This is a genomic window from Aeromicrobium sp. (assembly GCF_032084975.1).
GTDB lineage: Bacteria > Actinomycetota > Actinomycetes > Propionibacteriales > Nocardioidaceae > Aeromicrobium.
In genome coordinates, this window is sequence record NZ_DAMDLR010000008.1 from 1 (window position 1) to 57280 (window position 57280).

The 57280-nt window shown below is 68.1% G+C and carries 53 protein-coding genes and 1 tRNA gene (1 of these 54 cut by a window edge); 27 read left to right on the forward strand and 27 right to left on the reverse strand.

Translation table 11 applies throughout. From position 1 onward, the window contains the following. Positions 1-1696: thioredoxin domain-containing protein (locus RT323_RS03320; protein WP_313405009.1), on the reverse strand; the 1696-nt coding region annotated here is incomplete at its 3' end. Positions 1697-1817: 121 nt separating this feature from the next. Between RT323_RS03320 and RT323_RS03325 the strand changes: the two genes are divergently transcribed. The 9 genes from RT323_RS03325 to RT323_RS03365 all read left to right on the forward strand — a co-directional run bounded on the left by RT323_RS03325 (position 1818) and on the right by RT323_RS03365 (position 16516). Beyond that, complete coding sequence (locus RT323_RS03325; protein ID WP_313405010.1) at positions 1818-3224, forward strand: hypothetical protein; 1407 nt, start codon at positions 1818-1820, stop codon at positions 3222-3224. Between the two features lie 115 nt (positions 3225-3339). Continuing rightward, positions 3340-4809, forward strand: coding sequence for a class I SAM-dependent DNA methyltransferase (locus tag RT323_RS03330; protein ID WP_313405012.1), 1470 nt, complete (start codon positions 3340-3342; stop codon positions 4807-4809). After that, positions 4806-5957, forward strand: coding sequence for a restriction endonuclease subunit S (locus tag RT323_RS03335; protein WP_313405014.1), 1152 nt, complete (start codon positions 4806-4808; stop codon positions 5955-5957). Before RT323_RS03330 ends, RT323_RS03335 begins: the two co-directional genes overlap by 4 nt. A 3-nt stretch (positions 5958-5960) precedes the next feature. Beyond that, on the forward strand, positions 5961-7037 hold the full coding sequence (locus RT323_RS03340; RefSeq protein ID WP_313405016.1) for a hypothetical protein: 1077 nt from the start codon (positions 5961-5963) through the stop codon (positions 7035-7037). Positions 7038-7039: 2 nt separating this feature from the next. Next, positions 7040-10390 carry a DEAD/DEAH box helicase family protein gene (locus RT323_RS03345; protein WP_313405018.1) on the forward strand — a complete coding sequence of 1117 codons (3351 nt, stop codon included), beginning with the start codon at positions 7040-7042 and terminating at the stop codon, positions 10388-10390. Then, positions 10387-12642 carry a P-loop NTPase fold protein gene (locus RT323_RS03350; protein ID WP_313405019.1) on the forward strand — a complete coding sequence of 752 codons (2256 nt, stop codon included), beginning with the start codon at positions 10387-10389 and terminating at the stop codon, positions 12640-12642. The genes RT323_RS03345 and RT323_RS03350 overlap by 4 nt, the downstream gene beginning before the upstream one ends. 245 nt (positions 12643-12887) lie before the next feature. Continuing rightward, complete coding sequence (gene mobF / locus RT323_RS03355) at positions 12888-15419, forward strand: MobF family relaxase (protein ID WP_313405020.1); 2532 nt, start codon at positions 12888-12890, stop codon at positions 15417-15419. Between the two features lie 546 nt (positions 15420-15965). Continuing rightward, positions 15966-16220, forward strand: coding sequence for a helix-turn-helix domain-containing protein (locus RT323_RS03360; protein ID WP_313405022.1), 255 nt, complete (start codon positions 15966-15968; stop codon positions 16218-16220). Beyond that, positions 16220-16516, forward strand: coding sequence for a hypothetical protein (locus RT323_RS03365; protein WP_313405024.1), 297 nt, complete (start codon positions 16220-16222; stop codon positions 16514-16516). Before RT323_RS03360 ends, RT323_RS03365 begins: the two co-directional genes overlap by 1 nt. 303 nt (positions 16517-16819) lie before the next feature. Here the strand turns inward: RT323_RS03365 and RT323_RS03370 are convergent, their stop codons facing one another. Further along, positions 16820-18442 carry a DUF726 domain-containing protein gene (locus tag RT323_RS03370; protein ID WP_313405026.1) on the reverse strand — a complete coding sequence of 541 codons (1623 nt, stop codon included), beginning with the start codon at positions 18440-18442 and terminating at the stop codon, positions 16820-16822. Between the two features lie 231 nt (positions 18443-18673). Here RT323_RS03370 and RT323_RS03375 point away from each other — a divergent pair, with 231 nt between their 5' ends. From RT323_RS03375 to RT323_RS03395, 5 genes are all read left to right on the forward strand, one after another. Further along, the gene (locus tag RT323_RS03375; protein ID WP_313405028.1) at positions 18674-19936 is read left to right on the forward strand and encodes a DUF6361 family protein; all 1263 of its coding nucleotides are present in this window, start codon (positions 18674-18676) and stop codon (positions 19934-19936) included. Positions 19937-19959: 23 nt separating this feature from the next. Next, positions 19960-21768: a phospholipase D family protein gene (locus tag RT323_RS03380; RefSeq protein ID WP_313405030.1), complete on the forward strand. Its 1809-nt coding sequence runs from the start codon at positions 19960-19962 to the stop codon at positions 21766-21768. Continuing rightward, positions 21765-24905 carry a helicase-related protein gene (locus tag RT323_RS03385; protein WP_313405031.1) on the forward strand — a complete coding sequence of 1047 codons (3141 nt, stop codon included), beginning with the start codon at positions 21765-21767 and terminating at the stop codon, positions 24903-24905. The genes RT323_RS03380 and RT323_RS03385 overlap by 4 nt, the downstream gene beginning before the upstream one ends. 216 nt (positions 24906-25121) lie before the next feature. Beyond that, positions 25122-25379 carry a hypothetical protein gene (locus tag RT323_RS03390; protein ID WP_313405033.1) on the forward strand — a complete coding sequence of 86 codons (258 nt, stop codon included), beginning with the start codon at positions 25122-25124 and terminating at the stop codon, positions 25377-25379. Between the two features lie 241 nt (positions 25380-25620). Beyond that, a complete protein-coding gene (locus tag RT323_RS03395; protein WP_313405034.1) occupies positions 25621-26208 on the forward strand; it encodes a nucleotidyltransferase domain-containing protein in 588 nt (195 codons plus the stop codon). A gap of 208 nt (positions 26209-26416) precedes the next feature. Here RT323_RS03395 and RT323_RS03400 read toward each other — a convergent pair whose 3' ends face one another. Beyond that, positions 26417-26659, reverse strand: a complete 243-nt coding sequence (locus RT323_RS03400; RefSeq protein WP_313405035.1) for a hypothetical protein — start codon at positions 26657-26659, stop codon at positions 26417-26419. Next, positions 26656-26889, reverse strand: a complete 234-nt coding sequence (locus tag RT323_RS03405; RefSeq protein WP_313405036.1) for a ribbon-helix-helix protein, CopG family — start codon at positions 26887-26889, stop codon at positions 26656-26658. The genes RT323_RS03400 and RT323_RS03405 overlap by 4 nt, the downstream gene beginning before the upstream one ends. Before the next feature lie 191 nt (positions 26890-27080). Here RT323_RS03405 and RT323_RS03410 point away from each other — a divergent pair, with 191 nt between their 5' ends. Continuing rightward, on the forward strand, positions 27081-29711 hold the full coding sequence (locus RT323_RS03410; RefSeq protein ID WP_313405038.1) for a UvrD-helicase domain-containing protein: 2631 nt from the start codon (positions 27081-27083) through the stop codon (positions 29709-29711). Between the two features lie 207 nt (positions 29712-29918). Here the strand turns inward: RT323_RS03410 and RT323_RS03415 are convergent, their stop codons facing one another. The 4 genes from RT323_RS03415 to RT323_RS03430 form a co-directional block, all read right to left on the reverse strand. Continuing rightward, complete coding sequence (locus RT323_RS03415; RefSeq protein ID WP_313405040.1) at positions 29919-30089, reverse strand: DUF255 domain-containing protein; 171 nt, start codon at positions 30087-30089, stop codon at positions 29919-29921. A 68-nt stretch (positions 30090-30157) separates the two neighbouring features. Next, positions 30158-31099 (reverse strand): phosphatase PAP2 family protein, encoded by a 942-nt coding sequence (locus RT323_RS03420; RefSeq protein ID WP_313405042.1) that lies wholly within the window; start codon positions 31097-31099, stop codon positions 30158-30160. Positions 31100-31194: 95 nt separating this feature from the next. Next, positions 31195-31770, reverse strand: a complete 576-nt coding sequence (locus RT323_RS03425; RefSeq protein ID WP_313405043.1) for a GNAT family N-acetyltransferase — start codon at positions 31768-31770, stop codon at positions 31195-31197. Then, positions 31767-31988, reverse strand: a complete 222-nt coding sequence (locus tag RT323_RS03430; protein ID WP_313405044.1) for a hypothetical protein — start codon at positions 31986-31988, stop codon at positions 31767-31769. Before RT323_RS03430 ends, RT323_RS03425 begins: the two co-directional genes overlap by 4 nt. A 253-nt stretch (positions 31989-32241) precedes the next feature. Between RT323_RS03430 and RT323_RS03435 the strand changes: the two genes are divergently transcribed. Next, on the forward strand, positions 32242-33015 hold the full coding sequence (locus RT323_RS03435) for a hypothetical protein (protein WP_313405046.1): 774 nt from the start codon (positions 32242-32244) through the stop codon (positions 33013-33015). Position 33016: 1 nt separating this feature from the next. On the opposite strand, the gene mca is transcribed toward RT323_RS03435, so the two are convergent. After that, positions 33017-33868: a mycothiol conjugate amidase Mca gene (mca, locus tag RT323_RS03440; protein ID WP_313405102.1), complete on the reverse strand. Its 852-nt coding sequence runs from the start codon at positions 33866-33868 to the stop codon at positions 33017-33019. A 74-nt stretch (positions 33869-33942) separates the two neighbouring features. Between mca and RT323_RS03445 the strand changes: the two genes are divergently transcribed. Together RT323_RS03445 and greA are read left to right on the forward strand one after the other, a co-directional pair. Then, positions 33943-34326 carry a DUF4307 domain-containing protein gene (locus RT323_RS03445; RefSeq protein ID WP_313405047.1) on the forward strand — a complete coding sequence of 128 codons (384 nt, stop codon included), beginning with the start codon at positions 33943-33945 and terminating at the stop codon, positions 34324-34326. 68 nt (positions 34327-34394) lie between these two features. Then, positions 34395-34886 (forward strand): transcription elongation factor GreA, encoded by a 492-nt coding sequence (gene greA, locus RT323_RS03450; RefSeq protein ID WP_313405049.1) that lies wholly within the window; start codon positions 34395-34397, stop codon positions 34884-34886. 82 nt (positions 34887-34968) lie between these two features. Here greA and ilvA read toward each other — a convergent pair whose 3' ends face one another. Both ilvA and RT323_RS03460 read right to left on the reverse strand, forming a co-directional pair. Beyond that, positions 34969-36159: a threonine ammonia-lyase gene (gene ilvA / locus RT323_RS03455; RefSeq protein ID WP_313405050.1), complete on the reverse strand. Its 1191-nt coding sequence runs from the start codon at positions 36157-36159 to the stop codon at positions 34969-34971. Positions 36160-36168: 9 nt separating this feature from the next. Continuing rightward, a complete protein-coding gene (locus RT323_RS03460; protein ID WP_313405052.1) occupies positions 36169-37305 on the reverse strand; it encodes an AI-2E family transporter in 1137 nt (378 codons plus the stop codon). 63 nt (positions 37306-37368) lie between these two features. Between RT323_RS03460 and msrA the strand changes: the two genes are divergently transcribed. Both msrA and RT323_RS03470 read left to right on the forward strand, forming a co-directional pair. After that, positions 37369-38004 carry a peptide-methionine (S)-S-oxide reductase MsrA gene (msrA, locus tag RT323_RS03465; protein WP_313405053.1) on the forward strand — a complete coding sequence of 212 codons (636 nt, stop codon included), beginning with the start codon at positions 37369-37371 and terminating at the stop codon, positions 38002-38004. A gap of 4 nt (positions 38005-38008) precedes the next feature. Further along, positions 38009-38554, forward strand: a complete 546-nt coding sequence (locus tag RT323_RS03470) for a mismatch-specific DNA-glycosylase (RefSeq protein WP_313405054.1) — start codon at positions 38009-38011, stop codon at positions 38552-38554. A gap of 49 nt (positions 38555-38603) precedes the next feature. Here RT323_RS03470 and RT323_RS03475 read toward each other — a convergent pair whose 3' ends face one another. The 4 genes from RT323_RS03475 to RT323_RS03490 form a co-directional block, all read right to left on the reverse strand. Beyond that, the gene (locus RT323_RS03475; RefSeq protein WP_313405055.1) at positions 38604-40097 is read right to left on the reverse strand and encodes a cytochrome P450; all 1494 of its coding nucleotides are present in this window, start codon (positions 40095-40097) and stop codon (positions 38604-38606) included. Continuing rightward, positions 40094-40906 carry an SDR family NAD(P)-dependent oxidoreductase gene (locus RT323_RS03480; protein ID WP_313405057.1) on the reverse strand — a complete coding sequence of 271 codons (813 nt, stop codon included), beginning with the start codon at positions 40904-40906 and terminating at the stop codon, positions 40094-40096. Before RT323_RS03480 ends, RT323_RS03475 begins: the two co-directional genes overlap by 4 nt. 92 nt (positions 40907-40998) lie before the next feature. Beyond that, the gene (locus RT323_RS03485; RefSeq protein ID WP_313405059.1) at positions 40999-41883 is read right to left on the reverse strand and encodes a pirin family protein; all 885 of its coding nucleotides are present in this window, start codon (positions 41881-41883) and stop codon (positions 40999-41001) included. After that, entirely contained in the window at positions 41880-42560 is a 681-nt protein-coding gene (locus RT323_RS03490) for a tyrosine-protein phosphatase (RefSeq protein ID WP_313405060.1), read from the reverse strand. Before RT323_RS03490 ends, RT323_RS03485 begins: the two co-directional genes overlap by 4 nt. A gap of 56 nt (positions 42561-42616) precedes the next feature. On the opposite strand from RT323_RS03490, the gene RT323_RS03495 reads away from it, so the two are divergent. Then, positions 42617-43525: an SGNH/GDSL hydrolase family protein gene (locus RT323_RS03495; RefSeq protein WP_313405062.1), complete on the forward strand. Its 909-nt coding sequence runs from the start codon at positions 42617-42619 to the stop codon at positions 43523-43525. 133 nt (positions 43526-43658) lie between these two features. Here the strand turns inward: RT323_RS03495 and RT323_RS03500 are convergent, their stop codons facing one another. The 5 genes from RT323_RS03500 to RT323_RS03520 all read right to left on the reverse strand — a co-directional run bounded on the left by RT323_RS03500 (position 43659) and on the right by RT323_RS03520 (position 47691). Continuing rightward, positions 43659-44528, reverse strand: a complete 870-nt coding sequence (locus RT323_RS03500) for a Bax inhibitor-1/YccA family protein (protein ID WP_313405063.1) — start codon at positions 44526-44528, stop codon at positions 43659-43661. A gap of 83 nt (positions 44529-44611) precedes the next feature. Then, on the reverse strand, positions 44612-45667 hold the full coding sequence (locus RT323_RS03505) for a hypothetical protein (RefSeq protein ID WP_313405065.1): 1056 nt from the start codon (positions 45665-45667) through the stop codon (positions 44612-44614). After that, a complete protein-coding gene (locus RT323_RS03510; protein ID WP_313405067.1) occupies positions 45664-45990 on the reverse strand; it encodes a helix-turn-helix transcriptional regulator in 327 nt (108 codons plus the stop codon). Before RT323_RS03510 ends, RT323_RS03505 begins: the two co-directional genes overlap by 4 nt. A 73-nt stretch (positions 45991-46063) precedes the next feature. Beyond that, positions 46064-47161, reverse strand: a complete 1098-nt coding sequence (locus tag RT323_RS03515; RefSeq protein ID WP_313405069.1) for an FAD-binding oxidoreductase — start codon at positions 47159-47161, stop codon at positions 46064-46066. A 23-nt stretch (positions 47162-47184) separates the two neighbouring features. Then, positions 47185-47691, reverse strand: coding sequence for a DinB family protein (locus RT323_RS03520; RefSeq protein WP_313405070.1), 507 nt, complete (start codon positions 47689-47691; stop codon positions 47185-47187). Between the two features lie 35 nt (positions 47692-47726). On the opposite strand from RT323_RS03520, the gene trmB reads away from it, so the two are divergent. Together trmB and RT323_RS03530 are read left to right on the forward strand one after the other, a co-directional pair. Further along, positions 47727-48467 carry a tRNA (guanosine(46)-N7)-methyltransferase TrmB gene (gene trmB, locus RT323_RS03525; RefSeq protein WP_313405071.1) on the forward strand — a complete coding sequence of 247 codons (741 nt, stop codon included), beginning with the start codon at positions 47727-47729 and terminating at the stop codon, positions 48465-48467. After that, a complete protein-coding gene (locus RT323_RS03530) occupies positions 48464-48913 on the forward strand; it encodes a hypothetical protein (RefSeq protein WP_313405073.1) in 450 nt (149 codons plus the stop codon). The genes trmB and RT323_RS03530 overlap by 4 nt, the downstream gene beginning before the upstream one ends. A 26-nt stretch (positions 48914-48939) precedes the next feature. Here RT323_RS03530 and RT323_RS03535 read toward each other — a convergent pair. The 6 genes from RT323_RS03535 to eno form a co-directional block, all read right to left on the reverse strand. Continuing rightward, positions 48940-49012, reverse strand: a tRNA-Leu gene (locus RT323_RS03535). A 9-nt stretch (positions 49013-49021) separates the two neighbouring features. Beyond that, positions 49022-49939 (reverse strand): NAD(P)-dependent oxidoreductase, encoded by a 918-nt coding sequence (locus tag RT323_RS03540; RefSeq protein WP_313405074.1) that lies wholly within the window; start codon positions 49937-49939, stop codon positions 49022-49024. Next, on the reverse strand, positions 49936-50859 hold the full coding sequence (locus RT323_RS03545; protein WP_313405075.1) for a Ppx/GppA phosphatase family protein: 924 nt from the start codon (positions 50857-50859) through the stop codon (positions 49936-49938). The genes RT323_RS03540 and RT323_RS03545 overlap by 4 nt, the downstream gene beginning before the upstream one ends. A gap of 23 nt (positions 50860-50882) precedes the next feature. Next, positions 50883-51398: a DUF501 domain-containing protein gene (locus RT323_RS03550; protein ID WP_313405076.1), complete on the reverse strand. Its 516-nt coding sequence runs from the start codon at positions 51396-51398 to the stop codon at positions 50883-50885. Next, positions 51395-51853, reverse strand: a complete 459-nt coding sequence (locus RT323_RS03555; protein ID WP_313405077.1) for a septum formation initiator family protein — start codon at positions 51851-51853, stop codon at positions 51395-51397. The genes RT323_RS03550 and RT323_RS03555 overlap by 4 nt, the downstream gene beginning before the upstream one ends. Positions 51854-51958: 105 nt before the next feature. After that, entirely contained in the window at positions 51959-53233 is a 1275-nt protein-coding gene (gene eno / locus RT323_RS03560) for a phosphopyruvate hydratase (RefSeq protein ID WP_313405078.1), read from the reverse strand. 195 nt (positions 53234-53428) lie between these two features. Here eno and RT323_RS03565 point away from each other — a divergent pair, with 195 nt between their 5' ends. Together RT323_RS03565 and RT323_RS03570 are read left to right on the forward strand one after the other, a co-directional pair. Further along, positions 53429-54928, forward strand: coding sequence for a cytosine permease (locus tag RT323_RS03565; RefSeq protein ID WP_313405079.1), 1500 nt, complete (start codon positions 53429-53431; stop codon positions 54926-54928). Then, positions 54925-55443, forward strand: a complete 519-nt coding sequence (locus RT323_RS03570) for an isochorismatase family protein (protein ID WP_313405080.1) — start codon at positions 54925-54927, stop codon at positions 55441-55443. The genes RT323_RS03565 and RT323_RS03570 overlap by 4 nt, the downstream gene beginning before the upstream one ends. 3 nt (positions 55444-55446) lie before the next feature. Here the strand turns inward: RT323_RS03570 and RT323_RS03575 are convergent, their stop codons facing one another. Continuing rightward, positions 55447-55596, reverse strand: coding sequence for a hypothetical protein (locus RT323_RS03575; RefSeq protein ID WP_313405081.1), 150 nt, complete (start codon positions 55594-55596; stop codon positions 55447-55449). A gap of 105 nt (positions 55597-55701) precedes the next feature. Here RT323_RS03575 and RT323_RS03580 point away from each other — a divergent pair, with 105 nt between their 5' ends. Beyond that, positions 55702-56316, forward strand: coding sequence for a DUF2510 domain-containing protein (locus RT323_RS03580; RefSeq protein ID WP_313405082.1), 615 nt, complete (start codon positions 55702-55704; stop codon positions 56314-56316). A gap of 36 nt (positions 56317-56352) precedes the next feature. Next, positions 56353-57280 carry the 5' portion of an SGNH hydrolase domain-containing protein gene (locus RT323_RS03585; RefSeq protein ID WP_313405083.1) on the forward strand. 89 nt of this gene lie beyond the right edge of the window, so 928 of the gene's 1017 nt are visible here — the first part of the coding sequence; its start codon is at positions 56353-56355; its stop codon lies off the right edge, out of view.

The following is a 57280-nucleotide window of genomic DNA, read 5'->3' on the forward strand; positions in this document are numbered from 1 at the left end:
CCGACGCGACGGCGGCGGACCGCACCCGGTGATCGCCCGTGACGGCCGCGAGAGCGAGCAGCCCGTGGGCCACGGCGGAGGCGCCCGCCGGATGGGCGTTGTCGGCCACGTCGCGCGGACGCACGAGCAGCGCCTCGGTGTCGTCGGCGGTGTCGTACCAGCCGCCCTCCTCGGCGGCGAAGTGCTCCATGACCCGGTCGGCCACGGTCTGGGCGCGGCCCAGCCATCGGTCGTCACCGGTGGCGCCGAGGACGGCGACGAACGCCTCGAGCACGGCACCGTGGTCCTCGAGCACCGCGGGGTGCTCGGACCGCACCCCGCCCAGCGAGGTGCGCACGAACCCGGGCTCGACGTGCAGGTCCCACAGCAGGCTCGCGGCACCGACCGCGGCGTCGACGAGATCGGGCCGCGCGAGCAGGACCCCGGCCTCGGCCAGGGCGGTCGCCGCGTAGCCGTTCCAGGCCGCCACGACCTTGTCGTCACGCGCCGGACGGGTGCGCGCGGCACGTACGTCCAGCAGGCGTGAGCGGACGCGCGCCCACCGCTGGGGATCGTCAGGGTCCTCGAGCAGCTGCAACGTGGACAATCCCCGCTCGAACGTGCCCGGGCCCGTGACCGACAGCAGCTTGACCGCCCAGACCGCGTCCTCGGTGCCGAGCGCCTTCATCAGCTGGTGGGGGTTCCAGACGTAGAACGTGCCCTCGTGGCCGTCGCTGTCGGCATCGAGCGCCGATGCGAAGCCGCCCTCCTCGGTGCGCAGCTCGGCCAGCATGAAGTCGGCGGTCTCGTGGCACACCCGCTCGGCCAAGGCGGCCATCGAGCCTGCGTCGCCGCGTGCTCGCAGGGCGCGCAGCCAGTGCAGGTAGGCCCGCAGCAGGAGCGTGTTGTCGTAGAGCATCTTCTCGAAGTGGGGCACCCGCCAGAACCGGTCGACGCTGTAGCGCGCGAAGCCGCCGCCGAGCTGGTCGTACATGCCGCCGCGCGCCATCGCCTCGAACGTGCGGCACACGACGTCCCACGCCTGCTGGTCGCCGGTGCGGGCGTCGCGTCGGAGCAGGAACTCGAGCACCATCGAGGGCGGGAACTTGGGCGCGGCGCCGAAGCCGCCGGCCTCCTGGTCGGCCTGCTTGAGCAGCAGGGTCGCGGCCGTGTCGAGGTCCTCGACCGTGAGCGGCTCCCCACCCAGCTCGTCGTTCGTGGACAGGAACTGGCGCAGCTCGCCGGCCGAGCTCATCACCTCGTCGCGACGGTTCTGCCATGCGTCCGCCAGCGCCTGCAGCACCTGCGAGAACCCGGGGTGGCCGGCGGTGGGCTCGGGCGGGAAGTAGGTGCCGGCGAAGAACGGCTCGCCGGCAGGAGTGAGGATGCACGTCATCGGCCAGCCGCCCTGGCCCGTCATGGCCTGGGTGGCGCGCATGTAGATCGCGTCGATGTCCGGCCGTTCCTCGCGGTCGACCTTGATGTTGACGAAGTGCTCGTTCATGTACGCGGCGACGCCCTCGTCCTCGAAGGACTCGTGCGCCATGACGTGGCACCAGTGGCAGGCGGCGTACCCGACTGACAGGAGAATTGGCGCATCACGTCGCTTCGCCTCGGCTAGTGCCTCCGGTCCCCACTCCCACCAATCCACTGGATTTCCAGCGTGTTGTCGCAGATAGGGCGACTGTGATTGCGCGAGCCGGTTGACCATGTCCATGACTCCAAACGAGTGGCAGACGTATCACTTCTGTCCGAGTGATACACGAGAGTGATACACGAAACGTCGTTCAGCAGGCGCGGGCTGCACACCTGACTTCCAGCCTAGGGAGGAGATGCACATGGCACCTCGCAAGAAGCCGACGCTACTGGCGCAGGGGAAGCCCCGCACCCTCGGTGGCGGCGCGCGGCCGTGGCGGGTCCGGCTGTACGCGCCGGCGCCCGGCGGCACGAAGTACCAGGTGATGTTCCGCGCTCCCGCGGGCGAGGGGGAGCCGTGGAAGCGGGTGCTGCGCCGCGCCAACTCGGAGGCCGAGGCGCGCAAGATCTTCAACCAGGCCGAAGCCGCCCTCGACACCGAACAGGCTCTGCCGGCAGGCGCCGACCTCCGCGCCTCGCGCACGATCCGCATGCTCGGCGAGGAGTTTGTCCAGGACAGCGTGGCGCGCGGCAAGCACCCGCGGACGATCGAGCAGCGCGTGTCGGTCCTGAGGGCGCACGTCCTGCCGACCATCGGCGACGTCCCGGTGACCAAGTGGCGCATCGAGCACAGCCGCAAGGTGATGGAGAAGGGCTCGAAGACGCGCTTCTCCACCAGTGGCCGCGAGGACCTGCGCGTTCAGCTCGCGGCGATGCGCAAGCTCGCGTGGCGGCTCGGCTGGTTGGACCGCGGCATCGATCCGCTCGACGGACTCGAGATCGCACGAGCCAACATCCTGCACGGCGCGACCGCGCACTACGTCGACCCGCGGATGCGCCCCGAGACCCGTCAGGTGCGGGCGATGGCCAACGCCGCTGATCTGTTGTGCGGTCCCGACGGGACCGACCCCCAGATGACCCGACTCCCCCTGTTCGGCACGAAGATCCGCGTCGCCGGCTTCGGCGGCCTACGCCTCAGCGAGCAGAACGGCCTGCGGGCGATCGACGTCTTCTTCGACCGCGGCTACGTGCACGTCAACGGCTCGTGGACGACACCCCGAGGCCAGGCTCCCTACCGCGGACCGGTGAAGAACCACACACTGCACGAGGTGCCGCTGCCGCGGTCGCTCATGGAAGGCGAGCTCCTCCCGCACGTCAAGGAACTACTCGGCCTGCCCGCGACGGCGTCGCTGCAGCAGGTCACCAACGCCCAGGAGGTCGAGCGCCAACGCCGCGCCAACCTCGCCAGCCGCGAGCCGGACAAGAGCGTCGCGTGGTGGAACTACCCCGTCCCGCCCCAGGACGAGCAATGGCTGTTCGTCGACACCTTCACAGGCGTGCCGGTGAAGCCTGAGTGGCACAACGACCGCTGGCACCGCCTCCGCGTTTGGGTCGACGAGAACGATCCGGACAACGCTTGGCCCCGCACGATCGTCTACCGAAACCTCCGCCACCACGCCGCGACGAAGTGGTTCCACGAAGAGCTCGGCGAGCCCTGGGAGGTCGTCGCCCAGTACCTCGGCGACAAACTCACGACGGTCCTCAACCACTACGTCCGCGCCGGCGAGGACGCCCTCCGCGATTCGGTCAGCAAGTTGGCAGATCGATGAAATCTGTCGGAGCCGCCCGCGACTCTGCTCTGTTGCTACCGAAGAAGCGTGGCCGCAGGAGGAAATCATCGCCATGCCGTCAACAACGCCCGCACCCATCACTAAGGTGTCGTCAGTGATCACCGGTGAGCTGAAGTCCAAGATCGACCGCGTCTGGGACGCCTTCTGGTCTGGGGGCATCAGCAACCCGCTCGAAGTCATCGAACAGATCACCTATCTGCTGTTCATCCGCCGCCTCGACGACCTCCAGACGCTTGCCGAGAAGAAGGCGCGCGTGACCGGCGGCCCGATCGAGGACCCGGTGTTCCTGCCCGGCCAGACGCACCTCCGGTGGAGCCAGTTCAAGAACGCTTCCCCCGAGGTGATGCACCAGACGATCGCCGACGAGGTCTTCCCGTTCCTGCGAGAGCTCGGCACCCAGATCGGCGGGGACGACTCCACGTACAGCGCGCACATGAAGGACGCTCGCTTCACCATCCCCACCCCGGCACTGCTCTCGCGGGTCGTCGACATGCTCGACGACATCCCGATGGCCGACCGCGACACCAACGGCGACCTGTACGAATACCTGCTGTCCAAGATCGCCGCCGCCGGGGTCAACGGCCAGTTCCGCACGCCGCGCCACATCATCGACCTGATGGTGCAGATGACCGCGCCCAGGCCGGGCGACGAGATCTGCGACCCCGCGTGCGGCACCGCGGGCTTCCTGGTCGCGGCCAGTGAGTACGTCCGTGACACGCACGCCGAGGCCCTGCTCGACAGCCACCAGCGCCAGCAATTCCACCGCTCGATGTTCCACGGCTACGACTTCGACTCCACCATGTTGCGCATCGGCAGCATGAACATGTTGTTGCACGGCATCGAGTCCCCCGACATCCGCTACCGCGACTCGCTCTCCGAGGGCGCAAGCGAGGATGCCGAGAAGTACACCCTGATCCTGGCCAACCCACCCTTCGCTGGGTCACTCGACTACGAGTCGACGTCGAAAGACCTACAGCGAGTCGTGAAGACGAAGAAGACCGAACTCCTCTTCCTCGCGCTCTTCCTCAAGCTGCTCAAGCCCGGCGGACGGGCCGCGGTCATCGTCCCCGATGGCGTGCTCTTCGGATCATCCAAGGCTCACAAGACGTTGCGTCAGATGCTCGTCGAGGACCAGAAGCTCGATGCAGTCGTAAAGCTGCCGTCCGGTGTCTTCCGCCCGTACGCCGGAGTGTCCACCGCGATCCTCTTCTTCACCAAGACCAACTCCGGCGGGACCGACGACGTCTGGTTCTACGACGTCCGTGCCGACGGCTTCTCGCTCGACGACAAGCGCAACCCCGCCGAGGCCAATGACCTCCCCGACGTGCTCGCCCGTTGGCAGAAGCGTGACGCGGAGGAGGAGCGCGCCCGCACTGAGCAGTCCTTCTTTGTCCCCAAGGCCGACATCGTCGCCCAGGGGTACGACCTCTCGCTCAACCGTTACAAGGAAATCGTCCACGACGAGATCGAGCACCGCGACCCGCTCGACATCATCGCTGACATCGAGATGCTTGAGGACGAGATCGCCAAGGGCCTCGCCGAGTTGAAGGCGATGCTGTCGTGAAGACCGGCGCCCTCGGCGATGTCATCGTCACCCGCGGCGGGTCCGTGAACCCCGCCAAGTTCCCTGACGAGGAATTCGAGCTCTACAGCATCCCTGCCCATGATCGCGGCGGCCCTGAAATCGTTCTCGGATCCGAGATCCGCTCTGCTAAGCAGATTGTGCAACCAGGAGACGTGATGATCTCCAAGATCATCCCTCACATTCGTCGTGCTCGCGTCGTTGGCCCGCTGAAGGGCAGGCGGCAGATTGCCTCCGGTGAGTGGATCGTGCTCCGTAGCGAGAACCTCGATGCACGCTTTCTTCGCCACTTCCTCTTGAGCGACGACTTCCACAGCCAGTTCATGAACACCGTCGCCGGCGTCGGCGGCTCTCTCGTGCGGGCGAGACCCGCTCAAGTTAAGACGATCCCTCTTCCCCTGCAACCCCTCCCCGAACAGCGCCGCATCGCCGCGATCCTCGACCACGCCGACGCCCTCCGCGCCAAGCGCCGCCAAGTCCTCACCCACCTCGACTCGCTCACCCACGCGATCTTTACCGAGATGTTCGGCGATGTGAGGACGAACGAGCACGGCTATGACGTCGCCACCGTTGATGACATCTCTGAGCGGGTGACGGACGGCGAGCACAAGACCCCCCGCAGGTCTGAATCAGGTTTCCCACTGCTCTCAGCGCGCAACGTCCGAGACGGATGGATCGATTTCGACAACACGGACTTCGTAGACGCCGACGAATACGCGATGTTGAGTCGCAGGATCGAGCCGCGCGAAGGCGACGTGCTCATCTCGTGTTCGGGAACCATCGGCAGGGTTGCTCAAGTTCGACAGAGGAATCGCTTCGCAATGGTCCGGAGCGCCGCGCTCGTCCGCCCGGGAGCAGCGGTTCATCCCACTTTTTTGGAGCGCACCCTCGCGAGTCCAACGCTCAAGTCGATCATGGTGGCGCAAGCCAACTCGTCCGCCCAAGCCAATCTCTTTCAGAACCAGATCAAGCGACTCCCTGTCATCGTTCCGCCCGTCGCCCTCCAGGAGGAGTTCGCCGAGCGAGCGGCGCGCGTTGGCGCGGTGGTCGATGTGACACAGCAAACAACCGCGGCTGACGACGAGCTCTTCACTTCCCTCCAGTCCCGCGCCTTCCGAGGGGAGTTGTGACCCATGCCTGTTGAGATGAGGATGTGGCGCATCGACGGCGATGAGCCGAAACCGCTGACGGCGTCTGTGCTCCCCGCAGAGAAGGATCTGCACGAGTTCCTCAAGCGCGACCCGTCCCTTCTGGGTGAGCGCCTGCTAGTGATCGGGAGCGAGGTGAGCACACCGTACGGGTCACGTCTCGACCTGCTCGCGATCGATGCCGATGGCAATCTCAATCTGTTGGAGCTCAAGCGCGACAAGACCCCGCGCGAGGTCGTCGCGCAGGTGCTCGACTACGGCTCGTGGGCCTCGACACTCTCACGCGACGACATTCGCGACATCGCAACGAAGCATCTCGATCAGCCGTTCGAGGCCGCGTTCGAAGACGTCTTCGGGAGCGCGCCGCCCGACGAGCTCAACGGCGAGCTCAGCCTCACCATCGTGGCTGCCGAGCTCGACGCCAGCTCGGAGCGGATCGTCAACTACCTTCGCGACTTTGGTGTCCCAGTCAACGCGGTCTTCTTCTCCTATCTCGAAGACGAGGGGCGTCGCTACCTAGCCCGCTCATGGCTTACCGCGTCCGACGATGAGACACCTACTGCCTCCACCGGAAGCAAGAAGAGCAAGCGCGCCGCGTGGAACGGCAAGGACTGGTACATCTCGTTCGGTGGCGGAGGACGCGAGTGGGACGACGCTCGCCAGTACGGCTTCGTCTCGGGCGGAGGCGGAAAGATGTGGTCTCAGGATATGCGGTCCCTGCCGAAGGACGCCCGGATCTGGGTCAACGTGCCACCCATGCGCTACGTGGCGGTTGGCCGCGTGTTGGCTCCCGCCTCCCGTTTCGAGGACGTCAAGGTTCACGTCGACGACGACTGGACGCCGCTGGCCGACAAGACGCTGACGGGCAAGTACTCGGCTGACCCAGCGACCGACGACGACCTCGCCGAGTGGGGAGTCCCAGTCGAGTGGATCGACGACCGACCCCTCGAGGAGGGCTTCTGGGAGAAGGGCATGTTCGCCAGCCAGCACAGCGCCTGCAAACTTCGCCAGGAATTCACGCTCGGACGACTGGCTGACCACTTCGGAATCGATGACGAGTAGCCATGTCCAACTTCGCCTTCGTCCGGCAGACGCTGCCGTCGATCCACGACGACTGCGCGCGTGCTGAGTCCTACTTGGCCTCCGACCCTCGGTCTGCGTGCTTTTACGCACGGAGGGTGGTCGAAGAGGTTGTCGGGTACCTCTACGACGTGCTGGCGCTGCCCACGCCGTACCGCGACGACCTCGCCGCGAAGATCGGTGATGCGGGGTTCAAGGCGAAGGTGCCACAAGGCATCACACAGAAGTTGACGGCGATCCGGCGCATCGCCAATACGGCCGTCCACGAGAACCGGCAGATCCGTCCCGACGTGTCGCTGGCCGTGCTGCGCGAGCTGTTCCACGTCGTGGTGTGGACCTCGTACCACCACTCCCCCCACCCGGACGTGGTGCCGCTGCAGGCGCAGTTCGATCCCTCGCTCGCCGCCAAGGCGGCGCCGTTGTCGCGGGAGGAGGTCGGCCGCCTTGCTGCGAAGTTCAAGGCGCAGGACGAGGCCCATGCCAAGGCCTTGGCAGAGCGGGACGACCTGCTCGCGGCACACGAGGCGGAGATCGAACGCCTCAAGGCGCACATAGCCGTAGCGAAGGCGGCAGTCGGCCCGGACGACCGCGACTACGACGAGGCCGACGCACGCGACCTGTTCATCGACGTCCTGCTCCACGAAGCCGGATGGACGCTGGACCAGCCACGTGACCGCGAGTTCGAAGTCGCCGGCATGCCCAACGCTGAGGGCAAGGGCTTCGTCGACTACGTGCTGTGGGGTGCCGACGGGTTGCCCCTCGCGGTCGTCGAGGCCAAGCGGACCTCGAAGTCACCTGAGATCGGTCAGCAGCAGGCCAAGCTCTACGCGGATTGCCTGGAGGCGCAGTTCGGGCGTCGGCCGGTCATCTTCTATACGAACGGCTACGAGCACCGGATCTGGGACGACGCGGGTGGATACCCGCCCCGTGAGACTCAGGGCTTCTACACCCGCGACGAGTTGGAGTTGCTGATCCAGCGACGCCGAACCGCGTTGCCGTTGTCGACGCAGCCGGTCAACACCGGCGTCGCCGGGCGCCCGTACCAGGTGCGGGCCATCAAGGCCGTGGCCGATGCGTTCGACCGGCGCCAACGTGAAGCGCTGCTGGTGATGGCGACCGGTGCCGGCAAGACCCGGACCACGATCGCGCTGGCCGATCTGCTGCAGAAGGCGAACTGGGTCAAGCGCGTCCTGTTCCTGGCCGACCGCACCGCCCTGGTCAACCAAGCAGGCAACGCCTTCAAGGCCCACCTGCCTGGCTCGACCACGGTCAACCTCGTGACCGAGAAGGGCATCGACGGCCGGGTCTACGTGTCGACATACCCGACGATGATGAACCTCATCGACGAGATCGACGAAGGCAACCGGCGCTTCGGCCCCGGCTACTTCGACCTGATCGTGATCGACGAGGCCCACCGCTCCGTGTACGCCAAGTACGGCGCGATCTTCGAGTACTTCGACGCCTTGCTCGTCGGGCTGACCGCGACGCCGAAGGATGAGGTCGACCACAACACCTACCGGTTGTTCCACCTCGAGGACGGTGTCCCCACCGACGCCTACGGCCTCGACGAAGCGGTCGACGCCGGCTATCTGGTGCCGCCCAAGGGGATCAGCGTCGGCACCCAGTTCCTGCGCTCGGGGATCAAGTACGACGACCTCAGCGAGGAGGAAAAGGACCAGTGGGACGCCCTCGACTGGGGTGAGGACGGGCCCCCGGACGAAGTCGGAGCCGAAGAGCTGAACCGCTTCCTCTTCAACGAAGACACGGTCGACAAAGTCCTCGAAACCCTGATGGTCCAAGGACACAAGGTCGCCAGCGGCGACCGACTCGGCAAGACGATCATCTTCGCCAAGTCCCAGAAGCATGCGGAATTCATCGAGAAGCGGTTCAACCTGGCCTATCCCGAGCACGCCGGTCACTTCGCCCGCGTGATCACCCACGGCACCCCGTACGCGCAGTCACTGATCGATGACTTCTCCGTCAAGGACAAGGCCCCACACATCGCGATCAGCGTGGACATGCTCGACACCGGCATCGACGTTCCGGAGGTCGTCAACCTCGTCTTCTTCAAGATGGTGCGCTCGAAGACGAAGTTCTGGCAGATGATCGGGCGCGGCACCCGGCTGTCACCGGACCTGTTCGGCCCCGGCGAGGACAAGACCGACTTCCGCGTCTTCGACTTCTGCGGCAACCTCGAGTACTTCAGCCAGGACCTCCCCGGAGCTGAGGGGCAGAACCAGAAGTCGCTGACCCAGCGGATCTTCGAAGCCCGACTAGGGCTCGTCACGGCGCTCGGTGACGAGGAGCCCGACCTTCGACGCTCCACCGTTTCGACGCTGCACGAGATCGTCACTGGGATGAACCTCGACAACTTCGTCGTACGCAAGCACCGCCGGGCAGTAGAGCGGTTCAGTGATGCTGATGCGTGGAAGAAGTTGGGCCCCAACGATGCGGAGGCCGCGCTGTCCTTGGCGGGCCTGCCGTCGTCGGTACGCGACGAGGATGAGGACGCCAAGCGCTTCGACCTTCTCCTGCTGCGCCGACAGCTCTCCCAGCTCGACGGAGACGTTGTCCTGGCCGAGCGGCTGCGCGAAACGATCCAGAACATCGCCTCAGCACTCTTGGGCAAGACCGCCATCCCCTCGGTGGCCGAGCAAGCCGTGCTCTTGGAGTCCGTGGCGGGCGACGAGTGGTGGGTCGACGTCACATTGCCGATGCTGGAGGTCGCCCGGCTTCGCCTTCGCGGTCTGATCCGCTTCATCGAGAAGACGTCCCGCAACCCGGTCTACACCGACTTCGAGGACGTTCTCACAGATGGTGTCGAGGTCGTCCTGACAGGCGGTACCCCGGGCACCAACTTCGAACGATTCCGGGCGAAGGCCGAGGCCTACCTGCGCGAGCACCTTGACAACCTCGTTCTTCAGCGGCTGCGGCGAAACAAGCAGCTCACCCCGGATGACCTCACCGAACTCGAGGGTCTGCTCATCGCTGCAGGCGGACAGAGGGCCGACATCGTGTGGGCCGGTGAGCAGACCGAAGGCCTGGGCATCTTCGTACGCGGGCTTGTAGGACTTGATCGTTCCGCCGCTGCCGAGGCCTTCGAGAAGTACCTCGACGGGACCAGGTTCACCGCCGCTCAGGTCCGCTTCGTCAACCTCATCGTCGACGAACTCACCCGGAACGGCGTCATGGAGCCCAAGCGCCTCTTCGAATCGCCGTACACCGACCACGCCCCCACCGGGCCCGACTTCTTCTTCCCCGAGGCCGAGGTTGACGCCATCGTCGACACTCTCCAGCTCATTAGGCGGACTGCATTGCCGGAGGAAGTGGCATGAGGTTCCGCCAGAGGAAGCCGGACGGCATCCGGACGCCTCGTACCCTCGATCGTAAGACCAAGTCTCTCTACGCTGACGACGCGGATGGCCTTGATCGCGACGTGTTGAGTCGAAAGCGGCTGGCGACACAACTGGCACGTGCGATCCGCGATTTGGCCGAGGAAACCGAGAGCGCGGTCGTGGGGCTCGTCGGTCCGTGGGGATCTGGGAAGTCCAGTCTGCTAGGCCAAATCGAGACCGACCTAGACTCCACGGGGTGGTACATCGGACACCACAACCCGTGGGCCTACTCTGACTTTGCCGGCTCTGCAGCCGGTTTCTTCGCTTCCTTGCGCGACGCCGTGCCCGAAGACGTCCTCGGGAAGGAGTGGCGCGCGACAGTCGGCGAGTGGGTCTCGAAGGCTGCCCCTCTCGGCGCGGCAGGCGGCGTTGCTGGAATCGACGGCTCCGGCGCAATCGGCGCCGTCGGCGCGGTGATCACCGGAGATCGAAGTCCGGCTCGGTTACGAGAAGTCGCGGCTGAGGGTCTCAGTAAGATCGATCAACCCGTGATCATGATCTTGGACGACCTTGATCGCCTAGCACCCGATGAACTGCTGTACACCTTCAAACTCGTCCGACTTCTCGGCCGGCTACCCAATGTCTACTACCTGCTCGCGTACGACGAGGGGACCCTCACGGACCTGCTCGAAGCAACCGACTTGGTCGGCGAGGGTTCAGGCCGTGCTCAGCAGTACCTGGAGAAGATAATCCAGGTCCGCCTGGAGATCCCTCCCATGCTCCCCGAACAACAGGCGGCGCTGGCGAACGCAGCAATCGATGAGATCTGCGCGCGGCGTGACATTACGCTGTCAGCCGGCGCAACTAAGCGGCTGCAGACAGTCTGGCAGGACTGCCTTGTGCCCTACCTAGACCAACCGCGCTCCGTGAAGCGACTCTTCACCCAGGTGGATGCCACGTGGCCAGACGTCGCCGGGGAGGTCGACTTCTCTGACTTCGTAGCCATCACCTTCTTGCGGGTCTTTGAGCGCCGGACGCTAGACCTCATCATGCTTTATCGCGCGGAGATCCTGCGGCAGCCCTCCGGCTTCACCTTCGAACGGCATAAGGAATCGCAACAGGAACGGTGGAAGCGTTGGAGGGAATTGATTGCGGGAGCGAACCCACGTCACCCAGCGGAGATTGAGAAGCTTCTAGCCCATCTCTTCATATACCTCCGTGGCGCCAAGGATGGTACTGAGTATGTCGGCTCCTCCTACCATGAGGATGTCAGCCGCAGGATGGGAGTCGGGACCGCCGAGCACTTCGACCGATACGTTCAAGTTGGCGTTCCTGAGTCGGATTTGTCAGAGCTCGCCGTCAGGGCCGCCGCGGACGAGATCCGAGCTGGGGCCGTCGGGGCCGCAACTCACAAGTTGCTCGAACGAATGAACGATGACGCGTCGCCTGCACTGCGGAAGTTACGGCGCGAACATCAGGCATCGCCTTTGCCGGCCGCGACAACACTTCCCCTGCTTGGCGCTATCTATCTAGCCGCCATGGACCAGAAGAGTGGTCTTTTCGGCCTTTCTCCCAACTTCGGAGTGATCGGGCTCGCGATGGACGTTCTCGACCAAGAGGACTCCGCCACTGGAAGTGCTCTGATCGAATCTTTGGCTCGCACCGATCTGGGTTCCCTCGCGCTTGCTGCGGAGATGGTTCGGATGGCGCTGAAGGATTCCGAGACGCCACACTCATGGGCTCCAGCCGCAAAGGCCCCAATCGTTGATGCGCTCGCAGACGGGATCCGTTCTTTCGCTAGCCAACCAGCCCGGACTCTCCCGAGGTTCTTGTCATTCGTCTTCGACCACTTCCACCTCGCTGGGGCGGCGGACACACGCGAGCTGTTGTGGGAACACATCAACTCTGGCTCTTGGGATCTCAGCGAAGTGCTGGGGCTCCTGATCCCGCTTGGTCAGGCCAGCAATGGCGAAGACACCTGGACGTCGATGGGCGACTTCTCAGAAGGCACCATCGAGGATGTGCTTGGCGTTGACGAAGTGCTTGCTCGACTTCCCGAGCGGCCTGACTTGCTGGAGCGACAGGACCAGAGCTCCTACTTCGATCGACGCGTCGATGCCGAGGACCTCCAAGCCAGGATCGAGTACGCCCTAACCGGCATGGAACGCGTGCGGGTTCGCCGTCGTCAAGAGATCGAAGCCGACGCCGGTGAAGACATCTCGACAGCCGATGGAGAAGACGATCCCGCATAGACCAGTTGACGGACGTGCATTACGCAGCGTCTCCCTCGCCACACCGAATCCCTGATCCCCAAAGACTCATTGATGATCGCTGACGGACTCGTAACCTCTCCCTCCGGACCGGCCTTCCCGACCTCCAAACACTCGGCACGCATGCTACGAAAGACCGTAGGGCCAAAAGACTTTTTGGCCTACTTTCCAGCGAATTTGCGGTTGTTGATGGTTGTCGACGGGGGGCGGCTCGGGTGCACGGTGGGGTGAAGATCTACCGCGGTTCGGCGGCAGCGGCGCGGCACTACGTCGAGGCGGACCGGTCGCGCGCCGATGACTACTACCTGGCCGATGGCAGCGGCGTCGCGATGCGGTTCGTCGCCGGCGCGGACGGCCTCGACCGACGGCCTGACATGGACGGCCCGACCTACGAGCAGTGGGTCGCCGGAGTCGAGGTCGAGACCGGCAAGCCGAAGGGGCGCCTGCGCAACGACGACCAGGCCGTGCGATTCGTCGAGGTCTCGGTCAACGGACCGAAGACGTGGTCGCTCGCCGCTGCCCTTCACCCCGAGGTCGCCGCCGCCTACGACGCGGCTCAACTGGATGCGGCCCAGGAGATCATCGGCTGGCTCGCCTCCCACGCGACGACACGGGTCGGTCCGCGGGGCCGCCAGGTGCAGGTGCCGGTCGAGCAGATCGAGGCGGCCGTCATCCGCCACTTCACCTCCCGGGCTGGCGACCCTCACCGCCACCTGCACCTCCAGATCAACGCGCGCGTGTTCGCCGAGGGCACCTGGCGGGGCCTGCACACCGTCGGCGTGCGCGACAGCCTGGAAGCGATCAACGGGATCGGGCACGCGGCGGTCATGACCCACTCCGCGTTCCGGGAGGCGCTGGCCGCGCACGGACTGAGCCTCGACCCGGAGACCGGCGAGGTCCGCGAGCTCGCGTCCTACGTCGGGGCGTTCAGCGCGCGGGCGCGGCAGATCGAGTCCAACATCGACACGTACGAAGCCCGGTGGCGCTCGGACCATCCGGGCGAGGAACCCGGGCCGATCCTGCGCCAGACGTGGGATCGCCGCGCGTGGGCGGACGCCCGCCCGGACAAGGTCGTGCCGACCTCCGGTGAGGCGCTGCGCGAACACTGGGTCGACGAACTCCACGAGCTCGGCTACGCGAGGCACCACGCACCGACGAGGACGCCGATGCCGATGCGGCCCGGAAGGCTGGACCGCGATGCCCTGGTCGAGGTGGCGCTGGTGCGGTTGGGTGCGCGGCGGTCGGCGTGGAACGCCGCCGATGCGCGCGGCGAGGTCGAGCAGTTGATCGCCGCCACGGGCGGAGTCATCGACGCGGCCGTGCGGCGCGATCTGGCCGAGGACCTGACCGAACGTGTCGTGACCGCCTCGCGGCCCCTGCTTAATCGCACCGACAGTCCCGAGCATGTGCGGGCCCTGACGTCGCGTGAGGTGCTGGCCGTGGAGCACGAGATCGTCGACCGGATCACCCACCGCGCGCAGGCGCAGACGATCACGATCGTCGAAGGCGCGGCTGGCGCCGGCAAGACCTCCCGGCTGGCCGCGACTCGACAGGCCGTCGAGGCGAAGGGCCACCGGATGCTGCTGGTCAGCCCGACCCGCAAGGCGGCGCAGGTCGCCGCGGGTGAGGTCGGCACGGTCGCCCACTCCGTGGCGTGGCTGCTGCACCAGCACGGCTATCGCTGGGACGAGGACGGCCGGTGGACTCGGCTGCGAGCCGACCCGATGCCGTCGGCCAAGCTGCATGCCCGTGACGTGTTGATGGTCGACGAGGCGGGGATGCTTGACCAGGACACCGCATGCGCCCTCTTCTGCCTTGCCGACGAGTCCCGGGCCACGGTGCTGCTCGTGGGCGACCGGCACCAACTCCCCGCCGTCGGTCGCGGCGGCGTCCTCGACCTCGCCATCCGTTACGCACCAGATCGGGTCACCCAACTCGACGGCGTCCGCCGCTTCGCCGATCCCGCCTATGCCTCCCTCTCGCTGCGGATGCGCACCGGCGAGAAGTCAGGCCTGGTGTTCGACGAGCTGCTGCGTCGTGGCGAGATCGTCGTGCACCCCAGCGACGTCGAGCGTCAGGCGGCCCTCACCGCCCGGGCGACCTGCGGCGACCTCGTGGTCGCCGACACCCGTGAGCAGGTCGCGAGGATCAACGCGCTCGCTCATCGCATCATGCGGGACAACGGCGAGGTCTCCGACGGCATCGTCACGTCCTCGGGTGAGCGGATCGGTGTCGGCGACACGATCGCAACGAGGCGCAACGACCACGACGCCGATGTCGCCAACCGCGAAACCTGGACCGTGCTCGCCTGCGACAGTGCGGGCCTCACCGTCCGCGGTGCAACCGGTCGGCGCGTCCTGCCGCCGGAGTACGTGCACCGTCACGTCGAGCTCGCCTACGCCACCACCGCCTACGGCGCGCAGGGCTCGACCGTGCCGGTCTCCCACGTCCTCGTCGGCGAGCACACCGGCGCGGCCTCGGCCTACGTCGGCATGACCCGCGGCAGGGAGCGCAACGTCGCCCACCTCGTCGCCGACTCGGCCGAGGAGGCCCGGCAGCAGTGGGTCGACGTGTTCGGTCGCGACCGCGCCGACCTCGGACCCACCCACGCCCGCGCCGCAGCGGCCGAGGCCCTCGACAGGTACGGGCCCAAGGCGCCGCCGCGGTACCTCGGTCGGCGGCGTCCGGCGCGGCCGCACCTACCCGCACCCGCGAGCCCGCCGTCGACGTCGACCTCCGCGCCGGGACTCGACCTCTGAATGCGTGTGGATGCAGCGGAATGTCCATGCCTGTCAGGAACTGTCCCGCGTCGCTAAATTGCCTGCCATTCGAGGGTTGACAGGCGGCGTGAGGTTGGCGCATCGTCGAAGAGTGGAGTCTTCGGTCGAGGTGATCCGAACCATGATCGGAGACGTCCACAGTCGGCCCGATTCGCGCCCAACTGACGTTTCTGCAGGTCGCGCCGGTGATGCCGAATCGGCGGCACCGTAAACAGCGTTTCCCCAGGTCGTGGCGGTGGTGGCGAATCGCCCGCACCGTAAGCACGCAGTTTCCGCAGGTCACCCCGGCGCCGCCGAATCGGCGGCACCGTAAGCCGCGTTTCCGCAGGTCGCGGCGGTGCCGGCGAATCGCCGGCACCGTGGGCCTGCCATTCCTCATGCCCCGCGACGGCCCGCGGGATCGCGCTGACCTGACGGTGGAACGTGATGCGCACCTACCTGGCGAGAGGCCACTAGCACTCGTTGCGATGTGTCCCCTCATCCGTCCAACCGTCGGCGATCGCCGACCGACACCAGGAGGCACCCATGTCCAAGCACCACCCCTCCCCCGCCGCACCGTTCCCCGAGCGGCACGACGACGACCTGCTGACCCTCGATGAGGTCGCGGAGATCCTGCAGACTCCGGAGAACACGCTTCGCTGGTGGCGCCAGACCGGCACCGGCCCGGAGTTCTTCAAACTCGGTCGCCGTCTCTTCACCACCGTCGGCGACGTGCGCCGCTGGATTCGCCGACAGCGGCTCGCCTCGGCGCCCGCCACCCGGATCCGGAAGGTGGACTGATGTCCATGTCCACGACCGACGACGACCCCCGCCACGTCTTCCTCTCCGCCGGCGACGTCCTGCGCCGCTACGGCTGGGGCAAGACCCGCGGCTACCAGAACCTCAAGGACCGCGAGATGATCCCGCCACCAGTCGTGAGGCACCCCGACCGGTGGCGCCTCGACCAGCTCATGGCGTGGGAGGAACGGCAGCTGAAACTCGCTGAGGCCGCCCTGAACACGCGCGAGCCGGCTGGAGCCCGGTCGAACATCACCGACCTGCTCCCCCAGCCGAAGCGGCGACGGCGGCCTGCGTGAATCATGGTCCCGGCGCCGAAAGGTAGTGCTGCTCATTAAGAGCAGCGACGAACACGTGGTTTCACTTCGAACGATGCCGAGACTTCGCGTCTCGGCAGGCCGCCTGTTGCTCGGAACCGGGCAGCCACGAATCCGATGGCGGCGCCCAAGGCGATGCACTTGAGAGAGCCCGCGAGAACTGGGTCAAAAAACTGGTTGCGTAACGCCCTAGCCTCGGCGACTGATCCAGTGAGCGGGGTGAGCAGCCTCTCAGGCCGGATCGACGAACCTGAGGGCTATCCATCCGGAGACACAACCCTTCACTCATGCAAGCCTCACGTTCTGCACGTAGCGGCGATGCCCGGCGACCCGATTCGATACGTCTCTGTCCTTGATCCTCGGAAAGCTCGTGCGGAACCCACGCAACCCGATCGGTGTGCTCCCTGCCTGCGCCACGCGGTACATGTTCTTCAGCACCTGATCGTTCGACGAGTGATAGTTGTACACGGCGTTGGTCACCGCGTCATTGAGACTGCGCCAGTTCCCCTTCGCCGCGATCGCTCCACCAAGCAGATGCATGGTCTCGATCTTCGGATTCGCCGAGCCGGCCGCCAAGGTCTGGGCGGCGACCACCATCACGCGGGCGCCAAGGCTGTGTCCGATGAGCACGAATGCGTCGGCGTGTGTCCGGGTGAGCAGGTCCCCCAGAACGACACCGGTCTTGTCGGCTCGTGATTTGGCCACGTGCCATGGGTTCTTGGCGACGTCCGCCACCATGAGCGCCGCTGCCGCAGGACCCAGCCTCTTGGCACCGACCTTGGTGGCATGAGCGGCCAGCCTTGAGCCGACGATGGCCGCACCACCCTTTCCCGCCGTAGGGCTGATCAGGCCGGAGAGCTTCTTCAACTCGCTGCTGCCCCAGTTGACGAGGTAGACCGGCGAGTCGGGGTATTTGGCTTGGACCATCGGCTTCCACTCCACCCACGGCGACTTGCCTTCATTCATCAGGCCAGCGGCGATTACGACCGGGATGCCGGCGCCATCCTTGAGCTTCTGGATATTGAAGGATTTGTCGTCCTTGGCGTAGGCCGTGGTGACCACGCCGCCGAGGCCAGCCCCCAAGAGGCCTCCACTGATTCCAATCACCGCGGTGCCTCCCGCCACGCCGAGGCCCCCTGACACGACCGATCCGCCGCCCAACAGCGCCAAGCCATAGCTGGTTGCGACGGCGCCGCTGTATCCGCCCGCGTAGACGCCGATGGCGCCACCGATCGCAGGGGCCATGAAGATGGCGCCGGTCGCAACGGCACCGGCCGCAGGAATAGCCATTGCGAGGGTCTTCGTACCTCTGGACAGGTTCGGCTTGTCGAACGTCAGAAACTCGGTGGCGTCTGCCAAGTCATCGAAACCACCAGACGCCTTCTCGAATCCCGTGATGTCGTGACGGTGCTCCGCGCAGTACCGAGGCGTCTTCACCATCCTGAATGAGCGAACTGCCATGTTCGAGCACCTCGGCGCGGCGCATACCAGGGTCGGTGAGCCGCAAGAGTTGCACAGGTAAGCGGGAAGACGCCCGACGTCTCCCTTTGTCTTGGTGTGGACGGTCAAGGAGATGCACGACGAGCACCAGCCCTTCCTCATGGTGCTCGTCCGAGCGTCGATCAGATCGGCGATATGCACCGCCACCTTGTGATGCGCCTTCGCCTCCTTGAGATGCGCCTCGACCTTCTCTGCCTTGCGCAATCGGCGGCTCAGTTTCTGATGCTTCGCGTAGGCCCAGGCATTGTGAACGAGCGCGGGATTTGCCATGAGTTCGCTGGCGCCGGAGACCTCGGGTTCGATCGTGTCCAAGTCGCCCTGGAGAATCATCTCGCGGCCCGAGGGGGTGGTGACCTCACACCTCATGCCCGAACTGCCGACCGTCACGAAGTCGACCGATGCCCCCATGCGCAAGTCCTTCGTACTCAATTGCAGCCTTCGCCTTCCGCATTCTCGCTCAGCACCGAGCAAACGTCAGATGAATCGCGAATCTTAGAATCAGCGATCACCGACATTCGAATTCGGCCATACCCTCACGCGAGACTTGTGGATCTCAAGCTTCGCCCGATCGACGCCGCATTCAGTCATCCCTGTGGTGCACCGTGAACCGCCGTGATGTGCGATCCGTCCGACGGATCCATGTTCAGCAGAATCAAGTTCGACCAAACATCGCCATGGACCTCGCTCACCCGCAATGATCAGGGCGTGGCTTCGACGTTCGGGTGGCTCGACGTGGACAGCGAGCAGCGCAGGAAGATGCTGGAAGTTGTCGACCTCTTCAAGGAGGAAGGCACCGTCGACGAGCTCGGAATCGGCTCGATTCGTGACGCGCTCGCCGACTCGCTCTTTCCGGGGACGTCGGTGCTGCACACCCGGCTGCGGTACGTGCTCTTCATCCCGTGGCAGATGCAGCGGGCCGAGCAAAAGTCGTCGCCGTTCGAGATGAGCACCGATTTCCAGTCGCTGGAATACCGGCTGATCGACAGCTTGATCGCCGGAGGCGAACGCCTCGGCGTCATCGGGAACACCGCCCGCGCCAACCTGAAGCGCATGCCGAGCAGCATGTACTGGGCGGCACTGGGATCGTGGCAGATCCGGCAAGGCGACTTCTCCGCCGAAGGCTATTTCCGGCGCCAGAACGACTACCGGAAGCTGTCGAGCCGAACAGTGAAGGCTGACGATCCCGAGGCGCGGGAGCTCCTGCCCGGATCGGGCCTCGACCCACATCTGCCCAAGGCGCCGGACAACTGGCTGAAAGCAGTCGACTTCCGTTTGACGAGCGAGGAAGAGCAATACCTGTCCGACCAGATCGCCGCCTCGGCCCAAGGATCCATGCTCGCCTGGCTGACCCGCAATCCACCTACGAATCAACCGGAATTCGCGTGGGAGATTGACAACCTCGACCAAGCGCCCGAGCAACTCCGAGACCTCGTGGATCACGCGCGCCGGTTCAGCATCGTGATCCACGGCGCGGCCTTGGTCTACAACCTTCTGCTCGCACGAAAGCTCGGCGATGAATCCTTGATCGACCAGTACGTCGATCGCATCGATCGCTGGCACGCCGACACCCTGCTCCCGTCTGGCGCCCTCGACGGCTGGAATCGAGCGGCTTGGTGGGCGACCATCCAGCGGCAGAACCCGCGCCTGCGGCAACTCACCATCCAGTTCGTCAATCACTGGATCGACCTGCTCGAAGCGGGCGGCGCGGTGGCCGGTTCCCGAGCGGCAGCCGATCTCATCTCCACCCGAGAACGACAGATCAAAGGCGGAAGGGCTCGCCTGGTGAACCAATCCGCTCTCGACCGCTGGTCCGGTGAGAGCGGGACGGGACGCCACGGTTTCCGCTGGCCGATCGCCAGGTCACACCTGAATGATCTGTACGCCGCGCGGGAGACGTCGTGACACTGACCCCGGAGACGCGCGTCATGCTGACCGACGCGCTACGCCCACCTGCGGGGCATCGCGTCGACGTGGCAGTCGGCACGACCTACTCCCTGAACCTCACCGCACTTCTCCTGGCGCCGCTGTCGTTCGCGCTGTTCGACCAGGGCAACGCCGACAACATCGGCAGCGTGGATCCGATCCGCCTGCTCGAGGCCGTCCGGCGACACGGTGACCACACCACGGTCTTCTGCCAGGCCGGTGGCATCCACGTTCCCGGCAACTACCGGAGCATCCTCACCTTTATCGAGGACAGCGTCACCGAAGTGATGCCGCCCCACGAAGGCGCGATCTTCCATCCGAAGATTTGGGCCCTCAGATTCGTCGACAGCGATGGTCAGTACCTGCACCGAGTGGTCGTCCTGAGCCGAAATCTGACTCTGGACAAGTCGTGGGACACAGCCTTGGTCCTGGACGAAGACGAGGCCGGGACCATCGACGCAGCTCCGGCCGCGGGATTCGTGGCTCAACTCCCCGACCTTGCCGTGCGACCTCTCAGCAGGAGACGGTCCGAGGAGATCGCCGATCTCGCCCATTCGCTGGCCGGGGTCCGGCTGACGGCGCCGACGCCATTCACGAGCGGAGAACTGATCCCGATCGGGGTCACCGCCGACCGCATCTGGCCATTCCCGGACCACGCCCAGCGCTTGTTGGCGATCAGCCCGTTCCTCTCGAAGGCGGCGCTCGAGTCGATCGGACGGATCACGACAAACCGCACGCTGCTCTCCCGCGCGGAAACGCTCGAGCTGATCGGAGCCCAAGGGCTCGAAGGATGGTCAGTCAACGTGCTGCAACGCCTTGCTGAGATCGACCCAGAGCAGGACCTCCCCGACGTCTCGCGCATTGTTCACGACGGGTTCCTGGAGAGTCATGACGGACTTCATGCCAAGACATTCGTGATCGACGAGGCCGGCGGGGAATCGTCCGTGGTGACCGGCAGCGCGAACCTGACGAGCCCCACGTGGGGCAACAACGTGGAGTTCGACGCGCTGCTCCGGGGTCCGACCGCGTCCTGCGGAGTCGAGACCGTCCTGAACGGTTCCGCCGAGGCGCCAGGTCTCGTCCGGATCATGGAGGAGTACAGCGTCACGAGCGTCGCTGGTGCCGACGATCCCTCGATTGCGACGTCATACGAGTTGGAGCACTTCCACCAGCAGCTCGCGGCGAGGGGTCCGACTCTTCACGTCGCCGACGCTGACGATGACGACCGGGCCACGATCACGCTCAGCATCGACATTCCCACTGACGCTCCGGGCATCACTCGCGTGTGGCCCGTTTCGCTGCCTCCCGACACGCAGGCCAAGCCGCTCGCGCACACGCTCGATTGGACAATCGCCCCGATCAACGTCACCCCCTTCATGGCGGTGGAGACCACGCTCGGCGAGGGTGCGGCGCGAGCGACCCGCTCCTGCGTCATCAAGTCATCGCTCGTCGGAGCGACCGAGGGCAGGCGCCAAGACGCCGTGTTCTCGATCCTGCGCAGCAAGGACGACGTGCTGCGTTACCTCGCCTTCCTGCTCGGCGACCCGAGCTATGACGCCTTGTTCGCCCAACTCGCCGGAATCGACGACCAGGGATTCCACGGGACGGACCGACCCGCTCTCACGAGTGCGGACGTCGCCCTCTTCGAGCCGCTGGTCCGCGCCACTGGTCGCGATGAGGACGCGCTCGCTCGAGTCGCCAGTCTCGTTGAGGACCTGCGGTCGCTCCCCCACGGCGACGAGCTGGTACCCGACGGGTTCGACGAGCTGTGGGACGTCGTCTGGCAGGTACACCGGGAGCACCGCGCATGAACGGTGATCCGGGGCGCACTGAGCGCATCCTCGCAACGTTGAAGGACTTCCAGCGCGACACGGTCGAACACGCTTTCAGACGCCTGTGGGTCGACGACGACGCCGTCAAGAAGTTCCTCGTGGCGGACGAGGTCGGCTTGGGCAAGACCATGGTCGCCAAGGGCCTCATTGCGAAGACTGTCGAGCACCTCTGGGAGACCGACAAGCGCATCGACATCGTCTACATCTGCTCCAACAGCCAGATCGCCCGACAAAACCTGAGCCGCCTCAACGTCGTCGGCGGTTCCGAGGTGAAGCATGCGGATCGCCTCACGCTGCTGCCGAAGGTCATGCGCAACCTGCGGGACCAACGCATCAACTTCATCTCGTTCACGCCCGGGACCTCGTTCAAGGTGGGTCACTCCGGCGGCGCGGCCCCGGAGCGCGTCCTGCTGTACTGGATGTTCGCCGAGATCTGGGGGCACGAGATCACGGGACGAAGCCGCTGGACGAAGTTCTTCCAAGGATGGATGTCGCGCGAGAACTTCGAACGCGAGCTGGCGTGGTTCGATCGAGCCTCGATCGACGCGGAACTGTGCGGGTCCTTCGCTGACGCGATTCAGGCGGCCACGGGCCCTGGGGGCGGGGCCCTCGAGGACGAACTCGACGACTGCGCCGCCGAGTTCACCTACCTTCGCAGCTCGCCCGGCGACGAGCTGAACGGGCGGCGTCACCGGCTCATCGGCGTGCTGCGACACCTCTTGGCCACCGCGGCGGTCGATCATCTCGAGCCCGACCTCGTCATCCTCGACGAGTTCCAACGGTTCAAGGACCTGCTCGACGCCGACGATGACGGGGCAGGGCTCGCGAAGGCGATCTTCGACCATCCGGATGCCAAGGTCCTCCTGCTCTCGGCCACGCCGTACAAGATGTACACGCTGCCCGACGAGCCCGAGGGCGACGATCACTACCGCGACTTCACGCGGACTGTTCGATTCCTTGCCGGCGACGAGCGCGCTCACGTCGTCGAGCGTGAGCTGCGCACCATGAGGGAAGGCCTCCTCGGCGGCGACCACTCGCGCGCCCGCGTGGCCCGCGACCGGGTCCAGCTCGAACTGCAACGCGTGATGAGCCGGACCGAGCGGCTCGCGTCGACTGCCGATCGTGACGGGATGCTGGCCGAACGCCCGCTTCCGGGAGCCAGGCTCGCCGCCGACGACCTGCGCTCATGGCGGACCTTCGATGACGTGGCGCGCCAGATCGACCGGCATGACGTCTTCGAATACTGGCGATCGACGCCCTATCCGCTGAACCTCATGGATCGCAACAGCTATCAGATCCGCACAAAGTTCCAAGCGGCTGCCGAACAGAACGACCCCACGCTGGCAGCCACCCTGCGAAGTGGTCGAGGCATGCTCGACTGGGCCGAAGTCCAGCACTACCGGCAGGTCGATCCGGGCAATGCCAAGCTTCGAGGTCTGAGCGAGGACGTACTCGATCGCGGAGCATGGCGACTCGCCTGGTTGCCCCCGTCCTTGCCGTACTACGAGATGTCAGGCGCCTACGCCGACCCGCTGCTGAAGGCCTTCACCAAGCGTTTGGTCTTCTCGGCTTGGGCCGTCGTGCCAAAGGCGATCTCCGTCATGCTCAGCTTCGAGGCCGAGCGCCGGTCCATGCAGGCCGCCGGCTACGCCGATCGCCGGTACGACGACCGGCCCGTCACGCCTCCGCTGCAGTTCCGGATGAATGGCGGTCGTCCCGCCGGCATGCCAGCACTCGCCCTGACCTACCCGGCCCTCGTACTGGCCCGGCTGGGAGACCCGCTTGAGGTCGCCCGCTCCTCGGGCACGTCGTTCCCCCTTACGCGAAGCGAACTCCTCAACGCGGTCGGCGAGCGCGTGCGCGAGGCGCTCGCACGGCTTCCCGAGGGGTCGCCACGAATCGGGACGCCCGACCAGCGCTGGTACTGGGCGGCGCCATTCCTGATGGATCGAAAGCTCGCGGCCGGCGACAACGCCGCGTTCCTGTCCCGGATGCGCAGTTGGGACGGCGTGGAAGAGCAGGATCAGGAGTCCCGGCTCGGTCCGCACCTGCGGGCAGCGGACGGTGTGAAGGAGCTCCAACTCGGGCCGCGGCCCGACGACCTCACTGAGGTGCTCACGACGATGGCGATCGCCGGCCCCGGAGTCTGCGCGTTGCGGGCGCTTTCTCGCGTGACCGGTGGTCTCGACGCCCTGGCAGACCCAGCCATACGCGACGCGGCCCACCGAGTCGCACAGGGACTGCGCTCGCTGTTCAACAAGCCAGAGATCGTGGCACTCGTCCGCGCTGGTGAGGACGAAGCCTACTGGCGGGCCGTGCTCGATCATGCTGCCGACGGGTGCCTCCAAGCCGTCCTCGACGAGTACGTGCACGTACTCGTCGAGTCCGAGGGCCTGCAGGATGCCGACCCGGTACCGCGCGCAGAGACATTGAGCGAGACCATCGCCGAAGCCTTGTCCACGCGTGCCGCCACCAACACGGTGGAGCAGATCGAGGTCGACGGCAGCGAGATCATGCTCAGCGAGCATCGCATGAGCAGCCACTTCGCAGCGCGCTTCGGGCGCACGCAGTCCGACGACAAGGCGGCCATGCGCGAGACGACGATCAGGACGGCGTACAACTCACCGTTCCGTCCCTTCGTGCTGGCGTCGACGTCGGTCGGGCAGGAGGGCCTGGACTTCCACACCTACAGCCACGCGATCGTGCACTGGAACCTTCCCGGCAATCCCGTCGACCTGGAACAACGCGAGGGACGCGTGCACCGGTACAAGGGTCACGCGGTGCGCAAAAACGTCGCCGTCGACCACGGACACGTCGCCCTCCGCAGCGACGCGAGTGACCCATGGGAGGCGGTCTTCGACGCGGCCCGCGCAAGCACCGGTGACGGATCGGAAATCACACCGTTCTGGATCTACACGCGCCCCGGAGGTGCGGTCATCGAGCGCTACGTCCCGGCCCTGCCTCTGAGCCGCGAGGAGCAGCAGTACCGCCGCCTGCTCCGGACCGTGGGCGCCTACCGCCTCGTGATGGGACAGCCGCGTCAGGACGATCTCGTGCGCTACGTGGGCGAGGACGTCGCGTGGCTACGGATCGACCTCACGCCGCCGCGGGCGTAGACGCGCTCGGCACGTTCGTTACCGGTTGGGCAACGACACCCGAGCTCGTTGGCACCTTCCCGCACACCAAAGAATCGCGAGGTAACGGCCGTCTCTCTGGACCGACAGGAAGCGTCGATCTTGACCGACGTTCCAGGCCCGGAAAGTGTCGGTCCGCGCCCGTAAAGTCACTCGTGTAAGTGAAGATCCGCGAGGGACGACGGAGAGGACCGAACCGTGTCGATGGTCGATGCAGAGCGAATCAATCTCGACGAATTGATGACGCACGAAAGCATCGAGTGCGAGTGCATGGTCTGCCACCTGCCCCTCGACGAAGAGCACGGACCCATCGAGTGGAAACTCACGTGGCGCTGGCCCGGTCCCTTCCCGGAGGCCGGCGTGGCGACCATGCTCCTGTGTGACCCCTGCTTCCGCGACTGGGTGGATGACCCGGAGTTCTTCGGCGGCGCGGCAGAGTCGATGCACAAGGTATGACCAAACCGAAGGCCCGCCGGCCATCACTGACCGACGGGCGTGATTCTTCTTCGGCGGTAAAACACCTGAGTCGTGGCCACCACCAGGTCGAGCTTCTTCGCGACAGCGACACTCCTTCACGAGTTGCTTGAAGAGGTCGTCCGAGTTTTGGCGAGGTCGGCCAGAAGGAGCACAGCACGTCAATGTGTAGTTCCGTTGTCGATGACTCGATAGTTGTTCATTTGAACACTAGAATGATCATGTGAACTTCGGCGAGCCCTTCGGAGGCCTGATGCCCGGAGCTCGCGGCGCCGTCCTCGCCGCGCTGCTGCGGACAGGCGCTCCTTTGACCGGCAGGCGCATCCATGCCCTTGTCGGAAACCACAGCCTGGGAGCGGTCCAACAGGCGCTCCGCGACCTTGAACAGGTAGGAGTCATCACGACCGAGACCGTCGGGCGCGCCGGCTTACACCGGATCAACGAGCGGCACGAGTCGATCGCGCCGCTGCGGGCCCTGGCCAGTCCGATCGAGGCGCTGACCCGGGTGGTTCGCGATGCCGCGCCCGGCGCCGAGGCCGTGATCGCATTCGGATCTGTCGCTCGAGGAGAGGCCCACGCGGACAGCGACATCGACCTCGTAGTGATCGCACCCCAGGCGTGGGACGGGCGCGCAGACTTGCAGCAGGCCGTTGAGGAACGAATCGGGAACGACTGCGACGTCCTCCACCTGACGAACGAGGAGGTCACCCGCGCACCGAACGACCGCGAGCCGGTCGTTGCAGAGATCCTGCGTGACGGACTGCTGCTGGTCGGCTCTCTGCCGCGCATCGGCCGCCGAAGGGCGTCATGACCCAAGTCCGTCCAGCGCCAGCTATCACGCGAATGGCGGCAAGGTCGCCAACGACTGGACCTTCTAGCAACTCGCCAACGGGTGTCGCCCCGCTGACGTCCGACCTCAGTACCGCGGCGACAAGGCCGCCGACTCAAATCCCTCGGTCGCTCCTCCACGAAATCCTGACCGTACTGCGAGTGGGAGCATGGACGTCGGCGTGACATCGCTAGGGCAGCAGATCCCAGTACTGCTTTCGGGCCGGCATCGCATGAATCACCAGCTCCTCGCCGCTCTCGAAGATCAACACGACCGTCTCGAGCAAGCGCGCCTGTGTGTCGAAGCCCAGCCGCAACTCACGATGCGGCCACTCGTCCTCGTCCAGAGGCTCGATCCACTGCGACCAGCCAGCTGCCTGGACGGCGTCCTCAGGCAACACTCCGTGCTTGAGCGCGCTCGAGTGGACGTTCACGCAGCGAAGTCAGCCAGCGCACGCCGGATCGCTTCGGATCGGGTCAGGTGCTCTCGCTCGGCGATCGCGTCCAAGGCAGCGATCTCCTCGCCCGTGAGACGGACAGCAACGACCTGCATCGGCTCAGCTCCACGCCCAGGCCGACCGCGCCCGCGGCGCTTCAACTCCCCGACGTCATAACCGGCCTGAGCCTCGTCAGCCCACTTCTCGATCTGTTCCTCGGTGACCATGACCAAATCGTATGACGAAAATGGCGTGGGTGGTAGTGAGCAGCGGATAGTTCTGCGTCCCCGGCTGCAAGAACGGCCATCCCCTCATCCCCGGTTCACAAGGCCACTAAGGCGGGCGAACCATGTGGGCCGTCGCGTGGGACTTCGGAGGATTGACGTCACTAGCCCAACAGTCACGGCAGGATTAGCGCGTGAGCACTCTGTGGGCAGGCAAAGGCGGTTGGACGCTCACTCGAGATCACGACCGGCTGATTCTGGTCGCCGAGGGGGTGACCACTGAGTACGTTGGCGTCGACGCTTCCCGCCTTGCTGTTCGGCGAGGGTGGTTCCGCGGAGTCCTCACCGCGGACGGTCCCACCCCCCTAGAGCTCAAGGGTCTTCAGCGACGTCAGATTCAATGTGTACGGACGGCGATCAACGAGATCGTGGTTCGAGGCAAGTTCGGCGCACGTTTTCCACGTGCCGCCCTCTCCCGAGCAGCGTTCGATCAAGTGCTCAACAGCCATCTCGCCCAGCAGCGCTGGATCGCGCATGACACAGCCAAGAGAATCCTGACCGGGATACCAACGAGCTCCGAGCTCCTGGTCACATTGACTCCCACGGAACTCTCGACTCTGACGCCGCTGCTCACAGACGACGAGCGCCAGACCCTCGACTTCCTCGACGACGACCACCGGTCGCGAGTCGCCGCGACCAACGATGAAATCCTCCGGCGTGAGGCGGCCACTCGAAAGTCGTTCTTCGACAGCGTCGAGAGATCGCCGCTGACGGCGGAACAGGTGAGCGCGGTGGTCACCTTCGACAACCGCGTGCGCGTCATTGCCGCGGCCGGGTCTGGGAAGACGTCGGTCATGGTCGCTCGGGCCGCTTATGCGATCGATCGCGGTTTCGTCCCCGCCGATCGCATCCTCATGCTTGCATTCAATGCCGACGCGGCCCGAGAACTCCAAGAGCGAGTCAACGCTCGGCTCGCCATCCTCGGCCTACCGACGGTCGGCCTCCGCGCCAGCACGTTTCACGCGTTCGGACTCTCCCTCATCGGCAAGGTGACGGGACGGAAACCGAGCATCGCGCCGTGGGTGGAGAGCGGGAAAGACACATTGAAGATCGAGGAGATCGTCGACGAGCTTCGCGAATCCTCCCCTGACTTCCGGTTCAAATGGGACGCGTTCCGACTTCTCTATGGCCGGATGTCCGACGAGCCGGATGGCGGCGAACCCGACAGCTACGATCGGTCCACGCGACTGACTGGCTTCCAGACGTTTCGCGGCGAGACGGTGCGCAGCGAGGGCGAGAGGCTCATTGCCGATTGGCTCTTCCTCAACGGCGTCAACTACGACTACGAGCGCCCGTACGCACACGACGTCGCTGACAGCGATCACTCGCAGTACCGGCCCGACTTCTTCTACCCGGACGCGCAGGTCTGGCACGAGCACTGGGCGCTTCGTGCTGACGGCACGCCTCCTGCGAGCTTCACCGGCTATGCAGAGTCGATGCGCTGGAAGAAGCAAATCCACCAGCAGTACGGAACCACGCTCGTCGAGACGAAATGGCACGAAATCATCGACCTCAGCGGTTTCGATGCGCTAGAGAGGGATCTCTCTGATCAGGGCCTCCACCTCGATTGGAATCCCGACCGACCCATCCCCGGCGCGAAACCACTCGAGCACGAGAGACTTGCACGGCTCGTCCGGACCTTCATGTCGCACGTGAAGTCCGGCTCCTTAACCCGAGAGGACCTGGAGGCCCGACTCTCGGATCAGCCCAAGCGAAACAACCCCCGCACCAGACTGTTCTTGGACCTCTACTGGCGCATTCATGACAGGTGGCAAGCAGAACTCCGCGCGATCAACGCCGTCGACTTCGACGACATGCTGTTGCAGGCAGCCGAGCTCGTGGAGGGTGATCCCGATCTCGCACGCTACGACCTCGTGATGGTCGACGAGTTCCAGGACACCAGTCGGGCCCGCGCCCGGCTCACCAGAGCACTCATGCAAGGAAACGACAAGCACTTGCTCGCGGTCGGCGACGACTGGCAGGCGATCAACCGGTTCGCTGGTGCTGACCTGTCAGCGATGACCGACTTCGCCTCCTACTTTGGCCCCGCCCAAACTCGCAGGCTGCAAACGACATTCCGCTGCACCCAGACCATCGCTGATGTCGCCAGCCGCTTCGTCTCACGCAACCCGGCGCAAATCGCGAAGACCGTCAAGTCCGCCCGCGGCGACGGCGGTCCGCCGGTGACGATCGTGCGGGTCCCCAACCGAGAAGCCATCCCAGGTGCGGTCCAGGAACACCTCACCAAGCTCGCGACTGAGAATTCAGGTATCAGCGTCGATGTGCTCGGCCGCTATCGCTTTGAGCAGGACCTCGTACGCAGGCGCGAGTTTCCCCAGCTCGACGTCACGTTCCGCACCGTTCATCGGTCGAAGGGCCTCGAAGCCGACTACGTAATCCTGCCCAATCTGACGGCCGGCACCTTTGGCTTCCCCAGCCAAATCAGCGACGACCCTGTGCTCGCCCTCGCCATGTCCGATGACGACGGCTTCCCTCACTCAGAGGAACGGCGACTCTTCTACGTCGCGCTGACGCGCGCCCGCCACGGCGTCACGATCTTCACTGTCACCGGCCTTGAGTCGCCCTTCATTGTCGAATTACTCAAGGACCCGGGAGTGGTGATTGATGGCGCAGGAGCCACCACCGAGGACGTTCTCGTGTGTCCGGCGTGCGGCCAAGGAACTCTCGTCCGCCGCAAGGGTCCCTACGGGGACTTCCTGGGATGCAGCCGTTTCCCGAAGTGCCGACAGACGGCGCGGCTCTGATGCCTGTTCTGGCCAGTGCCACAATCGGTAGGTGAGCATCCCTGCGGCGCGGTTCGTACCGCGCCAGAACCTCTGAGTGATACACGAGAGTGATACACGAAGCCCCGAAAAGGGCGAAACTTGGCGAATTCGGCCGAAACGGACCGGCTCTGATTATCGCTGCAATACCGGCATTATCACTGATTCGTCGCACGATTTCCGAGAGCGTTACCCCTGATGGCACCAGTGGCAGGCGGCATACCCGACGCTCAGCAGGATCGGCAGGTCGCGGCGCTCGGCCTCGGCCAGCGCCTCCGGGCCCCACTCCCACCAGTCGACCGGGTTGTCGGCGTGCTGGCGCAGGTAGGGCGACTGGGACTGGGCGAGACGATTGGGCACGACTTCACGCTAGTCGCGACCGCGAGGACTCGCTGGCCCCGCGATCCGCCACTCGCGACTCCGGATCGTCAGGTGGCCAACCCACGGCGCCGCTCCCACCAGCCGACGGCGAGCATGACGGCACAGGCCAGCGCCCATCCCGCGGCGATGTCGATGACGTAGTGCTCGGCGTAGTAGACCAGCGCGAACCCCATGACAACCGGGTAGAGCAGCACGGTCCACCGCCAGGGGCTGCTCAGGCGATGGATCGTCCACAGCGCCACGAGCATCGCGATGCCCCCGTGCAGCGACGGCATCGCCGCGACGGGATTGCCCACCTTCGCGAGGATGACGTGGAAGCCGCCGAGACCGAGGTCGGACCAGCCGCGCCCGGTGAGGCGGGGCAGGCTCTCGGCGATGTAGCCCTCCTTGGACGCCAGCCACGGCGGCGCCATCGGGTAGAGGATGTAGACCACGAGGCCCGCCACATTCATGACCAGGTACCGGCTCAGCCAGGCCGCCCAGTCGGCACGGTTGCGCACCCACAGCACGAGGGCCAACGTCATCGCAACGACGAAGTGGCTGTAGTAGACGGTCGTGAAGAGCACGTCGTACCACCGGGGCGACGACGCCCTCAGGCACGGCTCGCCGCACAGGGCGTCCTGCAGGTACTGCGTGGGCAGGTCCTGGCCGCCGGTGAGCCAGCTGTCGACGTGGATCGGCATCGTCCAGCTGACCGTGGTGCCCATCAGCTCGTCGCTCAGGCCGCGGCTGTAGAGGTACACGATCAGCACGGCGAAGACCGGCCACCAGTCCTTCGCGAAGGCGAGGTGGACGCTGGCCGGGGACCCCCAGCGCCAGGCGATCACCGCGAGCCACATCCAGGCGAACATCTGGAACGGGTCGGTCGGCACCCCGATGGTCACGATCCACGCTGTGAGCGCCACCGCGAACACGGCGACGGCCACCGGACGCCAACGGGACGGACGCACCCGGGACGCGTCGGTCACCGCAGGCTGCTGCAGGCTCATCGACGTTCCTCACGTTGGGGCGGGCGCTGGGTCGCGCCGGTCCGCGCGACCGCGGACTTCCCCCACCGGACGTTATCGACGTTCCGCGACATGGATCAAGGTTTCGCCCCTACAGATGTCCCGCGCCCACGCGCGAGGCGGTACAGCACGTGCCGCCGCAACGGGCTGTCCGGCGCCAGCGCGGGGTGGTCGAAGTCGTCCGCCGGGTCGCGGGTCAGGCCGAGGCGCTCCATGACGGTCCTCGAACGGGCGTTGCCCGCCGCGGTGAACGAGACGATCTCGGGCAGCTGCAGCTCGTCGAACCCGAAGGCGAGAGCGGTTCTCGCGGCCTCGGTGGCGTAGCCGTGCCCCCAGGCCCAGCGCGAGAGGCGCCAGCCGACCTCCATGCGCGGGCGCCCGGCGACGATCTCGGTGATCTGGGGCGGCACGGGGTTCAGCCCGGTGAAGCCGGCGAAGCGGCCGCAGTCGACGACCTCGACCGCCCACAGGCCCCACCCGTGCTGGTCGAGCCGAGCGGCGATCCGGTCGGCGAGAGCGTCGCTCGCGGCCCGGTCGAGCGTCGTCGGGAAGTGCCGCATGACCTCGGGATCGCCGTTGAGACGGGCGAACGGCTCACGATCCTGCGGGCGCCAGGGCCGCAGGAGGAGACGCGAGGTCTGCAGCGAGGTCACACGGACGGAGGCCGGTCACCGTCGGTGGACTCGGAGTCCTGCTCCTCGCCCTCCCACGGCTGACGTGCCTTCTTGGCCATCCGCGCGAACGACCACAGCAGCAGTCCGATCACGATGAACAGCCCGAGCGTGTACAGGCCCGCGAGCCAGCCGATCGACTGGTTGCCGTCAGGGTCGATCTCCTGCGCGGCCAGCACCGCGATGTCGAGCATGGTCACAAGGGGAGCCTAGTCCTGCTCGTGGCCGCACCACTGGTCGGCCGGGACCATCGCGCGAGCCTGCTCGATGTGCTCGCCACAACCCTGCCACGTCGTCTTGCCACACTTCCTGCACGGAGCCGGAGAGCACATACGAACGATCCTCACTGCTGAAACTGCTGGAACAGATGCCGAACGAAGCCTAGGCGATGCCCGGTGAGGACCTGTGGACAGCCGTTCGACAGCTCCCCGCATCCCTCGGGAGGCTGACCGCATGCGCCGATTCCTGTGCTCCGCCCTGATCCTCCTCACCGTCGCCGCCGGCTGCGGCCGCGACCCCGAGAAGGAGGAACCGGACACGCCTGTCGAGGTCACGCGACTGACGAAGCTGGCGCAGGCACCTGAGGTGGACCTCGATCCCACGGACGCGCCCGCCCCGCCCCGAGGGTTCTCGCGCACCGATGTGATCGTGCTGGCCACGCGCCTCGTCGAGGCGGTGGAACGAGCATCGACGGCCGACGCCGACGCCGCCGCCACCGCGCGCGACGCGGTCGACCACACGTTCGCCGGCCTCGACATGCGTTCGCGCGTGGACATGACCAAGGCGCTCGAGTCCGCCTCGCGGCACTACCGGCGCATGCCGGTCGCGTGGACCGTGGCCGATCGGTGGGACCCCGGCCATCGCCCGGCCCGCCCCGCGCGAGTCATCAAGGCCGCATGGCGCGTCGAGGTCGAGAACGCTCACCTCGGCGTCACCCTGCAGACCGTGCACGCGTCGATCGACCCGCACGGCCATGCGATGTTCGTGCGCCGCACGTGGGGCCTGTGGAACGCCGAGCCGCAACGGGCACCGGCCAGCCAGACCTACCTCGACTTCGCCGCCGGCGTCACCGGGATCGACCGGTGCCACGTCGTGGCGACAGGACGCTTCCGACCGGAGCAGAGCACGGCGCGACTCGCGAGGCAAGCGCGGTACCTGCGCGACGATCTGACCGCGAAGGGCGTCACCCAGAGCTCCGACACCGACTTCCGCCGCGGCTGCGATTGAGTCAGCGCAGTCCGGCGAACAAGTCGTCCTCGGGGACCGGAGCGTCCACGAAGGACCGGACGAGCTCGTAGTCCTCGGTGGGCCACGCCTCGGCCTGGACCTCGCGCGGGACGGCGAACCAGAAGCCGTTGGGGTCGATCTGGGTCGCGTGCGCGATGAGCGCCTGGTCGCGGACCTCGAAGTAGTCGCTGCAGGGGACGCGGGTGGTCAGGCGTTTCTCGTGCTCGGGGTCGATCTCACGCTTCTCGAGCCAGTCCTTGTACGGGGACTCCAGACCGTGGCGCTCCATCGCGGCGTTGATCGACTCGATCCGGGCCCGCGACCAACCGTGGTGGTAGTAGAGCTTCTTGGCCTGCCAAGGCTCGCCCAGCTCGGGATAGCGCTCGGGGTCGGCCGCCGCCTCGAAGGCGTACACGCTGACCTCGTGGCACTTGATGTGGTCGGGGTGGGGATACCCGCCGTTCTCGTCGTACGTCGTGAGGACGTGCGGGCGGAACGAGCGGATGAGCCGGACCAGGGGCGCGGCCGCCTCCTCGAGCGGCACCAGGGCGAAGCAGTCGTCCGGCAACGGCGGCTTGGGGTTGCCCTCGGGCCAGCCCGAGTCCACGAAGCCCAGCCAGTCCTGCGTGACGCCCAGGATCTCGCGCGCGCGGTCCATCTCGTCGCGGCGGATCTCGGCGATCAGCTCGGGGTTGTCGATGATGCCCGGGTGCTCGAACGCCGGGTTGAGGATCGAGCCACGCTCTCCGCCGGTGCAGGTGACGACGTGGACGTCGACCCCCTCGGCGACGTACTTGGCGGTGGACGCGGCACCCTTGCTCGACTCGTCGTCGGGATGGGCGTGCACGTGCATCAGGCGCAGTTTGCTGTCTCCGGCGTTCTCGACCACGTCGAACAGTCTTCCACGCCCCTGAGACAATGGGTGCCGTGACCGACCTCGATGCCCGCTACGGACGCCACCGCCGTTCCACGCCGCGCTGGTTGTGGCCCGTCGTCGCGGCGATCGGCATCACGCTGGGCGTCGCCTGGGCCGCCTGGGCGTCGTGGTCCGACGCCCCCGCCCACCAGGCCCGCGTCCACTCCTACGAGGTCATCGACGAGAACACGACCAAGGTCGACCTCGAGATCTTCCGCGACGAGCCGATCGCCCTCACGTGCCGCGTCTACGCCCAGTCCGAGGACAAGATGATCGTCGGCGAGAAGACCATCGAGGTCCCGGCCTCCGACGACGAGCAGGTCCGGGTCGTGACCGAGATCCTCACGGAGCGACGGGCAGTCACCGGAGTTCTCGACTCCTGTGACCAGAAATGATCTGCTGGTAGAGTAGGAGTTTCACCCCGGGAGGTCCCGGGGTTTCGTACGTAGTGAGGAGTACAGCCATGTCGACTGAGACCATCTGGGTCACCCAAGAGGCCTACGACCGACTCGTCGCCGAGCTCGCCCGCCTCAAGAACGAGGTCCTGCCCGAGATCACCCAGAAGATCGCCACCGCGCGCGACGAGGGTGACCTGAAGGAGAACGGCGGCTACCACGCCGCTCGCGAGGAGCAGGGCAAGACCGACGCCCAGATCCGCCAGCTCGAGGACCGGCTCCGCCGCGCCGAGGTCGGCGAGGCCCCGGCCGACGACGGCCTGGTCGAGGCCGGGATGAAGGTCACGATCCGCTTCGAGGGCGACACCGACACCGAGACCTTCCTGCTCGGCTCGCGCGAGCTGCTGAGCATGGACTCCAGCGTCGACCTCGACGTCTACTCTCCGACCTCGCCCCTGGGCCAGGCCATCACGGGATCGTCCGCTGGCGACACCGTCAGCTACGAGGCGCCCAACGGCAAGCTGCTCACCGTCGAGATCGTCGAGGCGAAGCCCTTCTGATCCGCGTGCCACCGTCCCGGTGGCCCAGCAGCGCCCGCCACTGTCGCAGTGGCGGGCGCTTCTGCGTCCAGGAGGCGTGCCCTCAGATCGGCTCGTAGCCCAGCTCGTCGAGCCGGCGCCAGACCTCGGAGCGATGCTCGGGCCCACGCGTGGCCACCTGCAGCGCCACCTCGACCTCGCGGACGCCGAGTGCCTCGGACCCGCGGTCGTGGTGGACGTTGAGGATGTTGACGTCCATCTCGGCCAGCGCCGTCAGCAGCCGCATGAGCTCGCCGGGGCGGTCCGAGATGCGCACGCGGAACATGAGGAAGCGGCCGCCGGAGGCGAGGCCGTGCCGGATCACCTCGAGCAGAAGCAACGCGTCGATGTTGCCGCCCGACAGGATCGGCACGATCGGTCCGGTGAAGCGGTGCGGCTCCTGCAGCAGGGCGGCGACCCCCACGGTGCCGGCGGGCTCGACCAGCAGCTTGCCCCGCTCGAGCAGGCCGATCAGCGCTTGGCTCATCGACTCCTCCGAGACGGTGACGACCTCGTCGAGGTGCTCCTGCAGCAGCTCGAACGGGACCTCGCCGGGTCGGGCCACCGCGATGCCGTCGGCCATCGTGGAGCCCATGTCCGCCAGGACGGGCATGCCCTCGGCGAGCGAGTCGGGGTAGGCCGCGGCGGCCTCGGCCTGGACGCCGACGATGCGCAGGTCGGGTCGCTCGGACTTCAGCAGGGCGATGCCCGCCGCAAGCCCTCCCCCGCCCAGCGGCACGAGGATGGTGGCGACGTCGGGCAGCTGCTCGATGATCTCGAGGCCCACCGTGCCCTGGCCGGCCACGATGTCGGGGTGGTCGAAAGGGTGGATCAGCGTGGCGCCGGTGCGCTCGGCGAACTCGAGCGCCGCCTCGAGGGCCTCGGTGACGCCGCTGCCGTGGAACTCGATGTGCGCCCCGTACCCGCGGGTGGCCTGGACCTTGGGCAGCGCGGCCCCGTGCGGCATGAAGATCGTCGCCTCCGCGCCCAGCTTGGCCGCGGCCAGGGCCACGCCCTGGGCGTGGTTGCCGGCGCTCGCCGCGACGACACCGCGTGAGCGCTGCTCGTCGGTCAGGCGCGCGATGCGCGTGTACGCGCCGCGGATCTTGAACGAGCCGGCACGCTGGAGGTTCTCGCACTTGAGGTGGACGTCCTGGCCCGTGAGTGACTGGAGCCAGCGTGAGTGCGCCAGCGGCGTGACCTCGTTGACTCCGTCGAGGAGTTCGCGAGCCGCGCGTACGTCGTCGAGGTCCACGTCCCCACCCTAGGCCGTGGCCGGCGGGGGTTCGCCGAGGTCGCGGGACTCATCGCCCAGGAGTCCGTCCGTGGCGACGGGCTCGCCCTCGGCGAGGTGTCGCACGACGCTGTTGACGCACGCGGCGAGGGGCACCGCGAGCAGCGCACCGACGATCCCGGCGGCGACCACGCCGGCGGCGATCGCCAGCAGGATCGCCAGCGGGTGCAGGGCCACGATGTGGCCCATCAGGAACGGCTGGAGGACGTGTGACTCGAGCTGCTGGACGGCCACCACCCCCGCCAGCATGAGCAGCGCCGTCACCGGCCCGTGGGCCACCAGTGCCACGAGCACGGCGACCAGCCCTGAGAGGAACGCACCGATGATCGGGACGAACGCGCCCAGGAAGACCAGGACGCCGATCGCAGCCGCCAGCGGGACCTGGAGCACCAGCGCCACGGCGGCGATCCCGACGGCGTCCACGAACGCGACCATCACCGTGGCGCGCACGAACGCGGTGAGCGATCCCCACGCCGCTCGGCCGGACGACATGACCCGAGGGCGAGCCCCACGCGGAAAGAGTGACACGGCCCACGACCAGATCCGGCCACCCTCGTAGAGGAAGAAGAACAGGCTGAACAGCGCGATGAAGAAGCCGGCGACGAAGTGGCCGATCTGGGTGCCGACGGCGGTGGCCTGCGAGACGACCTCGCGGTCATTGGTCCCACCCGCGTCCTGCGCCCTCTTGATCCACTCGGCCAGCTGGGCGTCCGAGAGGTTCAGCGGACCGTTGCGTGCCCAGTCGCGCAGCTGGTCGACTCCCTCGACGACGCTCTCGCGCAGGTCGTCGAACTGCGTCGACAGCTGTTGACCCACGAGGCCGAACAGTCCCACCAGCGCGGCGAGCAACCCCAGGACGATGATGAACGTGCCGAGGAGACGCGGGATGCGGTGCTTCTCGAGCCAGTCGACCCCACCGACCAGCAGCGCCGAGAGCAGCAGCGCGATCGCGACGGGCACGGTGACCTCGGAGAAGTGGGCCAGCAGACGCAGCACGAAGTACCCGGCAGCACCGACCAGCACGATGCGCCATGCCCAGGCGACCGCGATCTCGACACCGATGGGAACCTCGTACCGGCGGGTTCCCCGCGATGCCTCGTTGCTCACGATCCGAGGCTACGGGAACACGGCGACACCGCTCGGCGTTGTGCAGGTACTACAGGAGGTCACATGCGATTCGGATTCGACAAGACGACGCTTCCCACCCCCGAGACGGCCCTGCCCGGACGGGACACGCGCCCCTTCGCCGTCGGCGACCGGCACCTGGTGACGGGCAACCCCATCGAGACGGACGGACCCGAGGGCTTCGGCGTCGCCGTGTTCGGCCTGGGGTGCTTCTGGGGCGAGGAGAAGACGTTCTGGGAGCAGCCCGGCGTCTGGTCCACCTCAGTCGGCTACGCCGGCGGTGTCACGCCCAACCCGACCTACGAGGAGGTGTGCACGGGCCGCACCGCTCACGCCGAGGTCGTGCGCGTCGTCTTCGACCCCTCGGTCATCTCCTATGCCGACCTGCTCAAGGTGTTCTGGGAGAACCACGACCCGACGCAGGGCATGCGCCAGGGCAACGATCGCGGCTCCAACTACCGCTCGATCATCCTGGCCACCACGCCCGAGCAGCTGGCCGAGGCCGAGGCCTCCCGCGACGCGTACCAGCGGCAGATGAGCGCCCACGGCTACGGCCAGATCACGACGCAGATCCGTGAGCTGGACGACTACTGGTACGCCGAGGAGGCTCACCAGCAGTACCTGGTGAAGAACCCGTACGGCTACTGCCCGCTGCACGCGACCGGCGTCAGCTACGCCTGACCGCATGGGCTGGAGCCGCGCCGAGCTGGAGTCCTTCGCCGGCCGCACGATCCCGGACCTGATCCCCGACGATCTGCAGCTGCTGTTCGTCGGGATCAATCCGGGCCTCATCAGCGCGGCGACCGGGCTGCACTTCGCCCGCCGGGGCAACCGGTTCTTCCCGGCGCTGTTGAGGGCGGGTCTCGTGGACACGATCGATCCTGCCGATGCGGCTTCGCAACTGCGTGCGCGCGGCGTCGGCATCACCAACATCGTGGCCCGCGCCTCGGCCCGCGCCGACGAGCTGGACCCCGCCGAGCTCGTCGACGGTCGTGCACGCCTCGAGCAGGTGGTGCTCGAGCACGGTCCGCGCGTCGTCGCCATCGCCGGGATCACGTCCTACCGCACCGCGTTCGGGCGCCGGAGGGCCATGGCCGGACCACAGCCCGACTCGATCGGCGATGCGCGACTGTGGGTCGTGCCGAACCCGAGCGGCCTGAACGCCCACGAGACCGTGGAGTCGCTGGCTGGCGCGTACGCCGACGCCGCCCGGGCCGCCGGGGTGCTCTGAGTCTCCCGGGCTCGCCGACAGGCCGGATGCGGCGGCCAGGGACGGCGGCTCAGTGGGCGACGGGACAACCCGGCGCCACCGCGTCGGGGCCGGCGTCGACCTGCGGTTCCTCCGCGACCGGCGTCGGCGTGCGCCGCGTCAGCGTGAGGTGGAAGCGCCGGGGCACGATCGTGAGCCGCTCCTCGATGCTGAGCTCGTACGACGGGTCGCCCTCGATGTCGTACCGGTGCAGCAGTCGCGCCAGCACGAGGACGGCCTCGTGAAGCGCAAACTGGCGGCCGATGCACGCCCGCTCCCCCGTGCCGAACGGCTTGTAGACGTTCTTCATCCGACCGCGGGAGTTCTCGGGAAGGAACCGGTCAGGGTCGAACTCCTCGGCCGTCGGGCCCCACGCCTGCGGGTCGCGGTGCGCCATCGGCAGCACGATGAGCGCCCAGTCGTCCGGGGTCATGACCACCTCGTGCGGGGTTCCCGCCGCGATCGTGGTGGTCTCGCGCGGGGATCGCGCGAAGGCCGGCGCCGTGGGCCACAGCCGCAGCGCCTCATCGAGGCAGCGCCTCACGTACCGGAACTTGGGCACCTGCTCGAAGGTCGGCTCGGCGTCGGGGTCCTCGCCCAGGAGCGCATCCACCTCGGCCTGCGCCTTCGCCACGATCTCGCGGTTGCGCGACAGGTAGTAGAGGACGAAGCTCAGGGCCCCGGACGTCGTCTCGTGGCCGGCCACGAGGAACGTCAGGATCTGCTCGCGGATGTTCTGGTCGTCGAGCAGGATGCCCGTCTCGGGGTGCGGCTCGTAGAGCATCCGGTCCAGCAGGTCGTCGTGACGCTCCCCGGTCTCGCGCCGCTCGCGCACCATCTCGTCGACGAGGTCGTCCACGTAGGCGCGGAACTCCGCGTTCTCCTCGTCGATGCGCCGGGCGATGCGCTTGCCGCCGGGCACCGAGTCGAGCGAGCCCTTCTGCATCCCCGTCATGAGCGCGGCCACCATCGCGTCGACGAAGGGATGGCGCTCACGCGAGGTGAACGAGCCGAAGTCCCGGCTGAAGGCACAGCGGCTGATCGTCTCGAGCGTCAGCTTCGTCATGTCGGCCGTGACGTCGATCGGGCCCGTGACGTCGTCCCACACGGCGAACATCTCGTCGACGGTCTCGAGCATCGTGTCGTGGTACCGGCGCATCGCCGACTTCGCGAAGGCGGGCATCAGCACGCCGTGGGCGGTGTGCCAGTTCTGCTCCTCGTCGTACGCGGTGAAGAGCGCGTCGCCGACGAACTCGCGCAGTGACACCAACGCCGGCGGCAGGTTCTTGTGGAACCGCGTCTCGTCGCACAGCTCGGCCGCCAGCTGCGCGTCGGCCACGAACACGAACTTCTGCGCGAACACCCGGACCTCGAAGATCGGTCCGAGCCCCCGGCCGAGCCGCATGATCGTGGTCAGCGGCGTGTTGTTGCGCATCTGCAGCGCGTCGTACGCGATCGGCCGTCGACCGGGCGGGTGCGGGAACCGGTGGCCGCTCCAGCTGTTCTTGACCTTCAGCAGACTCATAGACCGGCCTTTCCGGAGAAGCGCGCGACGAGGCGCTGGTAGCGAGGGCCCGCGATCCGGGCCAGGAGGTCGATGGCGCGAGCGTCGGCGCCGATGAGCACCCGCACCTGACCTTTCGCGACGCCGTCGAGGATGACCTGGGCCGCGCGGGTGGGGCTGGTCCGGGCGACCTTGTCGAACGATGTGGCGAGCGAGTCGTGATCGAGTCCGTCGACCTGGGCGGCGTTGCGCGCGACGTTCGTCCGGATGCCACCGGGGTGGACGCACGTCACCTTCACCGGCCGGCCTCGGGCCTTCATCTCCATGGCCAGCGCCTCGGTGAACCCGCGCACCGCGAACTTGGCCGCGTTGTACGCGCCCTGGGTGGGGACCGAGATGATGCCGAAGACGCTCGAGATGTTGACGACGTGGCCGTCGCCCGAGGCGATGAGGTGAGGCAGGAACGCCTTCGTCCCATTGACCACGCCCCAGTAGTCGACGTCCATCACCCGCTCGAGGTGCTCGAAGTCCATTGCCTCGATGTCGCCGCTGAAGGCGACGCCGGCGTTGTTGTAGACCTGGTGGACCACGCCGAAGTGGGCAGCCACCTCGCTCGCGTAGGCGAGCATCCGCTCGCGCTCGGCGACGTCGACGTGGTCGGCCCGCACCCGCGCTCCGGCCAGCATCCGCTCCGTCTCGGCCAGGCCCGTCGCGTCGACGTCGCTGATCGCGACCGCCGCGCCGCGAGCCGACAGCTCAAGCGCGAGGGCGCGTCCGATGCCCGAACCGGCGCCCGTGACCACCGCGACCTTGTCCGTGAAGTACGTCATGTCCACCTCCAGATACCGACAGTATCTGAGTTGGGCCGTCCGTCAACGGTAACTCCCAGTTACCTTGACACTGATGCTGTCACGATCGTGATTCAGCGCCGGACGCGCGGCCGGAGCCGCACGTGCGGCAGCGGCGGAGCCGGGATGACCACGTCCCCGTGGCCCTCGACACGCCCGAATCGCGGCAGTAGCGCCTGCCAGTCCTCACGCGCCGCCACGATCTCGTCGTGGGTGCGTCCGATGAAGTTCCACCACATCACGATCTGCTCCTCGAACGGCTCGCCGCCGATCAGCATGACGATCGTCGGCTGCCGGACCTCGACGGCCAGAGCCGCCCGTCCTGGCGCCAGGTAGCGCAGCGCCCGACGGGAGACGGACTCCCCCGCGACGGTGATGTCACCGTCGACGGCCAGCACGCCGTACTCGAAGTCCCGGTCGAGACCGAGCTCGTGGCGACCCGGTTGCAGCGTCAGCTGGACGCCGACCAAGGGCGTGTGGACCGTGGCCTTCGACTCGGCCCCCGCGAACCGGCCGACGAGCACGACGCCCTCCCATCCGTCCCCACCGACGCGCGGCAGGTCGGGATGGTGCTCGAAACCCGCCGGGCCCAGCCGCCGGTGGTCGGGCAGCGCCACCCACAGCTGGACCCCGTGCATGGGCCCCGGGTCACTGAACTCGGAGTGCGAGACCCCGTCGCCCGACGTCATCAGGTTCAGCTCGCCGGGCTCGAGCACGACGTCGTTGCCGAGGCTGTCGCGGTGACGGATCGATCCCTCGATCGGCCACGTCACGGTCTGCAGCCCGATGTGCGGGTGCGGCAGCACCTTCATCGGGTGCTCGGTCGGGCCGAAGTGGTCGACGAAGCACCACGCGCCGATCAGCGGCAACGGCCGGCTGGGCAGGGTGCGGTGCACCGTCAGTCCACGCAACCCACCCAGGGGGACCTCGCGCGGCTCGATCGTCTGGTCGTGGGTCATACGACCAGTCTGGACCTCAGCCGCTCGACTGTCTCGGGTCGACCTCCCGCGTTCTGGAACCATCCGCGGGCGCCGCCGGGATGCTCGTCCCACGTGTCGAGGACCGCCGTGATCGCCTCGACGGGCGTCGCGAAGTACTGGGTGGGCACGGCGGCACGCCGCGCGCCGAACAGCCGGCGGAAACGGGCCTCGATCTGCTCCTCGTGCCGGGCGGTGACGAGGTAGTCGTCGACGATGTCCTCGCGCTTGGCGCCCAGCAGCGCCAGCACCATCGCGATCGAGACGCCGGTGCGGTCCTTGCCCGCAGCGCAGTGCACGAGCGTGGGACCGGACGCCGAGGCGACCGTGTCCACCACGTCGACGAGGTGCTCGGCCGTCGTGCGGAGCATGAGCCGGTAGAGCTCGGCGAGGCTCTCGGGCGGAGCGACTCCGGGGCGAAGGGCGCTGAGCAGCGGGAAGTTGCGCACCGTCACGCCGTGGCCCGACAGCGGGTGGACTGGCTCGGTCTCGGCGACGGATCGCAGGTCGATCACGACGCGGGGCGGCCACGTGATCTCGGGCGGGGCGACGTCGTCCCCCAGCGGCATCGCGCTGCGCATCAGGTGGGCCGGGGCGACGGCGCCGCCCTCGACGGGCGTGCCGCCGAGGTCACGGAGGTTGGGGACGGTCTCGTTCACACCTCCATCCTAGGAACCCGGTCCGACCGTCTGGCCGCCCTTCCTACACTGGAGGGGTGCCGAGCCCCGCGAAGACGACCGCCAAGGCCGCCGCGCGGACCGCGGGGGCCGGCATCGGCACCTATGTCGTCCTGGTCGCGCAGGCCCTGTGGGCACGCAAGCGCATCGGCACGACCACCGACCGCCCGCCGTCCGGCAACGGTCTCTACGGGCACGAGCTGGCGGGCGAGGCGGTCCACTGCCTGCTGCTGGGCGACTCGACGATGGTCGGCTACGGCATGAGGACGGTCGACGAGACTCCCTCGGCCCTCATCGGCATCGGACTCTCGCACATCCTGGACTCGCCGGTGCACGTCCACAACCAGTCGGTGGTCGGCGCTCGCTCCAGCGACCTCCTCGGCCAGATCGAGGCGGCCGAGCATCACCGCCCGCAGATCGCGATCATCCTCGTCGGAGCGAACGACATCACCCACCAGGTGCCGGCCAAGCGCTCGGCCCGCCGGCTGGCCGCCGCGGTGCGGCGCTTGCGGTCGATGGGCACCGAGGTCGTCGTCGGCTCCGTTCCCGACTTCGGCACCGTCAAGCCGCTCCCGGTGCCGCTGCGGACCGTCTGCCGGTACTGGAGCCGCCACCTCGCCCGGCGCCAGACCGTCGCCGCCGTCGAGGCCGGCGCCCGCGTCGTGTCCCTGGCGGACGTGCTCGAGCCGCTGTTCCTGGTGAAGGGCGACGCGCTGTTCGGGGACGACCGCTTCCACCCCAGCGCCCATGGCTACGCGACGATCGCCAACTTCCTGGTGGACGCCGCCGTCACCCAGTGGCGCCACGGCTCGCGCGTCGAGGACGAGCCGATCGAGCAGATGACGCTCGAGCAGGCCGCGGACTGGGCCGCCGAGCACGGTGGCACCCAGGTCGCCCCGGCGCCCCGCGGTCGCCGCTTCGCCGCTGTCCTGCGCTGGCGCCGCTGATGGGGCCCGGGTCGAGCGGTGAGTGAGCGTCCGTTCCTCCGCCCGAACCGACGCTGAGTCACCGCCCCACCCCGGCCCCGACGACGAAGGCCCGCCACCGCGAACGGTGACGGGCCTTCGTGCAGTCGATGGATCAGTCGCCGCCACGCAGGATCGCGAGGACGCGCAGGATCTCGATGTAGAGCCACACGAGGGTGACGGTGAGGCCGAAGGCCGCACGCCACGACTCGCGCTCGGGCAGGCCCGCCTCGACACCGCGCTCGACGAAGTCGAAGTCCATGATCAGGCACAGCACGGCCAAGCCGATTGCGATGAGCGAGACCACGAGGCCGAGCGCGCCGAAGCTGCGCAGGCCGCCCTGCTCGAGGACGCCCGTGAGGCTCAGCACGAAGTTGACCAGCAGGATGCCCATGAAGGCGAACAGCGAGATCGTGACGACCTTGCGGAACTTGTCCGTCACGCGGATGTTGAAGAACTTGTACGCCGCGAGCGTCGTACCGGCCGCGACGAAGGTAGCGAGGACGGCCTGGAAGACGATCGTCGAGTCGCCCACCCACGTCGAGACGATCTTGGAGAACGCACCGACGAACAGGCCCTCGGCGGCGGCGTAGACCAGCACCAGGGCCGGGCTGATGATCTTCTTGAAGGAGTTGACCATCGCCAGCACGAAGCCGACGAGCGCGCCGCCCATGGCGAACATCCAGGCGCGCTGGACGGCCGCCTCATTGACGGTGCCCAGCTGGTCGTCGAACATGCCGCCGATCGCGAACCACGCGACCGCGGCGAACAGCGCGACGGTGCCGAGCGTGATCGCGGTCTTCTCGACGACGGTGTCCAGGGTCATGCGGCCGGGGGCCGCGGGCGCCTGCAGGCCGGGCGTCTGTGTACCACCGTCACCGGAGCCGGAGAGGTCGATCTTCCACTGGGACGGATCGGCGTACTGCGTCGTGTTGCGACCGTTGAACTCTTCGCTCCTGGCGAAGACCGGGTTGCTGCTTCTCATGCTGTTCCTCCGGGAGGATGTGGCCCCACGCGCCGGTGGTGGCGGGGTCGGTGGTCTCACCCTATCCAACGCCCCCACCCGGCTCACTGTTCCCGGGCCGGTGACTTCGCCGGCTCCGGCGAACGGCTCGCGCCCTGGGCGGCCGCCGCCAGCAGCGCGGGCACCTTGAGGAACGGCGCGGGCCGGTCCTGGGCGACGGCGCCCGGCAGGGGCGTCGTCGGATCCTCGAAGCTCGACTCGGTCATCCGCAGCGGGTAGACGTTCCACACGCTCGCGCCCGTCTCGACCTGCGACGGCAGCCAGGCGCCGGGCGTCGTGCAGTCGCCCCACTCGTCCTTCACCAGGCAGCCGTTGCCGCCGGGGACCGACGTGGCCAACGGCTGGCCGTCCTGGTCGAACAGCTGCACGCCGTCCAATGCGTCCCCGCGAGCGTTGTACGCGAAGATGTTCGTCACCTCGTTGCCGTTGAGCCACACGCCGGTCCCATCCGGCCCCGCGGCCATGCTGTCCTCGTACCCCCACGAGTCCGCGGCGCTCCAGGCGTTCCCGATGTCCGCGTGCGTGGGCACCTGCGGGACCGCGACGAGCACGACGACGACGGCGATCGCATTGCCTGCGCCGATCAGACCGCGCGCCCAACCGGGCCACGATCGCTGACCGAGGAAAACGCTGCCGGCGACGAGCACCAGCATCAGCACCCACTGGACGAGGCTCGCGCCCGGCAGGAGGTCGCCCTCGAACCCCAAGAACGCGCCGAAGCACTGGAACGCGGCCCAGGCGCGCACGATCCACCACGCCGGCCGCAGGGACGCCAGGAAGTCCCACGTCGCAGCCGCCGCCGGGTTGGCCCGGACGCTGCGGCGCACGTCGGCGCCCATCTCGGAGAACTGGGCCGCGATCGACGCGACCCGTCCCCGACCCGGGTCCGGCGTCGGGAGGCCGGCGGCCCCCCGCAGCTCGGCGGCATAAGCCGCGGGGTCGGGCAGCTCGCGGGCGAGGTCCTCGGCATACGCCTCGGCGAGGTCGGCCTCGAGCCCCTCGGTGAGCTCCTCGACCTCGTCGGCGGGCAGGTCCGCCATCGCGGCACGGACGGCGTTCGCGAACGCGATGATCTCGGCGGGGAGGGTGGTGGCGTTCATGCGGCGACTCCTTCGAGCAGGCGGTCCATCGTGCGGGCGAACTCCGCCCAGGTCTTGCGTTGCGTGGCCAGCATCGACCGGCCCTGCGCGGTGATGCCGTAGTACTTGCGGTGCGGGCCCTCCTCGCTGGGCACCACGTACGAGGTCAGCGCACCGGCCGAGTACAGCCGCCGGAGCGTGCCGTACACGGAGGCGTCGCCCACTTCCTCCAGGCCGGCCGAGCGCAGTCGTCGGACCACGTCGTAGCCGTACCCGTCCTCGCCCTCGACGACGGCCAGGACGGCGACATCGAGCACTCCCTTGAGCAGTTGGGTTGCATCCATGGACGGGACAGTACCACGCAATCCGCATTAGTGTGCACGACACGACACCGGTGGGTCGATCGCGTCGGCTCGGTCAGGCGTGGCCGAGGCGTGCGCTCGGCCGCAGCTCGTCCGGCAACGCTCCCCCGGCCGCCAGCTCGGCGAGGACCCCGCCCAGCGCGGGAGCCTGCTTGAACAGGTTGTGCCCCGCGACGAGAGCCACGTTCTCGTGCTCCCAGACCGCCACGCCGTCGTCACCCCAGGGCAGCGTCGTGACCCAGCAGTGCACGTGACCGACCGGTGCCGGGTCGAGTCCGGGCAGGGCCCGCCGGACGTAGGCGACCGTGCGCTCGGCCAGGCCTTGCAGCGCGTCGGGATCGACCGAGCGACCGTCGTCGTTGACCGGCACCTCCTCGGCGATGCCCACGCCGTACCGCGTGCGGTCGACGCTGGCCGCGGCGTACACGGCTGCCTCACCGAAGGCGCCGCTACTGTCCTGCAGCGTGGCCAGCGACGACGGCGCCGCTCCGGCGACGTCGAAGGACACCCGGACGTGGGCCGCGTTGCGGATCGGCAGCGACAGACCCAGGCCGTGCGCCAGCGACGCGGTCCCGCGACCCGCGCACACGACGGCGTACGCGTGCTCGGCCCTGCGGGTACCGGTGCGGATCTCCACCGTGCCGGCGCCGGTCGGCCGGACCGTCAGCACGTGGTCACGGACCAGGGCGTCGCCCAACCGGCTCACGAGGCGCTCGACCACGATCGAGGCATGGATGGAGCCGCCTCCCGCGTCGAGCATGGCGGGACCATCGTGGGATGCCAGGATCGGCAGCCGCTCGGCCAGCTCGGCGGCGTCGATCCGGCGGGCGTCCACCCCGTCCACCTCAGCCAGCGCGTCGATCTTCTCGTCGACGCCCGGCCCGAGGGCGACGGCACCGTCGAGCGAGACGAGCTCGGCACCCAGGTCGTCGCCCCACTCGCGCCACAGGCCGCGCGAGCGCACCGCGAACCGCGCGAGCCGGGGGTCGGCGTGAGCGTGGCGGAAGATGCGCGAGTCACCCGCTGACTGGCCGCCGCCGGGTTCTCCGGCCTCGTAGACGGTCACCGAGACGCCCGCCCGCTGCAGCGAGTACGCCGTCGCGAGCCCCACGATCCCGGCACCGATGACCGCCACGTCCGTTCGCGTCGCCATGCGACCAGCCTAGGCGCGTCGGCTCAGGCGTCGACGTCGTGCAGGTGGTGCACGAGGTCGTGCATCGCGTAACGGACGATCGAGTCGGTCGTGAAGGCCGAGCCGTTCGAGCGGTACCCGGGACGGCTCCAGTCCTGCACGACCGCGAACTCGGCCGCGAAGGCATCAGCCGCGGACCCGAGCTCGGCCGCCACGGCGGCGGGATCGTGTGCCGCGTAGTCTCCGGCCGCGGCGTCCTGGTCCCAGTTCGGGAACTCGGGACCGTCGTGCTCACGCATGAGCGCCAGTCGCTCGGCGAAGATCAGCAGCACGTCCCGCACGTGGCACGCGTACTCCAGCGGCGACCACGTGCCGTCGTCCGGGCGCTCGCGCACGCCTTCGCGCTCCAGGACCGACTCCCACCGCGGGACCATCGCCCGGGCGTCCTCGCCCGCCCCCCGGACGTCGACCGTCCCGGGCTCGAACCCGCACTCCTCGCAGGAGCGCTCCAGCACCCACGTCCAGTCCTTGGTGTCAGGGATGATCGTCATGGCGACCACGATGGCAGGCTCGATAGGTTCGGACCATGCCCGACAGCGCCGAAGACCGCCGAGATCCCGCCGAGACGTTCCGTCGCGAGATCGTCTCGTTCACCCGGCGGGGAGGCCGGCTCACCGAGCGCCAGCAGGACGCCTGGGACGCGATCGCGGACCGGTTCGTCGTCGACGTCCCCCGCGGCCTCACCAGCACGTCGGTCGCCGAGGGCTTCACCCTCGATCCAGCCGAGGTCTTCGGGCGCTCGGCCCCGCTCGTCCTGGAGATCGGCAGCGGACGCGGCGAGTCGCTCGTGCACGCCGCGCTCGAGAACCCGGACACCGACTTCCTGGGCCTCGAGGTCTACGTGCCGGGCGTCGCGCAGACGCTCGTGTCGATGCGCCACTCCGAGGTCGAGAACATCCGGCTCGCCGTCGTCGACGCCGTGCCCGCCCTCACCCGGATGCTGCCGGCGCAGAGCGTCGACGAGGTCCGCGTGTGGTTCCCCGACCCATGGCACAAGAAGCGGCACCAGAAGCGCCGCCTCGTGACGGACGACGTGGTGCCTCTCGTGCACCGCGTCCTGCGGCCGGGTGGTGCGTGGCGGCTCGCGACGGACTGGCAGGACTACGCCGACCAGATGCTCGAGGTCGTCGGGCGCGCCGAGGGCTTCACCACCTCGGGCGACTGGGCCGAGCGCTTCGAGGGCCGGCCGGTGACCCGTTTCGAGGCCAAGGGCATCGCGAAGGGACGCATGATCCGGGACATCAGTGCCACTAGGATGCCCGCATGAGCATCGAGCGCACCAACGCCGAGCTGCTCGGCATCCAGCCCGGCACGCTGGTCTGGATCGTCGGCGAATCGGTCGAGGAGACGGCCCTGCTCGATCCGATGCCCGACGGCGTCGAGACCTACTCCGACGAGGAGCAGGAGCAGCCCGAGAGCTGGTTCAGCGACACGTGGACCGGCGCCGAGAACCGACCGGAGCCGACCGAGCCGGTCAAGCCGTCCGGCATCGACACCGCCGTCATCGCCGTCTCGAACAGCCAGGAGTTCCACATGCGGCTCGACGACGTCCTGCCCCGCATGGGCTCGGTCGGGCGCGTCTGGGTCGTGTACCCGGTCGAGGCGCTGCCGCTGACGATCCTGCGCAACGGGGTCGGCGAGTACGGGTGGAGCACGACCGAGCCCATCGACCTCGACGACGCCTGGGCAGCGGTCGAGCTCCAGCAGCCCTGAGGCGCCCGCCCCGCTGAGCGGGTCCGTGCTCCCGACGGGATTCGAACCCGCACTGGGACGGGTTTAAGCCGTCTGCCTCTGCCGTTGGGCTACGGGAGCCCGCCCAGCCTACGAGGCGGTCGGGCGATGGTCGACGACGACGTCCACCGGCTCCTGTCCCGCCAGCAGTCGCTCGACCTGGCCGCGGACCACGGCCTCGATCCGCGGCTGCATCGCCGAGCTCATGCCGCCGACGTGCGGTGTGATGATGACGCCGGGAGCGGACCAGAGCGGATGGTCCTGCGGGAGCGGTTCCGGGTCGAAGACGTCCGAGGCGTAGCGCAGGCGGCCGGCCTCCGCCAGGATCGCCTCGGTCACGGCCGTCCGGCCGCGCGCGACGTTGACCACGACCGCACCGTCGCGCAGGCGGCCGAGGAAGCCCTCGTCGACGAGGCCCTCGGTGGCGTCGGTCAGCGGCACGGCGACCACCACGGCATCGACCGTGGGCAGCAGGTCGGTGAGCTCCTGCGTGGCATGCACGTGGCCGCGCTCGTCGTCGCGCGCCCGCGACCCGACCCGCACGAGCTCGCAGCCGAAGCCGTCGAGGCGGTCCGCCACACGCCGGCCGATCCCCCCGACGCCCAGCAGCATCACTCGGGCGTCGTTGAGGCTGCGGGTCCAGGCCTTGGTCCACTCGCCGCGCGCCTGCTGGGCACCGAAGCGGTCGAGGTCGCGGGTCGCCGCCAGCAGCAGCGCGACGGCCAGCTCTGCCGTCGAGTCCTCGTGCACGTCCACGGCGTTGGCGTAGCGCCCACCGTCACCGAGGACGTCGGCCACGCCGTCGAAACCCAGTGACTGACCCTGGATGAGCCCGATGCGCGAGGCGTCGACCTCGGACAGCGCGGTCGGGTTCACCGTGTACGGCCACACGGCCAGGTCGAGATGACCTTCGGGCTGGGGTGACGAGCCGTCCCACACCAGCACGTCCAGCGGCAGGTCCGCGAGCACGGGCAGCCACGCCTCGTCGGGGACCGAGACCCGGATCATGCGACGCTCCTGGCCGCGGCCCACGCGATGCCGTCGAGGATGTCCTGCTCGCTGACGACCAGCTCGTCGGTCTCGCGCGGGAGGTGCTCGAGCACACGGTCGAGGATCAGCGCGCCTCCGGCGATCACGTCGGCGCGCCCGGGGTGCATGTACGGCAGTGCACGACGGTCGGCGACCGGCATCTGCATGAGCGACATGCACGCGGCGCGCACGTCGTCGATGTGGATGCGCGCCAGGTGGATCGCCTCGCTGTCGTAGGACGGCAGCGCGAGCGAGTGGGCCGCGATCGTCGTGATCGTGCCGGCGACGCCGACGATCTCGGCGGTCGGAGGCAGGGCGGAGAGGACCGGCGCGATCACGGCGTCGAGATGCCCCATGCACTCGGTGACCTCGCTCACCGACGGCGGGTCGGTCAGCAGGAAGCGCTCGGTCATGCGGACCGAGCCGAGGTCGAAGGAGTGGGAGAAGGACGGCTGGCCCAGCCCCTGCACGACCTCGGTGGAGCCGCCGCCGAGGTCGACCACCGCGGTGAGCACGTCGGCGACGTCGCCCGTGGCGCCCTCGAACGACGCGCGGGCCTCCTCGTCGCCGGTCAGCACGCGCGGCCGGACACCGAGGACCGACTCGACCGCGTCACCGAACTCCTCGGCATTGGCCGCGTCCCGCACCGCCGAGGTGGCCGCGAACGAGACGATGTCGACGCCCATCGCCTCGATCACCTGCTGGTACTCGCGGCAGGCCTCGAGCGTGCGCTCCACGGCCTCGGGCGCGAGCCGTCCCGTGCTGTCGACCCCCTGACCCAGCCGCACCACGCGCATCTCGCGCAGGTGATCGGTCTTGGTGTCGCCGTCCACCTCCGCGATCAGCAGACGGATGGAATTGGTCCCACAGTCGATCGCCGCGACGCTGGTCCGAGACATGTCGTCAGGCTATCGGCAGCCGGTCAGGCGGGATCGGGCGTGTCGACGTCGTCGCTCGCCGGCGCGCAGCTGGAGTGACCCCAGTAGTCGCCCAGCAGCCGGATCGCCTCGTCGCCGAGCGGGTTCACGCCCGGCCCCTTGGCGAGCGAGTGGCCCACCAGGACGTGGAGGCACTTCACGCGGTCGGGCATGCCACCGGCGCTGATGCCGTCGATCTCCTCGACGTGTCCGAGTGCCTCGCGCTCGGCCAGGTAGGACTCGTGGGCGGCGCGGTAGGCGGCGGCCAGCTGGGGCTCGTCCGCGAGGCGCTGGGTCCACTCGGCCATCAGTCCGGAGGCCTCGAGCGTGCCGATCGCCCCCGTCAGCCGAGGGCAGGTCAGGTAGTACAGCGTCGGGAACGGCGTGCCGTCGGGCAGGCGCGGTTGGGTCTTCACCCCGTTCGGGTGGCCCGACGGGCATCGCGACGAGACCTCGATCATCCCCCGTGGGGTGCGACCGAGCTGGTCGGCGATCGCTGCGATGTCGGCGGGATCGATCATTCGTCGGTCTCCAGGGCAGGCTTCTTGGGAGTGGGAGCGGGTGCGTCGGAGTCTGCCGTGTCGGCGCCGGCCTGCTCGACCGAGCCCCACAGCCGCTCCAGCCAGGGCTTGCGCGGTGCGACCTCGGGCTCCTCGAGCGTCGACGCCTGGCCCTGCAGCTCTCCGTCGACGCCGATCACGCGATAGCCGACCTCGCCGGGCATGACCCAGCCGAACCGCTCGCGCGCCTGCTGGCGCACGTACGCCGGATCGCTCCAGCGTCGCTGCTGGTCCTCGAGCTCGGTGATCTCGGCCTCGGACTGGCGGTTCTGCGCCTCGAGCGCGGCGATCTCGGAGCGCTGCTGCCACCACGCGTGCACCGAGGTCGTGTACGACGCGATCAGCATGACCGCGACGCCGAGCAGGATCAGCGCGCGGGTCGTGAACTTCGTGCCGGACCCGGCGGCGGAGACCACGGGTGCCGTCGTGGGGCGGCCCGGCGTGCGCGGGGTCGACCGGCCGTCACGTCGGCCCGAGGTGGGACGACGCGACGACGGGGACGATCCGCGGCCTGCCATGGCTCAGGCGAACCGCGGGAACGCCTTGGCGCCCGCGTAGCTGGCGGCGGGGCCGAGCAGCTCCTCGATCCGCAGCAGCTGGTTGTACTTGGCGACACGGTCGGACCGGGCCGGGGCACCGGTCTTGATCTGGCCGCAGTTCGTCGCGACCGCGAGGTCGGCGATCGTGACGTCCTCGGTCTCGCCCGAACGGTGGCTCATCATGTTGTGGAAGCCGGCGCGGTGCGCCATGTCGACGGCGTCGAGGGTCTCGGACAGCGAGCCGATCTGGTTGACCTTGACCAGCATCGCGTTGGCGGCCTTCTCGGCGATGCCGCGGCTGAGGCGCTCGACGTTGGTGACGAAGAGGTCGTCGCCGACCAGCTGGACCTTGTCGCCGAGCGAGGCGTTCATGGCGCTCCAGCCGGACCAGTCCTCCTCGTCGAGCGGGTCCTCGATGGACACGATCGGGTACGAGGAGACCAGCTCGGTGTAGTAGGAGATCATCTCGTCCGACGACTTCGCGACACCCTCGAAGGTGTAGCCGCCCTCACCGTGGAACTCGCTCGCGGCGACGTCCATCGCCAGCGCGATGTCGCTGCCGAGCGTGAGGCCCGCCTTCTCGACCGCGATCGCGATGAGGTCGAGCGCGGCGCGGTTGCTCTCGAGGTTCGGCGCGAAGCCGCCCTCGTCGCCCAGGCCCGTCGAGAGGCCCTTCTCCTTCAGCACGGCCTTGAGCGCGTGGTAGACCTCGGTGCCCCAGCGCAGCGACTCGGCGAACGTGTCGGCGCCGATCGGCGCGATCATGAACTCCTGGACGTCGACGTTGGAGTCAGCGTGCGCGCCACCGTTGAGGATGTTCATCATCGGGACGGGCAGGACGTGCGCGTTGGGACCACCGACGTAGCGGAACAGCGGCAGGCCGGCCGACTCTGCGGCGGCGTGCGCCACCGCGAGCGAGACGCCCAGGATCGCGTTGGCGCCGAACGAGCCCTTGTTGGACGTGCCGTCCAGGTCGATCATCAGGTCGTCGATCGCGCGCTGGTCGTCGGCCTCGATGCCCACGAGCGCCTCGGAGAGCGGGCCGTTGACGGCCTCGACGGCCTTGAGCACGCCCTTGCCGAGGTAGCGGTCGCCACCGTCGCGCAGCTCGACGGCCTCGAACTGGCCGGTGGAGGCGCCGGAGGGCACGGCGGCTCGGCCGAGCGCGCCATCGTCCAGGACGACCTCGACCTCGACGGTCGGGTTGCCCCGGGAGTCCAGGATTTCGCGGGCGGCGACGTCGTCGATGATGGCCACGGCAGGCTCCTCGGCTTGGGATCTTGGGGTGCGGGGTCGAGCAGGGCCAGCCTAGCGCCGTGAGCACCGGCATCGCGGTGACCCCGCGCCCGCCGGACGCACGATGCTGCATCCGGCTGCCCAGCGGGGCGCCCTGCCCTCGCCCGCGCGCCTCGCGTGGGACAGTGAGCCCAGGCATCAGTAGGAGGACGGGACATGACGGTTCACAGCGACGGCCCGGGAAGCGGGCTGGAGGCGGTACGCCGCGCGGGCATCGAGACCACGGGCATCGAGATCATCGACGAGAGCGAGCGGACCGCCAAGCCCTCGGACCTGTTCTGGCCCTGGTTCGCCGCCAACGTCTCGGTCTTCGGCATCTCGTACGGCAGCTTCATCCTGGGCTTCGGCATCTCGTGGTGGCAGGCCACGATGGTCGCGGTGCTCGGCATCGTGATCTCGTTCGCGGCCTGCGGCCTGGTCGCGATCGCCGGCAAGCGTGGCTCGGCGCCGACCATGATCCTGTCGCGCGCTCCCTTCGGCGTCGTGGGCCAGAAGGTCCCCGGCGTCTTCAGCTGGCTCATCTCGATCGGCTGGGAGACGTTCCTGGCGATCATGGCCACGCTCGCCACCGCCACGGTGTTCCGCGAGCTCGGCTGGAGCAGCGGCGACGCCGTCAAGGTCATCGCGATGATCGTCGTCGCGGGCCTCATCGTCGCGGCCTCGGTGGCGGGCTATCACATCATCATGCGGATGCAGTCGGTCCTGACGTGGCTCACGGGCATCGCGACGATCGGCTACATCGTGCTGACCGTCGACGAGATCGACCTGGACGCCGTCACCTCGATGCCGAACGGCTCGGGCCAGGCCGTGATCGGCGCCTTCGTCATGGTCATGACGGGCTTCGGCTTCGGCTGGATCAACATCGCGGCCGACTGGTCGCGCTACCAGCGGCGCTCCACCCCGGGCGTCCAGATCGTCCTGTGGAACACGATCGCCGGAGCGCTCGCGCCCGTCGTGCTCGTCCTCTACGGCATCCTGCTGGCCGGCTCCTCCCCCGACCTGTCCGCCGGCATCGCCCTCGACCCGATCGGCACGCTGGCCACCGTCCTGCCGACCTGGTACCTCGTGCCGTTCCTGGTCGCGTCGGTGCTGGCCCTCGTCAGTGGCGCCGTGCTGGGGATCTACTCCTCGGGCCTGACGCTGCTGAGCCTCGGCGTGCGGATCCCCCGCCCCACGGCGGCCTTCATCGACGGGGTGATCCTGACCATCGGCACCGTCTATGTCGTGTTCTTCGCCGAGAGCTTCCTCGAGCCGTTCCAGAGCTTCCTCATCACGCTCGGCGTCCCGATCGCGGCGTGGGCCGGCATCGTGATCGCCGACCTCGCGCTGCGCAGGAGCGACTACGACGAGGAGGCGCTGTTCGACCCGGCCGGTCGCTACGGCGCGGTGAACTGGGGGGCCATCGCGACGATGGCGGTGGCGTCCGTCGTGGGCTGGGGCCTGGTCGTGAACAACTACGCGACCGAGGCATCGTGGAACAACTGGCAGGGCTACCTGCTCGAGCCGCTCAACCTCGGCACGTGGGTCGAGGACGGCTCGTACTGGGACGGCAACTGGGCCTACGCGAACCTGGGCGTGCTGTTGGCCTTCGCGATCGGCTTCGTCGTCACCCTCGTCGCGCAACGCTCGCGCGTTCGCCAGCAGGAGTCGGTGTGAGCGAGCCCTGGCTCGTCGTGATCGATCCGCAGCGGGTGTTCGCCGCGGCGGACTCACCGTGGGGTTCGCCGATGTTCGGCGACATCGTCGCGCCCGTGCGCGACCTGGCGACCCGGCACAGGACGATCGTCACGCGCTGGGTCCCGGGTCCGGCCGAGTCGCGCAGCGGCTCGTGGCGGGCCTACTTCGAGGCGTGGCCGTTCGCCGACCGGCCGGCGGGCGATCCCCTGTTCGACCTCGTGCCCGACGCGACCGAGCTCCATGCCCGGGCGATCGTCGATGCGACGACGTTCGGCAAGTGGCCGGCCCTCGAGGCCGTGACGGGGCCGGCCCCGGAGCTGGTGCTGACCGGCGTCGCGACGGACTGCTGCGTCATCTCGACCGCGCTGGCGGCCGCGGACGCCGGCGCGACCGTGCAGGTCGTGGCGCGGGCCTGTGCCGGCTCCACGCCTGAGAACCACGCGAAGGCCCTCGACCTGATGGCGCTCTACGCGCCCCAGATCACGATCGTCTGATCGTCAGCGGCGCGCCTCGAGCCACGAGACGGGGCGGTCGGGGACGGTCTCGCCGTCGGCGACCTGGCCGACGACCGTGAGGGTGGCGAAGTAGCCGATGCAGGACACGACGAGGGCTGTTCGGCGGGCCCGGCGCCAGGTGGATCGGTTCATGGCACCAGTCGAGCCCGTCCGGGTGAACCCCCGGCGACACCGGCGCGACATGTCCGGGACGAACCTGCGACCCACCGGCGACACGATCGCGGCATGATGTGGGGCATGGACACGCCGACCCCGATCACTCCCGCCGGCTGGTACGACGACGGTCACGGCCAGCTGAGGTGGTGGGACGGTTCGCGTTGGACCGAGCACACCGCTCCCCTGGCTCGCCAGCAGGCCCAGCCGCAGCGGGCCATCGCCCCCCAGCGGCCCGCTGCCCGTACCGCCCCCGACCTCGTGTCGGTCCCGCGGTCGAAGCTGGTCTGGATCCTGCCGCTCGTCATGCTGCTGGCCGCCCTGATCGGTGGCCTGCTCGGTGCTCTCGCGGCCGAGGGCATCAGCGACACCGATCCCGTCGAGGAGACGTACGCGGCGTTCCTGCGCGCCGAGCGGACGGGCGACTGCGCCGCGCTCGAACGGGTCACGACGCCCGGCTTCCGCGAGGACCTGGTGGACGACTACGCCGAGGTCTTCACGTGCGAGCAGTGGCAGGCACGTACGAACCCCCGCCGCAGTGAGATCGCGTGGGCCATGCGCCTCGGGCCGTTCGGCATCCTGGTCGCGAACGAGCAGTTCACGAATCCGCCCTCGCCCCGGACATCCGCCACGTACTACGTCGAGAAGCGCGATGGGCGCTGGCAACTGGACGACCGCGACGCGAACGACGACTACTGAGTTGTCGGCGCGGTCGATTCGGGCAAGGCTGGGGACGTGAGCTCCGTGAAGCACCCGCTGCGCATCGCCCTGGTCGCCGTCGTCCTTGCCGTGGCCGCCGTCCTCGTGGCCGTCTCGGGCCGCGATTCCTCGGTGGCCGAGGCGGTCCCAGCCGCTGCATCCGCGCCCGTCGCCCGGGCCGACGTGGCCGCCGTCACCGCCGCCTCCACCCCGCGCTGCTTCGGGGCCGCGTCGATGGCGCGCAAGCGCTGCCACAACCCGGCGCTGACCGGACGGATCACCCCGAAGCCGCGGAACGCCCACCGCGACCAGATCAGGACGCCCGGCAAGCAGTGCTACCGCCCGGGGACCAGCCAGACGACCGTCAACCGGGGCTGCACGTTCGGTACCCGCTCCGCGAGCCGGCCCCACGTGATCCTCGTCGGCGACTCGCACGGCCGGGCGCTCCTGCCCGCCTTCATCACGATGGCCGAGCGGGGGCACATCTCGCTCGAGGCCCAGGTGCGCGCCGCCTGCTCGTGGACCCGCTCCGGCCTCGACCACCCCGACAAGTCGCGTGTGAAGCCGTGCCGCGCGTACCGCAAGAACCTCTCGCGCTGGCTCGTGAAGCAGGCTCCGCACACCGACATGATCGTCACCACCGGGTACACGCGCCAGATCGCCGGCAGTCGCTCCAGCCAGATCAAGGCGATGCGCGCCACGTGGAAGCCCCTCATCACGCGCGGGGTGCGGATCGTCGCCCTCTCGGACAACCCGCGGCTGGCCGGCGACCCGCAGCGATGCCTCAAGAGGCACGGCGTCAAGAAGGGCACGCGCCGGTGTGGCGTCTCGACCGGGACCGGCTTCGCCCGTGACCCGTTCGTGCTGACGGCGAAGTCCACCCGCGGCGCCAGGGCCATCAACCTGCGGTCGCTGTACTGCCGCAAGGGGCACTGCCCCGCGATCATCGGCGGGGTCAACGTCT

Excerpts from the sequence above, each read along its gene's own strand:
- greA (WP_313405049.1), top strand. The coding sequence starts at position 34,395 with ATGTCGACTGAGACCATCTGGGTCACCCAAGAGGCCTACGACCGACTC.
- RT323_RS03520 (WP_313405070.1), bottom strand. The coding sequence starts at position 47,691 with ATGACGATCATCCCTGACACCAAGGACTGGACGTGGGTGCTGGAGCGC.
- RT323_RS03485 (WP_313405059.1), bottom strand. The coding sequence starts at position 41,883 with ATGACCCACGACCAGACGATCGAGCCGCGCGAGGTCCCCCTGGGTGGG.
- RT323_RS03380 (WP_313405030.1), top strand. The coding sequence starts at position 19,960 with ATGCTGACCGACGCGCTACGCCCACCTGCGGGGCATCGCGTCGACGTG.
- RT323_RS03505 (WP_313405065.1), bottom strand. The coding sequence starts at position 45,667 with ATGAACGCCACCACCCTCCCCGCCGAGATCATCGCGTTCGCGAACGCC.
- RT323_RS03405 (WP_313405036.1), bottom strand. The coding sequence starts at position 26,889 with ATGGTCACCGAGGAACAGATCGAGAAGTGGGCTGACGAGGCTCAGGCC.
- RT323_RS03480 (WP_313405057.1), bottom strand. The coding sequence starts at position 40,906 with ATGACGTACTTCACGGACAAGGTCGCGGTGGTCACGGGCGCCGGTTCG.
- RT323_RS03575 (WP_313405081.1), bottom strand. The coding sequence starts at position 55,596 with ATGAACCGATCCACCTGGCGCCGGGCCCGCCGAACAGCCCTCGTCGTG.
- RT323_RS03340 (WP_313405016.1), top strand. The coding sequence starts at position 5,961 with ATGCCTGTTGAGATGAGGATGTGGCGCATCGACGGCGATGAGCCGAAA.
- RT323_RS03350 (WP_313405019.1), top strand. The coding sequence starts at position 10,387 with ATGAGGTTCCGCCAGAGGAAGCCGGACGGCATCCGGACGCCTCGTACC.
- RT323_RS03510 (WP_313405067.1), bottom strand. The coding sequence starts at position 45,990 with ATGGATGCAACCCAACTGCTCAAGGGAGTGCTCGATGTCGCCGTCCTG.
- RT323_RS03550 (WP_313405076.1), bottom strand. The coding sequence starts at position 51,398 with ATGATCGATCCCGCCGACATCGCAGCGATCGCCGACCAGCTCGGTCGC.
- RT323_RS03545 (WP_313405075.1), bottom strand. The coding sequence starts at position 50,859 with ATGTCTCGGACCAGCGTCGCGGCGATCGACTGTGGGACCAATTCCATC.
- RT323_RS03370 (WP_313405026.1), bottom strand. The coding sequence starts at position 18,442 with ATGGGGGCATCGGTCGACTTCGTGACGGTCGGCAGTTCGGGCATGAGG.
- RT323_RS03530 (WP_313405073.1), top strand. The coding sequence starts at position 48,464 with ATGAGCATCGAGCGCACCAACGCCGAGCTGCTCGGCATCCAGCCCGGC.
- RT323_RS03580 (WP_313405082.1), top strand. The coding sequence starts at position 55,702 with ATGGACACGCCGACCCCGATCACTCCCGCCGGCTGGTACGACGACGGT.
- RT323_RS03325 (WP_313405010.1), top strand. The coding sequence starts at position 1,818 with ATGGCACCTCGCAAGAAGCCGACGCTACTGGCGCAGGGGAAGCCCCGC.
- RT323_RS03420 (WP_313405042.1), bottom strand. The coding sequence starts at position 31,099 with ATGAGCCTGCAGCAGCCTGCGGTGACCGACGCGTCCCGGGTGCGTCCG.
- RT323_RS03500 (WP_313405063.1), bottom strand. The coding sequence starts at position 44,528 with ATGAGAAGCAGCAACCCGGTCTTCGCCAGGAGCGAAGAGTTCAACGGT.
- mca (WP_313405102.1), bottom strand. The coding sequence starts at position 33,868 with ATGCACGTGCACGCCCATCCCGACGACGAGTCGAGCAAGGGTGCCGCG.
- RT323_RS03435 (WP_313405046.1), top strand. The coding sequence starts at position 32,242 with ATGCGCCGATTCCTGTGCTCCGCCCTGATCCTCCTCACCGTCGCCGCC.
- RT323_RS03515 (WP_313405069.1), bottom strand. The coding sequence starts at position 47,161 with ATGGCGACGCGAACGGACGTGGCGGTCATCGGTGCCGGGATCGTGGGG.
- RT323_RS03345 (WP_313405018.1), top strand. The coding sequence starts at position 7,040 with ATGTCCAACTTCGCCTTCGTCCGGCAGACGCTGCCGTCGATCCACGAC.
- RT323_RS03475 (WP_313405055.1), bottom strand. The coding sequence starts at position 40,097 with ATGAGTCTGCTGAAGGTCAAGAACAGCTGGAGCGGCCACCGGTTCCCG.
- RT323_RS03385 (WP_313405031.1), top strand. The coding sequence starts at position 21,765 with ATGAACGGTGATCCGGGGCGCACTGAGCGCATCCTCGCAACGTTGAAG.
- RT323_RS03365 (WP_313405024.1), top strand. The coding sequence starts at position 16,220 with ATGTCCATGTCCACGACCGACGACGACCCCCGCCACGTCTTCCTCTCC.
- RT323_RS03360 (WP_313405022.1), top strand. The coding sequence starts at position 15,966 with ATGTCCAAGCACCACCCCTCCCCCGCCGCACCGTTCCCCGAGCGGCAC.
- RT323_RS03375 (WP_313405028.1), top strand. The coding sequence starts at position 18,674 with ATGTTCAGCAGAATCAAGTTCGACCAAACATCGCCATGGACCTCGCTC.
- msrA (WP_313405053.1), top strand. The coding sequence starts at position 37,369 with ATGCGATTCGGATTCGACAAGACGACGCTTCCCACCCCCGAGACGGCC.
- RT323_RS03565 (WP_313405079.1), top strand. The coding sequence starts at position 53,429 with ATGACGGTTCACAGCGACGGCCCGGGAAGCGGGCTGGAGGCGGTACGC.
- trmB (WP_313405071.1), top strand. The coding sequence starts at position 47,727 with ATGCCCGACAGCGCCGAAGACCGCCGAGATCCCGCCGAGACGTTCCGT.
- RT323_RS03470 (WP_313405054.1), top strand. The coding sequence starts at position 38,009 with ATGGGCTGGAGCCGCGCCGAGCTGGAGTCCTTCGCCGGCCGCACGATC.
- RT323_RS03540 (WP_313405074.1), bottom strand. The coding sequence starts at position 49,939 with ATGATCCGGGTCTCGGTCCCCGACGAGGCGTGGCTGCCCGTGCTCGCG.